This window comes from Phormidium sp. FACHB-1136, assembly GCF_014697375.1.
Classification (GTDB): Bacteria; Cyanobacteriota; Cyanobacteriia; order Phormidesmidales; family Phormidesmidaceae; genus Nodosilinea.
Genome location: NZ_JACJRS010000039.1, coordinates 1 through 50709, shown reverse-complemented (window position 1 = coordinate 50709; position 50709 = coordinate 1). Strand labels below are relative to the sequence as shown.

The 50709-nt window shown below is 57.7% G+C and carries 35 protein-coding genes and 2 pseudogenes; 23 read left to right on the top strand and 14 right to left on the bottom strand.

Annotation, left to right across the window (positions count from 1 at the left end):
- Positions 1-183: 183 nt before the first annotated feature.
- Together H6G62_RS13390 and topA are read right to left on the bottom strand one after the other, a co-directional pair.
- Positions 184-1376: pseudogene (locus H6G62_RS13390) on the bottom strand (IS256 family transposase).
- 435 nt (positions 1377-1811) lie between these two features.
- On the bottom strand, positions 1812-4613 hold the full coding sequence (topA, locus tag H6G62_RS13380) for a type I DNA topoisomerase (protein WP_190495908.1): 2802 nt from the start codon (positions 4611-4613) through the stop codon (positions 1812-1814).
- A gap of 350 nt (positions 4614-4963) precedes the next feature.
- On the opposite strand from topA, the pseudogene H6G62_RS13375 reads away from it, so the two are divergent.
- Positions 4964-6475: pseudogene (locus tag H6G62_RS13375) on the top strand (NAD(P)H-quinone oxidoreductase subunit N); the annotation flags it as partial.
- Between the two features lie 151 nt (positions 6476-6626).
- On the opposite strand, the gene arsJ reads toward H6G62_RS13375, so the two are convergent.
- From arsJ to H6G62_RS13360, 3 genes are all read right to left on the bottom strand, one after another.
- On the bottom strand, positions 6627-7859 hold the full coding sequence (gene arsJ / locus H6G62_RS13370) for an organoarsenical effux MFS transporter ArsJ (protein ID WP_190495904.1): 1233 nt from the start codon (positions 7857-7859) through the stop codon (positions 6627-6629).
- Between the two features lie 152 nt (positions 7860-8011).
- Entirely contained in the window at positions 8012-9019 is a 1008-nt protein-coding gene (locus H6G62_RS13365; RefSeq protein WP_190495902.1) for an ArsJ-associated glyceraldehyde-3-phosphate dehydrogenase, read from the bottom strand.
- Positions 9020-9290: 271 nt separating this feature from the next.
- Positions 9291-10487, bottom strand: a complete 1197-nt coding sequence (locus H6G62_RS13360; RefSeq protein ID WP_190495900.1) for a response regulator — start codon at positions 10485-10487, stop codon at positions 9291-9293.
- Positions 10488-10609: 122 nt separating this feature from the next.
- On the opposite strand from H6G62_RS13360, the gene H6G62_RS13355 reads away from it, so the two are divergent.
- The 12 genes from H6G62_RS13355 to H6G62_RS13300 all read left to right on the top strand — a co-directional run bounded on the left by H6G62_RS13355 (position 10610) and on the right by H6G62_RS13300 (position 25008).
- Positions 10610-11104 carry a permease gene (locus H6G62_RS13355; RefSeq protein ID WP_190495899.1) on the top strand — a complete coding sequence of 165 codons (495 nt, stop codon included), beginning with the start codon at positions 10610-10612 and terminating at the stop codon, positions 11102-11104.
- A gap of 52 nt (positions 11105-11156) precedes the next feature.
- Positions 11157-11924, top strand: coding sequence for a 7-alpha-hydroxysteroid dehydrogenase (gene hdhA / locus H6G62_RS13350; RefSeq protein ID WP_190495897.1), 768 nt, complete (start codon positions 11157-11159; stop codon positions 11922-11924).
- Positions 11925-12148: 224 nt separating this feature from the next.
- Positions 12149-12940: an SDR family oxidoreductase gene (locus tag H6G62_RS13345; protein ID WP_190495895.1), complete on the top strand. Its 792-nt coding sequence runs from the start codon at positions 12149-12151 to the stop codon at positions 12938-12940.
- Between the two features lie 223 nt (positions 12941-13163).
- Positions 13164-14987, top strand: a complete 1824-nt coding sequence (locus H6G62_RS13340) for an alginate export family protein (protein ID WP_190495893.1) — start codon at positions 13164-13166, stop codon at positions 14985-14987.
- A 32-nt stretch (positions 14988-15019) separates the two neighbouring features.
- Entirely contained in the window at positions 15020-15613 is a 594-nt protein-coding gene (locus H6G62_RS13335; RefSeq protein ID WP_190495891.1) for a hypothetical protein, read from the top strand.
- A 12-nt stretch (positions 15614-15625) separates the two neighbouring features.
- Positions 15626-15910 (top strand): hypothetical protein, encoded by a 285-nt coding sequence (locus tag H6G62_RS13330; protein ID WP_190495889.1) that lies wholly within the window; start codon positions 15626-15628, stop codon positions 15908-15910.
- Between the two features lie 12 nt (positions 15911-15922).
- Positions 15923-16936 carry a phosphoribulokinase gene (locus H6G62_RS13325; protein WP_190495887.1) on the top strand — a complete coding sequence of 338 codons (1014 nt, stop codon included), beginning with the start codon at positions 15923-15925 and terminating at the stop codon, positions 16934-16936.
- On the top strand, positions 16923-17576 hold the full coding sequence (locus H6G62_RS13320; RefSeq protein ID WP_190495885.1) for a hypothetical protein: 654 nt from the start codon (positions 16923-16925) through the stop codon (positions 17574-17576). The genes H6G62_RS13325 and H6G62_RS13320 overlap by 14 nt, the downstream gene beginning before the upstream one ends.
- 47 nt (positions 17577-17623) lie before the next feature.
- A complete protein-coding gene (locus tag H6G62_RS13315; protein ID WP_206755645.1) occupies positions 17624-20512 on the top strand; it encodes a CAAX protease in 2889 nt (962 codons plus the stop codon).
- A 110-nt stretch (positions 20513-20622) separates the two neighbouring features.
- On the top strand, positions 20623-21084 hold the full coding sequence (locus tag H6G62_RS13310; protein WP_190495883.1) for a hypothetical protein: 462 nt from the start codon (positions 20623-20625) through the stop codon (positions 21082-21084).
- A gap of 235 nt (positions 21085-21319) precedes the next feature.
- Positions 21320-22405, top strand: coding sequence for an AI-2E family transporter (locus H6G62_RS13305; protein WP_190495882.1), 1086 nt, complete (start codon positions 21320-21322; stop codon positions 22403-22405).
- Positions 22406-22476: 71 nt separating this feature from the next.
- Entirely contained in the window at positions 22477-25008 is a 2532-nt protein-coding gene (locus tag H6G62_RS13300) for an alpha/beta hydrolase (RefSeq protein WP_190495879.1), read from the top strand.
- Positions 25009-25095: 87 nt separating this feature from the next.
- Here the strand turns inward: H6G62_RS13300 and H6G62_RS13295 are convergent, their stop codons facing one another.
- Positions 25096-25476 carry a hypothetical protein gene (locus tag H6G62_RS13295; RefSeq protein ID WP_190495877.1) on the bottom strand — a complete coding sequence of 127 codons (381 nt, stop codon included), beginning with the start codon at positions 25474-25476 and terminating at the stop codon, positions 25096-25098.
- A gap of 195 nt (positions 25477-25671) precedes the next feature.
- On the opposite strand from H6G62_RS13295, the gene H6G62_RS13290 reads away from it, so the two are divergent.
- Positions 25672-26448 (top strand): metallophosphoesterase family protein, encoded by a 777-nt coding sequence (locus tag H6G62_RS13290; protein ID WP_190495876.1) that lies wholly within the window; start codon positions 25672-25674, stop codon positions 26446-26448.
- Positions 26449-26473: 25 nt separating this feature from the next.
- Here the strand turns inward: H6G62_RS13290 and H6G62_RS13285 are convergent, their stop codons facing one another.
- The 3 genes from H6G62_RS13285 to H6G62_RS13275 all read right to left on the bottom strand — a co-directional run bounded on the left by H6G62_RS13285 (position 26474) and on the right by H6G62_RS13275 (position 30617).
- Positions 26474-28852 carry a DUF3769 domain-containing protein gene (locus tag H6G62_RS13285; RefSeq protein ID WP_190495873.1) on the bottom strand — a complete coding sequence of 793 codons (2379 nt, stop codon included), beginning with the start codon at positions 28850-28852 and terminating at the stop codon, positions 26474-26476.
- Positions 28853-29011: 159 nt separating this feature from the next.
- Positions 29012-29128 carry a photosystem II reaction center protein I gene (locus H6G62_RS13280; RefSeq protein ID WP_190495871.1) on the bottom strand — a complete coding sequence of 39 codons (117 nt, stop codon included), beginning with the start codon at positions 29126-29128 and terminating at the stop codon, positions 29012-29014.
- Between the two features lie 166 nt (positions 29129-29294).
- Positions 29295-30617 (bottom strand): hypothetical protein, encoded by a 1323-nt coding sequence (locus H6G62_RS13275; protein WP_190495869.1) that lies wholly within the window; start codon positions 30615-30617, stop codon positions 29295-29297.
- Between the two features lie 51 nt (positions 30618-30668).
- Here H6G62_RS13275 and H6G62_RS13270 point away from each other — a divergent pair, with 51 nt between their 5' ends.
- The 5 genes from H6G62_RS13270 (at position 30669) to H6G62_RS13250 (ending at position 38375) form a co-directional block, all read left to right on the top strand.
- A complete protein-coding gene (locus H6G62_RS13270; protein WP_190495867.1) occupies positions 30669-34043 on the top strand; it encodes an alpha-mannosidase in 3375 nt (1124 codons plus the stop codon).
- Between the two features lie 206 nt (positions 34044-34249).
- Positions 34250-36232: a DMT family transporter gene (locus H6G62_RS13265; protein ID WP_190495865.1), complete on the top strand. Its 1983-nt coding sequence runs from the start codon at positions 34250-34252 to the stop codon at positions 36230-36232.
- 137 nt (positions 36233-36369) lie between these two features.
- The gene (gene clpS / locus H6G62_RS13260) at positions 36370-36693 is read left to right on the top strand and encodes an ATP-dependent Clp protease adapter ClpS (protein WP_190495863.1); all 324 of its coding nucleotides are present in this window, start codon (positions 36370-36372) and stop codon (positions 36691-36693) included.
- Positions 36694-36808: 115 nt separating this feature from the next.
- The gene (locus H6G62_RS13255) at positions 36809-37105 is read left to right on the top strand and encodes a DUF2103 domain-containing protein (protein WP_190495861.1); all 297 of its coding nucleotides are present in this window, start codon (positions 36809-36811) and stop codon (positions 37103-37105) included.
- A 1-nt stretch (position 37106) separates the two neighbouring features.
- Positions 37107-38375: a tRNA (guanine-N1)-methyltransferase gene (locus tag H6G62_RS13250; protein WP_190495859.1), complete on the top strand. Its 1269-nt coding sequence runs from the start codon at positions 37107-37109 to the stop codon at positions 38373-38375.
- A gap of 131 nt (positions 38376-38506) precedes the next feature.
- On the opposite strand, the gene ylqF is transcribed toward H6G62_RS13250, so the two are convergent.
- The 5 genes from ylqF to H6G62_RS13225 form a co-directional block, all read right to left on the bottom strand.
- Positions 38507-39379, bottom strand: coding sequence for a ribosome biogenesis GTPase YlqF (gene ylqF, locus H6G62_RS13245; protein ID WP_190495857.1), 873 nt, complete (start codon positions 39377-39379; stop codon positions 38507-38509).
- Positions 39380-39519: 140 nt separating this feature from the next.
- Positions 39520-39909 carry a hypothetical protein gene (locus H6G62_RS13240; protein ID WP_242051982.1) on the bottom strand — a complete coding sequence of 130 codons (390 nt, stop codon included), beginning with the start codon at positions 39907-39909 and terminating at the stop codon, positions 39520-39522.
- Positions 39910-40043: 134 nt separating this feature from the next.
- A complete protein-coding gene (locus H6G62_RS13235) occupies positions 40044-40907 on the bottom strand; it encodes a shikimate dehydrogenase (protein WP_190495855.1) in 864 nt (287 codons plus the stop codon).
- Positions 40908-40979: 72 nt separating this feature from the next.
- Positions 40980-42548 (bottom strand): bifunctional pantoate--beta-alanine ligase/(d)CMP kinase, encoded by a 1569-nt coding sequence (locus tag H6G62_RS13230; protein WP_190495852.1) that lies wholly within the window; start codon positions 42546-42548, stop codon positions 40980-40982.
- A gap of 266 nt (positions 42549-42814) precedes the next feature.
- Complete coding sequence (locus tag H6G62_RS13225) at positions 42815-43855, bottom strand: septal ring lytic transglycosylase RlpA family protein (protein ID WP_190495850.1); 1041 nt, start codon at positions 43853-43855, stop codon at positions 42815-42817.
- Positions 43856-44557: 702 nt separating this feature from the next.
- Here H6G62_RS13225 and purM point away from each other — a divergent pair.
- The 4 genes from purM (at position 44558) to H6G62_RS13205 (ending at position 50241) form a co-directional block, all read left to right on the top strand.
- Positions 44558-45610 (top strand): phosphoribosylformylglycinamidine cyclo-ligase, encoded by a 1053-nt coding sequence (gene purM, locus H6G62_RS13220; RefSeq protein ID WP_190495849.1) that lies wholly within the window; start codon positions 44558-44560, stop codon positions 45608-45610.
- A gap of 205 nt (positions 45611-45815) precedes the next feature.
- Positions 45816-46403: a DUF1997 domain-containing protein gene (locus H6G62_RS13215; protein WP_190495847.1), complete on the top strand. Its 588-nt coding sequence runs from the start codon at positions 45816-45818 to the stop codon at positions 46401-46403.
- A gap of 251 nt (positions 46404-46654) precedes the next feature.
- A complete protein-coding gene (locus H6G62_RS13210; RefSeq protein ID WP_190495845.1) occupies positions 46655-48448 on the top strand; it encodes an ABC transporter ATP-binding protein in 1794 nt (597 codons plus the stop codon).
- The gene (locus H6G62_RS13205; protein ID WP_190495843.1) at positions 48445-50241 is read left to right on the top strand and encodes an ABC transporter ATP-binding protein; all 1797 of its coding nucleotides are present in this window, start codon (positions 48445-48447) and stop codon (positions 50239-50241) included. Before H6G62_RS13210 ends, H6G62_RS13205 begins: the two co-directional genes overlap by 4 nt.
- Positions 50242-50709 lie beyond the last annotated feature (468 nt).

The window sequence follows — 50709 nt, the reverse complement described above, 5'->3', positions numbered from 1 at the left end:
GTCAACGGTGAGTTTTGGGCCATCGTCAGTGATGAACCCACCGCCTTGCACACCTTCGAGGAATATAGTTTGCGCTTTGATATCGTAGCTTTAGCTTCCCGCAGGGTAGAGGTCTTTCTCGATGACCAGTTCTCATGGCTGGAATCTGAGGGTGTTCAGATTTTTGTGTAAGCCTGTGACGGTTCAGGGCTTGAAACGTTCTGGAAATAGGATAGCAAAATGTGACAGGGCGGCTCTCCAGTTTTTGATGGGCCTTGTCCATCGTTTGGCAATATGGTTCATGGCGAGATACATCAGTTTGAACACGGACTCTTCATCAGGGAAGACGGCTTTGGTCTTGATAACCTTACGCAGAGAGCGATTCAGGGATTCAATGGCATGGGTGGTGTAGATGGCTTTACGGATATCCATGGGGTAATCAAAGATCAGGATGATGTTCTCCCAGTGGCACAGCCAAATCTGGCTAATCGCGGGGTAATGCTCATCCCACTGGGCGGCGAAGGTTTCTAGGGCGACTTCCGCCTCCGCCAATGTGGCGGCTTGGTCGATGGGCTTGAGGTCAGCGACGACGGCCTTGCGGTCTTTCCAGGGAACATAGCGCAAGCAGTTGCGAATCAGATGGACGATGCACAACGGCACCTGGGTGTCGGGATAGACGGCCTCAATGGCCTGGGGAAATCCCGTGAGTCCATCCACGCAGGCGGCTAGGATATCCTTCACACCCCGGTTTTTGAGGTCGGTGAGCACCTTGAGCCAGAACTTGGCCCCCACCCTTCGGGAAGCAAGCTACCGCTTCCGCCTCGCCAATCCACAGACCCAGCAGGGTTTTGTTGCCCTCCACCGTCACCCCCAGGACGACGTAGACCGCCCGTTTGACGTAGAGGGCATCGAGATAGAGGATGGGGTACACCTCATCGAGGGGCCGACACGGCCAAGCTTTGACCTCCTCGCTCACCGCATCGGTGACCTCACTAATCAGCGAGGACGAGACATTGACCCCATAGGGTTCTTCCAGTTGAGCACTGATGTCTCGGGTGCTGTTGCCACGGGCATAGAGCGCCAGAATCTTCTCGTCGAGCCCCGGCAAGACGGCGCTGATGCTTCGGCACCAGGATCGGCCCGAAGTCGCCGTTCCGGTCACGCGGGATGGACAGGTCTAAATCCCCCTGGGTGGATTGCACCGTCTTTTTCGAGTAGCCGTTGCGGCTATTGCGACGCTCTGAGTCGGCCTCAGAGCCCGTCTCATCCTGCCCCAGGTTGTGACTCAGTTCTCCCGCGAGCGCTCGCTCCACCAGTCGCACGCTGATCTGTTTGAGCAGGCCGGACTCGCCCAGGATGTCCTCTGGCCCCTGGCAATCAGCCAACAGGTCGTCCAGCCTATCGTCGAGGCGGTTCGGTTCTTTCTTCTTGCGTACTCGGTTCTTTCTTCTTGCATACCATGATGCGGTCTCCTAGATTATCGGGATTCTAGACCGCTTACACAAAATTCTGATCAGTCTCCCCTACGCTTGACTTCTCACTCATCCAGCAAACTCAGCACCTCTTGTTCTACAGGGCGAGATCGCATCAATTCTGCTGGAATACCTTGATCCGCCAGTTGAATGATTTCCAGAATTAATCGACGCACCTGCTCGGCGATCTCAGGCTCCCATTGACCTAGCTTGGTATCAAGTTGTTCAACGATAGTAGACTTAATCGGAATTAAAAAAAGCAGTCAATTCTTTGCCTGAAATCGAACGTTCCTATAGTTACTGTGTGCATTTACATGCAGAGCGACTTATTACCGATAAGGTCTAGTGTCCATAAACGCCCTAATCATTGGATTCCGCTGCGTCGTCCTTGGCCTTGGCCGAAGTTGATTTGCGGGTGGTGGATTTTTTCGTCGTTGAGGTTTTGGTGTTTGCTGCCTTGGTGGTGCTCTTCGTGCCCGAAGCCTTACTCGCCGCTGCCGCTTTGGTGGTTTTAGCGGTCGTCCCGGTCTTGGTGCTCTTTTTTGTGGTGCCTGATTTCGTCGTGCTGGGCTTGCGGGTACCAGATTTAGCCGTACTGCCTTTCTTGGCCTTGCCGCCCTTGGTGGTAGCCTTAGCGGCGATCCATTCCAGGGCTTGCTCCACGGTGATGCTCTCTAGCTCCACGCCTTCGGGGACGGAGGCATTCACCTTGCCGTGCTTCACATAGTGGCCGTAGGGGCCGTTGAAGACGGCAATCATTTCGCCATCGTCGGGGTGGTTGCCCAGCTCCTTAAGGGGGGTGGCTTTGCCCCGTCCGCGTCCGGTTTTGGGTTGGGCCAGCAGTTCCAGCGCCCGTTCTAGGGAGATGGTCAGCACGTCGTCATCGCCCTTGATGGAGCGATAGTCTTTGCCGTCCTTGCCCTGGTCGTGGATGACGTAGGGGCCAAAGCGGCCTTGGCTGGCTTTGACGGGCTTGCCCGTTTCGGGGTGTTCGCCCAGCAGGCGCGGCAACCGCAATAGACCCACCGCCGATTCCAGGGTGATGTCTTCGGCCTTCATGCCCTTGGGCAGAGAGGCGCGTTTGGGTTTGGGGTTGTCGTCGGTGGCCTCGCCGAGCTGCACGTAGGGGCCGTAGGGGCCGATGCGAAGGAAGATCGGCTCTCCGGTGTCGGGATGGAGGCCGACTTTGTCCGGGCCTTCCACCTTTTGTTTGATGATGCGCTCGATCTGCTCCTCGTCCAGGTCGGCGGGGGGCACATCGGCGGGGATAGAGGCCCGCACCGATTCTTCGCCATCACCAATTTCGATGTAGGGGCCGTAGCGACCGATGCGTACCTTGGCCTCCAGGTCGTTGAGGACGACGGTGCGGGCTTCGGTGGCGTCGATCTGGGCTTCGCGGGTGTGGACTTGGGTTTCTAGGCCCTTATCTCCGGCGTAGAATTCCTTTAAATAGGGCAGCCAGTCCACTTCTCCGGTGGAGATGTCGTCGAGGGTTTGCTCCATGCGGGCCGTGAAGTGAACATCCACCAGGTCGGGGAAGTTTTGCTCTAGCAAAGCGGTGACGGCAAAGGCGGTGAAGGTGGGGATGAGGCTGTTGTTCACCAGGCGCACATAGCCCCGGTCGATGATGGTGCCGATGACGGTGGCGTAGGTACTGGGCCGACCAATGCCCTCGCTTTCTAGCACTTTGACTAGGGTGGCTTCGGTGTAGCGGGCGGGGGGCTGGGTTTCGTGGCCGATGGCTTCTAGATCGGAGCAGTTGAGGGCATCCCCAGTCCTGAGGTTGGGCAGCAGCACCTCTTGGCCTTCAATCGCCGCATCGGGATCATCGGATCCTTCTACGTAGGCGCGGAAGAAGCCAGGAAAATCAATGCGCTTGCCCGTGGCCCGGAAGATGGCGTCTTCCACCTCGATGGAGGCGGTGATGTTGGTTTGGCGGGCTTCGGCCATCTGGCTGGCGACGGTGCGCTTCCAGATTAGGTCGTAGAGGGACAGTTCCCGTCCCGACAACCCCGTTTCTGCCGGAGTTCTAAAGGTGCTGCCAGCGGGGCGAATGGCTTCGTGGGCCTCCTGGGCACCCTTGGATTTGGTGGCGTACTGGCGGGGTTTGGGGCTGAGGTATTCCTGGCCGTACTTGGTTTCCACGCAGGAACGGGCCGCTTCGATGGCCTGCTGAGACAGATGCACCGAGTCGGTACGCATGTAGGTGATGTAGCCCTGCTCATAGAGGTTTTGGGCCACGCGCATGGTGTCGCGGGCGGAGAGGCGCAGCTTGCGGTTGGCCTCCTGTTGCAGGGTGGAGGTAGTGAAGGGGGGCGAGGGCTTACGGGTGTTGGGCCGTTCCTCTAGGTTGCTGACCGTCCACACGCCTTCCAGCAGACGGGCTTGCAGATCACGGGCCTGGGCTTCATCGAGGAGGACAACTTCCCGACCCGCGATAATCTGCCCGGTGGATTCATCAAAGTCGCTGCCGTTGGCAAGGCGCGTCCCCGCCAGGGAATAGAGCTTGGCTTCAAAGGCGTTTTTGTCCTTCAACAGGCTGGCCTTCAAATCCCAGTAGGAGCCTTTTCGGAAGGCGCGGCGCTGCTGTTCGCGGTTCACCACCACCTTCACCGCCACGGATTGCACCCGTCCGGCGGACAGCCCTCCAGCGATTTTCTTCCACAGCAGGGGCGATAGGGTGTAGCCCACCAGGCGATCTAAAATGCGGCGGGTTTCCTGGGCATGGACAAGCTGATCGTCAATGGTGCGGCAGTTTTCCAGGGCAGATTGAATCGCCTCCTGGGTAATTTCGTGGAACACCATGCGCTTGGTGGGCACCTTGGGCTTGAGTACCTGGAGCAAGTGCCAGCTAATGCTTTCCCCCTCGCGGTCTTCGTCCGTGGCTAGTACCAGTTCGTCCGCGTCCTTGAGGGCGTCCTTGAGGGTTTTGACCACCTTCTTTTTGTCGCTGGGGACGATGTACAGCGGCGCAAAGTTATCGTCGGGGTTCACCCCCAACTGCGCCCACTTTTCCCCCTTCACCTCCGGCGGAATTTCGCTGGCCGAGCGGGGCAAATCGCGCACATGGCCCATGGAAGCCTCCACCCGATAGCCCCGTGGCAGGTAGTTGCGAATAGTTTTGGCCTTGGTAGGAGACTCGACAATAACAAGGGTTGACATAGGGCTGATGGCGCGGTTAATAGCGATGCGGCGGGCGGTAGACAGAGCCAGAAAGAAAGTGTACCCGACCGTTCCCCCGATTGAGATCCGGCTAGGGATAGGGCTGGGGAGCGAGACCCAGGTGTTAATCACTTTAATGCACAGGTTCAGGGAACTTGGTGGCAAATCCCTAAAAAACTTAATGATTGATGGAGCAGGTCTACGTTCACCATACCTATAAATGAATAGATCACAGAGGGGGATACCGTCTAGGGTGGGCAAAATCCCTCGGTATCTGCCCAGAGGGGCGGGATCGCGATAATATGCCAGGTGTAGGTTTGTAAACGTGTCATCGACAAGGGGAAGCGCCCATGGATTTTGCTAGCCTTGCGGCCCAGCTTAATGCTGGCACCATCTGGCCAGAGGGCATTATCGTTGCCACCATTCTGGTGATTTTGGTGGGAGATTTAATTCAGGGGCGTTCCTCCTCGGCTTGGACACCCTACGCCGCTATGGTGGGCGGTTTGGGGGCGATTGTGGCCCTAACCTTGCAGTGGGGCGCGGCCAATCCCATCGGCTTCCTGGGCGGCTTCAATGCCGATGACCTGAGCGTCATTTTCCGGGGCATCATCGTCCTCTCGGCGGTGTTCACGGTGCCCATGGCCATCCGCTACGTGGAGCAGTCCGGCACCTCCCTTGCGGAATTTTTGGTCATCCTGCTCACCGCCACCCTGGGGGGGATGTTCCTCTCCGGCGCGAACGAACTGGTGATGATTTTTGTCTCGCTGGAAACCCTCAGTATCGCCTCCTACCTGCTGACGGGCTACATGAAGCGCGACCCCCGTTCCAACGAAGCGGCGTTGAAATACCTGCTGATTGGGGCGGCGAGTTCCGCGATTTTCCTCTACGGCTCCTCCCTGCTCTACGGCCTCTCCGGCGGCGAAACCCGCCTATCGGAAATTGCCAACACCATCGTCAACGTTAACGGCGAAGCGCCCATTGGCCTAATTGTCGCCCTGGTGTTTGTGATTGCCGGGATCGCCTTCAAAATCGCCGCTGTGCCCTTCCACCAGTGGACGCCCGACGTGTACGAAGGCTCCCCCACTCCGGTGGTGGCCTTCCTGTCTGTGGGTTCCAAAACCGCTGGCTTTGCCCTGGCCATCCGCCTGCTGATTGAAGCCTTCCCCCTCGTCTCCGAGCAGTGGCGCTTTGTCTTCACCGCCCTGGCCATCCTCAGCATGGTGCTGGGCAACGTGGTGGCCCTGGCCCAAACCAGCATGAAGCGCCTCCTGGCCTACTCCTCCATTGGCCAAGCGGGCTACCTGATGATTGCCCTAGTCGTCGGCACCGATGCGGGCTATGCCAGCCTGATCTACTACCTGCTGGTGTACCTGTTTATGAACCTGGGCGGTTTCACCTGCGTGATTCTGTTTGCCCTGCGGACAGGCAGCGACCAAATCAGCGACTACAGCGGCCTCTACCAAAAAGACCCCCTGCTGACGTTGGGCCTCAGTATTTGTCTGCTGTCCCTCGGCGGCATTCCCCCCATGGCTGGGTTCTTCGGCAAAATCTACATCTTCTGGGCAGGCTGGCAAGCCGGAGCCTACGGCCTCGTGCTGGTCGGCTTGGTAACGAGCGTGATCTCCATCTACTACTACATCCGCGTCATCAAGATGATGGTGGTGAAGGAACCCCAGGAAATGTCCGACGTGGTGAAAAACTATCCCACCGTGCGCTGGGATTTGCCCGGTCTGCGGCCCATGCAAATTAGCCTGATTCTGGCCCTAGTGGCCACCTCCCTGGCCGGGATTTTGTCGAACCCCCTGTTCACCCTGGCCAACAATGCTGTGGTGCAGACGCCCATGCTGCAAACCCCAGTCGCCACGACGACCAACCTGGTCAATCCCGTGGCCCTAGGAGATAGCCTGAACTGAAGCGGCTAAACCCTCAATGTCTACGACAGGCCCAGACGCTTGAATTCAGCGTTTGGGCTTGTTTTTGTACCTAGAGTCCAGTGGGTTAGGCACTGGACTGCTAAAGGGAGCGAGGATCGGGGAGTTGGGTGGTGATTAAGGCGGCAGCCAGGACAAAGGCGCTGGAGGCCCAGAGACAGCCCACCAGGCCAAACCACTGGAAAAATAGGCCGGAGGTGATGGTGCCCAGCAGGCGACCGCCGGAGTTGGCCATGTAGTAGAAGCCGACATTGAGGGCCACGTCCTTGTCTTCGGTGTAGGCCAGCACCAGGTAGGAATGGACGGCGGAATTGAAGGCAAACACGATGCCGAAGACCACCAGCCCCCCGGTGACGGCGATGTCCCCCCGCAGGCCAGACATCAGGGTGAGGGCAATCAGGGCGGGAATGGCGGTGAGGATGGAGGTCCAGAACAGGATGGTTTTGGCCTTGGGCACCACCTTGCCGCTGGCATCCTTGCGCAGCAGTTGAGGGGCAAGGAATTGCACGATGCCGTAGCCAATCACCCAGATGGCCATGTAGGAACCCACCTGCATGAACCGCCAGCCCAGCACCTCATACAAAAACACGGGCAGCGCCACCACAAACCACACATCCCGCGATCCAAACAGGAAGAACCGAGCCGCAGATAGGATGTTGATTTCCCGACTTTTGGAAAACAACTGGCGGAAGGGCACCTTTTTGCCAATTTTGCCCATGTCCGCAGGCAAGAACCAGCCGGAGCCAAAAATCACCACCAACACCGCCGCCTGGATTAGCAGGGCCGGACTGAATCCAACCCACTCCAGCAGCGCCGCCCCCACAAAGAAGCCCACCCCCTTGAGGGCATTTTTAGACCCCGTCAGCACCGCCACCCATTTGAACAGGCGGGAGGCCGCTTCCTTGGGCACCACCAGCCGGATGGCGCTCTTGGAACTCATTTTGGTCAAATCCTTGGCAATCCCAGAGAATGCCTGGGCCGCCATCACATAGCCCACCTGCACGGGCACCCCCCAGTCGGGGTTGAGGAAGCTCAACATCAGTAGGGCGAAGATTTGCAGGGCAATGCCGCCGTAGAGGGTCAGCCGCAGCCCCACCTGGGAGCCAATCCAGCCGCCAAAGAAGTTGGTGACAATGCCAAACACCTCATAGAAGAGGAAGAGCATGGCAATTTCAAAGGGGGTGTAGCCCAGCACATGGAAGTGCAGCAACACCATCATCCGCAGAGCGCCATCGGTGATGGTAAAGCCCCAGTAGGCCGCTGTGATGATGGCGTAGTTCCGCAGGCTTTCGGGCTTGAACGTTGAAGATGTCATGGTGTTAGTTGCCTTTTGCCTTTTGCCTTTTGCCTTTTGCCTTTTGCCTTTTGCCTTTTGCCTTTTGCCTTTTGCCTTTTGCCTTTTGCCTTTTGCCTTTTGCCTTTTGCCTTTTGCCTTTTGCCTTTTGCCTTTTGCCTTTTGCCTTGCCCCTACAGGGTTTGGGCGACCTTGCGGGCGAGTTCGGCCATGCGGTTGGAATAGCCCCATTCGTTGTCGTACCAGGCTAGAATTTTCACCTGGGTCTCGTCCACCACCATTGTGGAAAGGGCGTCGATGATGGCAGAGCGGGGATCGTTTAGATAGTCCACCGACACCAGGGGCCGTTCTTCGTAGCCGAGGATGCCCTGGAGGGGGCCATCGGCGGCGGCTTTCAGGAGTTGGTTGACCTCCTCGACCGTGGTGGGGCGTTCCACTTCAAACACGCAGTCCGTCAGGGAGGCATTCAGCAGGGGCACCCGCACCGCTAGCCCGTTGAGTTTGCCCTTCAGTTCGGGGTAAATCAGGCTGATGGCGGTGGCCGATCCGGTGGTGGTGGGAATCAGCGAGAGGCCCGTGGCCCTAGCCCGCCGCAGGTCTTTGTGGGGGGCATCGACGATGGTTTGGGTATTGGTGTGGTTGTGGATAGTGGTGATCACCCCATGGCGAATGCCCAGTCCTTCGTGGATCACCTTGACCACCGGGGCGAGGCAGTTGGTGGTGCAGGAGGCGGCGGTGAGCAGACGATGTTCGGCGGGGTCATAGAGCTGATCGTTGATGCCGTAGACCACGTTGAGCGCCCCTTCTTTCACCGGGGCGGCGACGATCACCTTTTTCACCCCATGGTCGTAGTAGGGGTCGAGGGTCTCGGTGGTGCGAAATTGGCCGGAGCATTCCAGCACCATGTCCACCCCGTAATCCGCCCAGGGCACCTCTCCCGGTGTCTTGCCCCTCGTGAAGCTGAGGGGGGTGCCGTCGATGGCGAGTTTGTCTGGCCCAACGGCGGTGACTTCAGGCGACCAGCGACCATGAACCGAATCAAATTTCAGCAGGTGCGCCGCCGCCTCGGTGCCCCCTTTAATCTCGTTGATGTGGACAAACTCTAGCTCTGGGAAGGCCCAGCCCGCCCGCAGCACCAGCCGACCAATGCGGCCAAAGCCATTGATTGCAACCTTCACCATGGATCCTCATTCCTCTAGATGATCCACCGCTGGCGGTCACACCGGGGCACCCCCAGCCTGCGCCACCCCCGGCGGGAAATACATCATTTCAAAAAAACTTGATGGATTACATCATTTCAAAAAAACTTGATTTGTCAAGCCGCCTGCAATACATCCCGATGCGGTGGGGATGACCAACCTTTTCCTCCGGTCGTCAATAACGCGGGAAGCGTTCTTCCTGTGGCGGTTCTAGGTGGCCACGGTCAGATCACCTGCCTCCCTTCCCAAAGCCTTACCGATGCCAGCGAGTGACATCAAAGGTGGTTCCGGTGAGTTTAACCATCTTGCCGTCATCGTCAAAGAGCGGCCCCCCACGGGCGTTGATGTAGCGCACTTCCCCATCGGCCCGAATAATCCGCAAATTCGCCTCAAAGGCTTCCCCCCGCTGCGCTGCGGCCTGAATCACGTCCGCATGAAGTTGCTGATCATCCGGGTGAATCAGGGCTTCTATTTGCTCTGGGGTGGGGGGTGGGTCGCTGGGATCAAAGCCGTGAATCAGGTACAGTTCCTCCGTCCAGTAGACCTCGCGGGTGCTGATGGTGGCCTCCCAACAGCCAATTTGCGCGACCCGCTGGGCATTGCGAAGCATCGTTTCTGAGCGCCGTAGTTGGGCTTCAATCTGCTTACGCTGCTCAATTTCCTGGGTGAGTCGGGCATTGGCCGCCATCAGTTCTTGCCAGATGTTGGCGGTAATGCTGTCCATCATCATGTCTGGCATGGTGTCTGGGCGATGGGCAGGTTTAGATCCGGGATCGTAGCGGGGATTTAAACAGTAGCCTTGGCCGTAGTGGGTCTGAATTAAATCTTGGACACCCGCTTGTTCTAGTTTGCGCCGAATGCTGCGGATGTGGCTTTTAAGGGTGGCATCGGTGGGAAGAGAATCCTCCAGGGGCCACAGACGATCACCCATGTCACTACAGGAAAACATCTGTCGAGGATAGCTGAGCAGCAGCTCCAAAAGTTGATACTCTTTGCGGTTCACCTTAACCACCTGACCCTGGCAGAGGACTTGCCGAGCGGTTGGATTTAAGGTCAGCGGCCCCCAGGCTAGGGTCGTACTCGCCCGCCGCAGCCCCCGCCGCGACAGCGCCCGTAGGTGGGCCAGTAATTCAGGTTCCTGAATGGGCTTAGGCAAGCAGGCATCGGCCCCACTATCTAAGCCTTGAACGCAGTGCTCCGAGGGCTGGGCCTCGGTCATCAGCAGCACCAGTATCGGATTGCCCACATTGCGCAACCGCCGACAGAAGCTGACGCCATCCAGGCGCGGCAACAGGGCCTCCAGTAAAACCAGGTCGTACATAAACGCCTGGAGTAAGTCCCAGGCGTCCTCGCCATCGGTGGCCAGATCAACGATGAAACCGTGGCGGGATAAGGTTTGGTGCAGCGTATGTCGCAGAATTTTGTCAGCGGACACCAGCAGAATTTTCATGGATCCACCGCAGACCAAAAAGGTTTATGGGGAACATTTTGCCACATTACACAAACTTTTCACCTTTTGATGTCATGCTTCCTTGGGAATGTTGGGAAAGACTCCTTCCCAAAGGAAAATCTATGACTTCTGTGTCCCACCAGGCTAGGGATATGATCCAGAAGGATGCGATCATTAGTGGCGTTATCAACGCTGTCATTAATGGCGTGATTGGCTGGTTTATGTTCCGAGGGCAATCCTCTATTCCCCTCACTGTTGATACGATTTCTGCCCACGAAAAAACGGTCTTTTCCACTGGGGTGATGACAGCCTTTCTCCTATCCGTGATTTTGGGTGCCATCGCTTTCTTTACCTTTGCTAAAAAAGCCAAAGATCTTCAATTGGCCTCTAATGAGTTGCTGGATCGTCCCTTCTTCTTCTTTGGCGTTAGAACGATTGCCTTCTATTCGCTGTTTGCCTTTGGTACGGCGGCTTTGGTGGCGTTGTTTGTGCAAAAGTTTCTCGGCAGTGTGATGGTAACACCTGTGATCGCGGCGGTGTTACTAGGAATTATTGCTGGGCTGGCGGCGTGGTTTATCAATGCTGCCGTCATGCGGGAAATGTTGCGCCCTGAATAAAGACTAAACGATGAGAGTTCCACGCTTAACCGATTTAGGAGACTATGTAACAATGACCGTTTTAGATGCCTTTAAGTTAGATGGCCAGGTAGCTATTGTAACGGGTGGTGGCGCTGGCATTGGCCGAGGCATTGCCGAACTGTTTGCCCAGGCTGGGGCGGCGGTGGTGGTGAGTGATCTCAAGGAAGAAACCGCCGCTGTGGTGGCCGATGGCATTAACCAATCGGGGGGCAAGGCCATTGCCGTCGCCTGCGATGTCACCAACGATGACGCCCTAGCTAATTTGGTGCAGTCTGCCATCAATGCCTTCGGCAAAATCACCATTCTGATTAACAATGCCGGGGGCGGTGGGCCAAAGCCCTTTGATATGCCGATGGACACCTTTATTTGGGCCTATAAGCTGAATGTGTTCTCGGTGTTTCATCTCTGCCAACTCTGTGCCCCTCACATGGAAGCGGCGGGCGGCGGTGCTGTGTTGAATATTTCCTCCATGGCAGGCGATAACAAGAATAAAAATATGGCCTCCTACAGTTCCTCCAAAGCCGCAGAAAGCCACCTCACTCGCAATATTGCCTTTGACCTTGGCCCCAAAAATATTCGGGTGAACGCCATTGCTCCAGGGGCCATCAAAACCGATGCCCTCGCCACGGTGCTGACTCCCGACATCGAAAAAGCGATGCTGAAGCACACTCCCCTAGCTCGCCTAGGCGAACCCAATGATATTGCCTATGCGGCCCTATTTTTGTGCTCCCCAGCCTCCAGTTGGGTGAGTGGCCAAGTGCTCACCATTAGCGGCGGCGGCCTACAGGAATTGGATTAAACATCCTAACCGTAGGGTGGCACTGCCCACATTCTTAACGAACCGTAGGGTAGGCACTGTCCATCATTCTTAACCTCGCCTTGACCAGCGAAATTCGTCATTTTTGCCCGGAAATGAGTGGTGGTGGGCAGTGCCTACCCTACAACGATTTTCACCCCTCTTATCAAGAGGGTAGGGGAGATCTTTGACCGATTTATCTCTTTTACCGATTAGGAGAATCCATCATGGCACTCGATATTTTCTCGCTGCAAGATTACGTTGTCATCATCACCGGAGCGGGTGGTGCCATTGGCGGAGCCACTGCTGAGGTGTTAGCTGAAGCTGGGGCTAAGGTAGTTTTGTCTGACCTCAATGGGGACGCCGCCCAGGCCAAAGCTGATGAAATTACCAAAGCTACTGGACAAGAAACCCTGGCTCTAAAAACCGATGTTACCGATGAAGCCCAGTTGCAAGAATTGGTGGATGCCACGCTGAATAAGTTTGGCAAAATCACTGCCCTCGTGAATAACGTGGGCTGGGGTGAATACACACCGCTTTGGGGGGTCGATACCGATTACATGGTGAAGTCTTACATTCTGAATACCGTTAGCAGCTATAACCTCACAAAGCTGTGTATGCCTCACCTGAAAAAGCAGCCCAATGCTTCGGTAACGTTCTCTGGTTCGATGGTGGGTGTGACCCCTTCACCGGAATTTATTTCCTACAGCAATGCTAAGGCCGCCCTGGTCAACATGGTACGCAGTATGGCAGCAATGAGTGGCCCAGAAGTCCGCTGCAACACCATCGTGATTGGTTCCGTAGACAACGGAGCCGCCACCCTAGATGCGGGCTACGACGAAGCTATGCTGAAGCGCTTGGCCGATGCCTTTGTGATGAAGCGCCGTGGTCTACCTCGCGACATTGCCCACGCCTTTAACTACCTGATTTCCCCTGCCGCCAGTTGGGTCACAGGGATTGAATTGCGCGTGGATGGCGGCGGTTCCTACAAGAGCAAAATGCCCACCAGCGATGACTAATTTAGACGACCAATTCATTTAGTCAATTGGTTCAGATTCCGTAGATTACAAAGTCCCCGAAGCCCTCACCCCCAACCCCTCTCCCATGGGGAGAGGGGAGCCAGAAAGGTTCAAAATCCCTCTCCCCATGGGAGAGGGATTTAGGGTGTAGCTTGCTTTCCGTAGAGTGGGCTAGGGAGAATTTCACATTGGGGTTTAGCCCACTAGGGAGGCTTGTTTTTTCATGTCCCGTTTTGGTTCTGTGCCAATGGCCTTTGGGTTGGGCGTAATGGGGTGGATCTCAACGACTCCAGCCCTTGCTTTGCCGACGGTGGATGCCGAGTTTTCCGAAACCATCCTGCTAACCGAAGAAACTCAGCCTTTGCCCGATTTCCTAAGCACCATCGATCCCAATGTGGGGCTGCGAATTCCTTCCCGTTTTGGTGAAGGCGTGCCCCTAGAGCAGGTGTATGTTTACATCCGAAATTCTACGAGCAATCCAGATCAGGACGCTGTTTTACAGGAACAAATTGCCGAAACCTTTGGGTTACGGGTAGGGGCAACCTTTAGTACTCTATTTGCCGATCAGAGCTTGCACCAGGTGCAGCAACTCCCCTTTGTGCAGGCGGCAGAATATCGGCTGTATGAGTCGAGTCGTCCGGGGCAAGCTGTTATTTTGGCCCTATTGGTGACGCTGAAACCGGAGGACGCTGAGGCCACGGTGCCCCCGCCCACCGGGATTTTAGCGAGTGGCAATTTTCAGGACTTCCCCACCCTGTACCAGGATGATCGCGCCCTGGTGAAATTCGTCCTAAACGGTGGGCTAGGGGTATTTAGCGACACTAATCCCTGGTTTGGCGCGGCGGATGGCTTTGTGGCTGGCCCCTACCGACCCACGGGCACGGTGGCTTGGGGTGAGGCCTATCTGGAACCCGGACTTGCGGGCATTACTCAACTGGGAGAAAGCCCTGCCTACCTCTATGGGGCGGCGTCTTACACCCTATCCGGCACCCTGCAACCGGACATTTTCCGCACCGACAACCGTTTTTATGGTGCCGTGGAAGACCTCTATGGCGGCGTACTTTTAGCAGAACCGGGCCGTCCTCTGAGCTTCAACCTATCGGCGGGAAGACAAATTTTTCAGTTGAATCAGGGCTTTTTGTTTTCCCAGTTCAGCGGTTCGGCCAATGCCCTAGAACGAGGGGCCAGCTACTCTAACCCGCGCACCGCCTACGATATGACCGTGCTGGCCAACCTGCGCTGGGGCGATTTTCGACTGCAAGGCTTCTTTTTAGAGCCCGACGAACTGCCCATTGCCGACAGCGGCACCCAATACCTCGGCACCAGCCTCGCCTACCACAACAACCAGGGGTTAGAGGCGGTGCTGTCCTACATCACCGTGCCCCAATCCAACCGGGCCTACCTGTTACCCAACGGCGACCGCTTCACCCGCGACGGCTTGCAGGTGATCAACCCCCGCCTGCGTCAGTCCACTCTCTTTGGTGTGCCGGGGCTGTGGGCCGAAGGGGAATACGCCTACCAATTCAGCGCCCAGCAAGCCATGGCTGCTCAGGGTGGATCCCTCTGGCTGGGCTACACTGCCGAGGAAATATCTTGGCGGCCCAGCCTCAGTTACCGCTTTGCCGGATTTAGCGGCGACAACCCCAATACCGCCACCTACGAGCGGTTCGACCCCCTCCAGGCCGGGGGATTATCAGACTGGCTACAGGGCATCAGTCTGGGCAAAATTTACCCCAATAGCAACAGCTTTTCCCACCGCATCACCCTCAGTGCCCAGCCTAGCCCAGACCTATCGATTTCGCTGGATTACTACTACCGCTTTGCCAATCAACTGAATAATCTGGGTGGCAATCCGGCCCTGGCCAATCTTGGATCGCGCTACATCGGTCAAGAATTTTTGCTAACCAGCCGCTATTTTCTGTCCCAAAACTTTATGCTTCAAGGGGTCGGTTCCGTGGCCTTTCCCGGTAGCGCCATTCGCCAAGCCGTTAGCCAAGACACCAGCCCCTGGATAACACTTCAACTCTCGCTGTTCATGTTCTTTTAATCTTGACCCATGTCGGGAGGGCAACATAAATCGTGAAACTTAGCCTAAAAATACCAACTCTTTTTCTACTTGGTTTTAGCTTTTTTTCTCCGGTCAAGGCTTTAGCCGAACAGCCGTTTCTCGCCCAGACTCCCTTAGAGGTATCAGGTCAGCCTTTGCCCTGGCAAGTTGTGACTTCAACAGAAGGGAAATACGTTGTGGATTTACCCGGAACTCCTACCGAACAAACTAGCACGAGTACCTTATTAGAGCGGGATCTACGCTGGCACATGGGTGCAGTAACCCTGCCAGCAATGAATGACACTGATTTGTTCGAGTACTATCTGGTGGCCTATGCCGATGTGCCCCGTAGTTTACGCTACGAATTTTCCCAAAGAGAATTGCTAGAAGCCGCCGCTGCCAGCATTGTCAATGACATCCACGATCAGCAGTTAAACGACACCCTGGTTATAGAAGAGATTGCGTTTCAGGGACTCCCGGCTCAACTGTTAACGGCACAGGGTTTAGGTCAATATCTGGTTGCCACCCTGAGCCTAACGGGAGATCGGTTTTATTTGCTACTAGCTATTGATGACGATCAAGCCAATTTTGAACATTTCTTCAATTCGCTGAGTTTAGTTCCTTAACGTGGGATCATTATGAAATTTATTGTTGCTTTAGGGTTAGCCGTCCTTACGCTGTCTGTAATAAAAACACCAGCCGCCTTAGCCAACGAAAGTCTCGGCAATGTCATTCGCGATAGTATTCGCGATGAAATCCGAGATGATATTCGTGACAATGTTCGTCGTGATGTGTGCCAACGCCGAGAAGATCGCAATCGCGACCCTGACCTTTGCAATACTCTCGAAAACATTGACGAATTGCGGGATGGCATTCGCCGGGGCACCAATCGGATACGCGCCATTGATGCAATTCTGAATTAGGACGTTCTGATTATGCTAGACCCCTGCAATCCCAATAATTCCACTATCCGAGAAGCCTTAAAACAGCTTCGATTTCCCATTATCGTCGGCGTGGCGGGTGATAGTGGCAGCGGCAAAACTACCTTTAGTAATGGCATTCGCCGATTAATTGGTAGCGATCTGGTGTCTACTATTTGCACCGATGGCTATCACAAAGAAAATCGCGAGCAGCGACAACAAAGTGGCCGTCTTCCCCTAGATCCAGAGGCCAATCATTTAGATGTGCTCGCTCAACATCTGGAACGATTAACCCAGGGAAAATCCATCGAGGTTCCCATTTATAACCATGGGACAGGCCAATTTGATCCACCGGAAACCTTGTCGCCCACCCCGATCATTGTGGTAGAGGGTTTGCATGTGCTATATCCTCAATTCCTGCCCTTTTTGGACTTCAGCCTCTATGTCGATCCTGATCGACAGGTGAAGTGGGACTGGAAATGGGAACGGGATGTGAAAAAGCGGGGCCACAAAGCCGAGGCATTAGAACAGGAAATGCTGCAACGGGAAGCGGCCTTTGTGCGATGGATCGATGCCCAAAAAATTGATGCCAATGTGGTGGTTCAAGTGGGGCACAGTCAACTAGAGGATCTGTTGCCCACTCGTTTTGCTGATACTCAGGCGGCGAAGGGCTACCGAGTTAGTCTCATTCTTGAACCCACTCTAATGCCCTTACCGAGCCTGTCGATTCCCTTAGACTTGGCCGCGATGTTGGAGCTAAATAAACCAGCCTTCCTACTTGCCGCTGTCCCCTTCCGCTATTGGGGAAGAACGGCCATTGCGGTTCACATTGACGGCAACCTTGCTCCCCAAACCATCAGCGAATTGGAGCAATATATTGTCGGCTGTACAGGGATTCCGCTACAAGAGGCTGTGCCTCAGGAAAACTATGAAAAGGTCTCTGCCACATCCTTTGCCCAACTGTTAATTGCTTGGCGGTTTTTAGCCCAGGTGCAGCAAAACCTTGGTGTCGAAGATGCTCTCCACTGAATTTTGGCCGCTTGTCAAGGGGGCCATGACCTTTAATGCTGAAGCGTTTCAGGCCATGGCCGATTTACCCAATGCCAACCAAATTGCCATTCAGGTGTTGCTCTTGGCAGGGTTTTCGCAATCGGTGGGGCAGGGGCTAATTTTATTTGTCAACCGCGTTAAGCTCATTCGCTTTTTGCTGAGCCTTTGTCTGGGGGCAATTTTGTTTGTCTTTAGTTATGGCTTTTGGATTGTGAGCACCCTGTTTGTTAGCCAGATTATTTTCCAGCAGAATCTCGATCTGCGTCTGGTCTACCACGCCGTCGGATTGGCCACCGCTCCGCAACTGCTGAGCTTTTTAATTGCTCTGCCGTATTTTGGTGTGCCTATCCAGATTTTTCTGGCCCTATGGGCGCTCTTAGTGTTTGTTCAGGGATTTAGCGTTTCTACAGGACTCGGACTTTGGCCCGCTTTCGTCAGTGGTTTGCTGGGCTGGATATTTCTTCAGATTTTACAGCGAACCCTCGGACGACCAATCAGAGCCTTAGGGACTTGGCTATCCAACACTGCCGCAGGTACTCCGCTCGTCACGGATCTCCAGGGTATCGAAACATTACTAGAAACGGGTCTTCACGGCGATTCTCACTATCAGGGTAAATGATGTCTTTGCTGCTATTTCGTCGCGTTGAAAAGGTATTAATACTGGCTTTGGGAGGATTTCTTCTAGCGCTGTTTCTGCCGCTTTTAGTGCCCCTAGTGCAGGCGGCTTTTGCGGCGATGACGGTGACGGCTAAGCTGATCCTTAACCTGGTCGGGATGGGGGTAATTGCCCTGCTGTTAACCATTTTACTGATGCCTCTGGAAACCCTGGGATGGTGGGCGGGTTGGTATGGCGATCCGGTGCAGGCGACGGCTAAAAATTTGGGTTCTTTCCAGGAGCCGATGGCCGACGATACTGCTATTTCCCATTACGTTGTTTATCTGGACGGCATTGGCCAATCCACCTTTGACTATCTGCCGGATGTGGAGCAATTTTTAGATGAATTAGCTCAGACTTTGCCCGACGATATTCAAATTATTCGTGGGTTAATGCCCTACTCCCCCATGAATCGGCCTCTCACCAGTGAAGATCGGCCTTTTTCGTGGTTTTGGAACTGGGTGAATCGGCTTAAGGCCAGCCGAAAGGGCAGTATGTTGGCTTTTTTAATCAATCTTCGCAATATTTTTGTGGTCTGGATTTCGGCGGATCAACGCTATGGCCCGATCTATAACCGAGGTACGGCCCAGGTTATTTACAACAGCCTGATCAACCACGGCTACCCGCCCCACGGTGGTGTGCCCATTACCCTGATTGGGTTTAGCGGCGGTGGTCAAATTTCCATGGGGGCGGTTCCCTACCTAAAAGAGGCTCTGCCCGCTCCGATTGATTTGATCTCCATTGCGGGGGTGTTTAGCGGCAACAACAACATCCTCAAACTGGAGCACATCTATCATCTGGTGGGCGACCAAGACAAAATCGAACGGCTCGGCCCGATCTTTTTCCCGAAGCGCTGGAAGCTGATGGGGCTGTCCTACTGGAACCGCAGTAAGCGACTGGGGAAGGTGAGCCTGATCAACCTGGGGCCAGTGGGTCACGAAGTCCCTGGTGGGGTGATGGATCCTGAGCGGGTGTTGCCCGATGGCCGGACGGCGTTGCAACAGACGGTGCAATGGGTGGCGGAGATTCTCCAGGGCACGGCCCTCCTCAAAGAACGACAACCGACGCCCCTACCGAGCACGCTGGAACGCTATCGACAGGCTCCCTTTAACCGAGCCGAGGGCTACCCGGTGCGGGCGGCGTTGCCCGTGAGTCGCTACCGTCCTATGGCCCCCTGGATGGGCCGTTTGCTGCTACCTCAGCCCGATCAGCGCCAGCCCCAGACCGTTCCCTTTGAGGTTCATCACGCCCCCGAAAAATACGCCCACCTGATCGGCACCGTGGTCAGCCTGGGCTGGAGCGAAGAACCCCAGGTGCAGGCCTATTTGCAGCAGGTGACGAAGGATGTTCACTTTAGCCCCCAGGCCACCTACAAAAGCCAGCAGGGCGGGGTTTATCCCACCCGTCTCAACCACTGGCAACGGGTGAATCCCCTGGAATCCTTGGCCGGGGCGCATCCCGACGACGACATGATCGTGGCCCTGCCCGATCCGGTGCAGGTGGAACCCTCCAACCGCGCTCCCCTGTTCTCCCACTACCCGCTGACCCTGCGTATTGCCCACGAACCGATTCAAATTACTGGGCTGTACTACGGCCTGGTGAAATTTCTGGGGCCAGGGGCGGGGATCGATCTCGACGAATCGCCAGGGGATGATCCTGAACAGTTCCAGGTCGTTCACTTTAATAAAGCCAGCGGCCAATTTGATGGCGTGCAGGAAACAGTGTGGTTGCCCCAGGTGGTGGCCAATGGCAATGGTACCGCCCCCTTCACCAATGGGGGGATTGAGCGGTCGCCCCTGAATGAAATGGGCTGGTACATCTATGGCGCGATGGGTCGTGATGCCATGGGTGGGGCCGATCTGTTTGTGGTGCGGGCGGTGGCTCCCCGTGCCCTGTTCCAACTCCAGCCCGATCAGGAGATCGTCGGACGAAAACCCGTCAAAACCTACCTCAAGCAAACCGCCTGGGGAGACTTGGCCGCGCAAAAGGGCCGGATTAGCTCGGTGCAGTTGGCCTATCGCTCCCACCAGCCTGTCTGGAACGAGGGTACCCGCGCCCTGCTGGTTCACGTTTACGGCGGCATCGGTGGCCACCAGATCGAACCCGCCGCCCAGGGGCCAGTGTACTTTGGGCACTTCTCCTTTGGCGTGGCCACCGTTGTGAAGGAGCCACTCACCGACGAGCTACGATTTGACATCGTCTATCACCAGATCTACACCCAAAACCCGGATGGTCTGACCGCCGGAACCATGCACTGGTCGCGCTACATGGGGGATCGCCAGTTTGGCTGGATTGGCCTGCGCCCCGTGGCCGATACGCTGATTCACTTTCCCCCCTTCACCCGCCATTATCCGGTGACCGCAGGCCAAGAGCCATCACCCTTAGATGTGTTGATTCGCCAGCTAGAGGTGATGGCCGCCCGCTACCGCATCGGCGACGGCAGTGGTGGCACCTACGTCGGCCCCGCCAACAACTGCGCCCAAGACTCCAATCAAAGCCTCTATGCCGCCCTGCAACAGATGGCCCGCTCCGTGCGCTCCAATGCCGATTACTCCCAGGCCGACCTCAACGTCTGGATGCGGCAAAACCCCGACCTAGCCCAGGATCTTCAGCAACTAGAGCACCTAGGGAAAGACCTGCGCCATCACCTGATGCCCTGGGGCAGTGCCCGCGCCGATTGGGCCACCGAAGCCGCCGCCCTGGGCAGCACCCTAGAAGACGATCCCCTCAAAACCCTGGGACGAGGGCTGGTGAGCTGGCGCACGGTGTTGCCTCGGGTGGCTAGCAACAGCATTACCGAATGTTTTCTGCGGCAAGGGGCCACCGCCTGGATGCTTCGCACCAACCAGCTTGGTGGGGAAAATCCAGAGATCGCGCCGCTAGCTCCCTTGGCGTTTTAGGGTTTTGTTACTGGGCGTTGCTAGGATGAGTTTTCTAACGTTTAGTTACTGATTTTGTCGAGTCGAGCCATCAGATCGTTTACAGTTTAAGCACCTAAAACGAGGTCATCATGAGCGAAAAAATTGATCAGTTTACCAGTGATCTAAATCAGCGCCTAACCGGGATTGAAGCCCATCTCAAACAACTGAAGGAAAAGCTGACGACAACCTCCAAAGAGGCCGAGAGTACCGTCAAAGCCAAACTCGCAGAGGCCAAAACAAAGCTAGAGGCCAAAAAAGATGAGGTAAAAGTCGCCAAGGAAACCCTAGCCCAACGGCTGGAGGCAAAAAAGTCAGAAGTGGAGGCTGAGATCGCCGAATGGAAAGATCAGAAAGAACAGGCCAAACTTTTGAAGCGAGCTGATAAAGCAGAGGAATATGCCCTGGCCGCTCTGCTCTTTGCCGCCGCCGCCGCCGAAGAAGCCGAAATTGCCGTTTTGGAGGCCATCGAGGCTCGTATGGTGGCCGAAAGTATCACCGTAGTTCCCGTTGAAAGTGAACCTACCGACGAGGCCACGGAAGCAGAAGCCTAGGGCATCGGTTAACGATGAACCCTAATATATAGCGGGTTTTTCTTGGATGAGATCTATCCTGCTGATCCCCCCTAGCCCCCCTTATTAAGGGGGGTACAGAGTGAAACTTAGACCGCTCGGCACTGGGGGGATCTAAAACCCAGCAACGGTGTATCTCACGCTATCGAGAACCACCATAAGTACAGCTTTAACAGCTCAATCATCGAGCATTTAGCTCACAAAGCAGGACTCAGCAATGACGACATCCCTAGAAAAACGTGGCATTATCCCCCTACTGCTGGGGCTGGCTAGTTTGGTGCTAATTGTGGCAGGGCTGAGGGCCGTTTCGGATTTAATGAGTCCTATTTTGCTGTCTCTGTTTGTGGCGATGGTCACCACTCCGCTAATGCAGTGGCTCAAGGCACGGGGGCTACCGGGCTGGTTGGCCTACACCCTGGTATTGCTGGGGGTGATTGTCTCAGGGCTGATATTGATTCTGTTTTTAGCGGCTTCCCTGGCTCAGCTCTCCGCCGAGCTACCCACCTATCGCAACCTGATTGACCAACAGCTTACCGAGTTGGTCCAATGGCTCGACAGCAGAGGAATTCAGGGGCAGGATATTAAAGATCTGGAGTGGTTTCAGCCGGGACGAATCTTTCAAGCTTTGCTGTACTTCGTTTCGGCGTTGTTGGGCACGGTTTCTAATGTTGGGTTTACCCTGCTAATTTTCATTTATATGCTGGCCAGCGCCCCCAACTTTTCTGGCCGCCTGCACCATGGACTGGCCACCGATCCGCCAATGCTGGCCCGATTCCGTTCTTTTTCTAGCAGCATTAGCACCTATCTGTTGATTAAAAGCTGGTTAGGAGCCTTAACCGCCCTGTTGCAAATTGTTCTTATGGGCCTTTTGGGAATTAATTTCGCAATTTTATGGGGTGTTTTTTCCTTCCTGTTCAATTTTATTCCCAATGTGGGCTTTTACATTTCCTTAATTCCCCCCACCCTGATTGCGTTACTCACCCTAGGCTGGGCCAAGGCGCTTATCTTTGCCGTGGGCTACACCTTAATTAACAATTTTTTCGACATTGCCATTGCCCCCCGCTACCTAGGTAAAGGGCTGGATCTCTCTACCATTGTTACCTTCCTAGCCGTGGTCTTTTGGGCCTGGATTTTAGGCCCCATCGGTGCATTCTTGGCCCTGCCGCTAACGGTGATGGTCAAAACCTTGCTACTAGAGCCGTTTCCCGAAACCCAGCTTTTAGCCCAACTGATGGGATCGGGATCGCCGAACGAAAGTCTTGCCCCTGCAACCGCTGAGAATGATGAGATGTTAACGGGATGAGTGGTGTTTCATGCCCTCAATCTAACCCTCAACTATCCACCATTTCTATTCCCACCCACCCCTGACTTACTATGGCCCTTCCCGCTCGATTCCCTTGCTTTCTGCACCGTGGTTTTTTGCACACCAGTCTTGCTGCCGCTGCCCTCGCCGGAGCTGTGTTAACCGATGCGATTCAACCCCGCCCTGTCCACAGTGCCGAGGACATTCGCATTAACGTAACCGGGCCACTGGTACTCAGCATTTCGGTAGATGATCTCGAAACCCTGGCGACAACGGGGGAGATTCCCCCCAGCATGAGGCTCTATCGAGGGGTTTTAAACGAGTCCTTAATCCGGCAAATGCAAATGGGCCTCACCTTACCGCTGCCCCTGGATGTAGCCACCGTGGATAACTTGGCCTACTCTCCCCTGGGGCGGGATGTGCTGTTTAACCTGGGCAAGGTGGTGCAGACTACAGCGGGTCAAAATGGGCAAATTGCCCTGCGGGCAGCGGTGATTAATGCGGCGGCCAATGCTGACCCAGAGGGCTGGACGATGATCGATGTGTTGCGAGCCTTTCCGGCCCAGGCTATCCACGTTGACCTGATGGATCTGCTGGCCCTGCGGCGCGAGTTGGCCCTGTATTTCAGCTACAACCGGGCCGCCAATGCCGCCATTCAGGCCCAGGCGGTGGCGGAAGCCCAGACCCAAGCCAATCTGGATGCAGCGGCCTTGCCCGACCTCAGCCAACCTGGCCCCTACGCCTTCCAAAAAGACACGATTACCGTTACCAATCCCGCTGCTCGGCAAACATCGGCAGGGCTTACCGTTAACTACGATTTTGATTCTGATATTTACGTTCCCACGGGGTTAACCGAGCCGGCCCCCATGGTGATCATCTCCCACGGTTTCGGAGATGTAAAAGAGAGCTTTACCTTCCTGGCGGAGCACCTGGCCTCCTACGGTTTTATTGTCATTCTGCCTGATCATGTGGGCAGCGATTTGGCCTACCGCCAGACCTATTTAAACGGGCAATTGAATACCCTCCTCAGCCCGATGGAATTTATCAATCGGCCCCAGGAGATTTCCTTTTTAATTGACAAATTAGAGGAACTTACCGCTGCTTCACCGGAATGGGCAGCGGTGGCCGACATAAACCGCATTGGTGTGGTGGGAGACTCCCTAGGAGCCTCCACGGCCTTGGCCTTGGCGGGGGCAGAAATCAACTACAACCGCCTCATAGCAAATTGCGATCAGGAGAACGTCATCTTCAATTTTGCTCTCTATTTGGAGTGCCGTGCTCGGTTTTTACCGCCCCAAAACTACGAACTTCAAGATCCCAGGGTGAAGGCTATTGTGGCCGCCCATGCCGTGGGTGGGGGGCTGTATGGCCCAGAGGGCTTTGGCCAAATTGACGTGCCCATTCTGATGGTGGCCGGGGAAAACGATATTATTTCCACGGTCATCACGGAGCAAATTCACCCCTTTGTGTGGCTGCAAACCCAGCCCAAGTATCTCGCTACCTTTGAACGGGGCACCCACTTCACCTCCAAGCCAGGGCGAGAGGGAGCCGGGGGCCTCTTTGGACTGCTTGCGGGGCAGCATCGCGACATTGGCGCTCAGTATTACAAAGGTCTCAACGTCGCCTTTTGGAACGCTTACCTGCGCGGTCAAAGCGAATTTTTGCCCTACCTCACGGCCCGCTATGGCGAATTTCTCAGCACCGACCAGCCCATGGCGGTGAATATCATTTCCGCCCTCTCCGCCAACCAGCTCGAAGCCGCCTATGGTGCCGCACCTCCCACCCCTGTGATTCCCGCCGCCCTAGCCCCCACCCCGCCCCCACGGGACGAAAGCGTGCTGGCCGAAATTGAACGAACGGGTGTCCTAAAGGTAGGCCTGCGTAAGGACGCGGCTCCCTTCGGCTTCATTGACCAAACTGGGGCCTGGGATGGCTCCTGCGGCGATTTGGCCCTGTCTCTGGGGGATTACCTAACGGAACAACTCAATCGAGATGTCCCCATTCAGGTGGTAGAACTTACCTCCACCCTAGACAACCGCTACGACCTCGTAAAAGACGGCTTCGTTCACCTAGAATGTGGCCCCAACACCCTCCGCACCGACCTACCGGGGGTCGTTTTCTCCAGCCCCATTTTCGTTAGCAGCGCCCGATTTTTGACCCTAGCGAATCCCGCCAATCCGGTTAACCCCAACCTGCCCCTGGCGGGCCTACGCCTAGGCGTATTGGGCAACACCACCACCGAAACCTTTGTGCAAACCACCTATCCCCAGGCGGAACGGGTGATGTTCTCCGGGCCAGAGGGTCGCCAAAACGCGATTCAGGCGGTGCAATCGGGCACCATCGACGCCTTTGTGGGCGACGGCATTTTGACCTACGCCACGCTGATTTTGGACGGCAAATCCCCAGAGGACTTTTCCCTCTTCCCCGACCAACCCCTCACCTGCGAATTCTACGGCCTCGCCCTGCCAGAAAATGATCCGCAGTGGCGCACCCTGGTTAACCAATACCTGGCCAGCGATGGCGAAAAGGCCGTATCTACAGAATGGTTTTCTGCCCTCTATCCTGCCATGCTTGATCAAGCAGAGGCTTGCCTGAATCGGTAAGTGACTTCATGGGTCAACGGGCGACCCTTGGTTGTGGGCTAGGGGGCGCACGGTGACCTTGGCCATAGGCCGATTTGTGGGATGAACCTAGGGTCTGGGCGTCTCTGTCCAGACAATTTGGCGTTCTTGGGGCGTCTTGTAGCCGCTGTATTCCTGCATGAGGCGGCTGGCCTGGGCCGGGTCGAAATAACGGTTAAACTCTGCCCTGCGCTTGGCGTGGGTGGCGGTGGCGGCATCAACCGCTTCGCTCACCTTTTCTAGGCGTTCGGTTTGGGTTTGTAGGTAGGGCACCAGTTGGCTGAGGGCGGAGAGGGACGCAACGGTGAGGATGGCGTTGACCGCTAAGCGGGCGCTGAGTTCAAAAACAGGGGTATGACGAGCCAGCCGCCGCGTGAGGGGACGGGGGCGTTGTCGCCGAATGGGGTGACGTTGTGGGGGGCGCGAGGGAGACTGAAGCGGAACATGCATGGGCAAACCTAGGGGGGCGGTAAATGCCTGTTTAGATTAGCCCCCATTATGGCGGAGAAGTCGCCAAATGTTACGGTTATTTGCATTTTGTCGGACGGCTCGTCTTTAGACCACCCGGTACAATGGGGTTAAGCCTGGGTGAAAGAATAGAATGGCCACGAACGGCAGTAGCCCCCTTGGCTCTCAACGGATGACATGCCCCGACAACTGTTTATCGGTGATATTCACGGTCATTATGATGGTCTGCGGGCTCTGTGGACGTTGATCGACCCAGCCCCCGAGGATCAGGTCTATTGCGTTGGCGATCTCATCGACCGGGGGCCACGCAGTGCCGAAGTGGTGGAGTTTGTGCGGCACCATGCGACGGGTTGTGTGCGGGGCAACCACGAGCAACTGTTGATCGATGCCCTCAGCCGAGGGGAGGGCGACCTGGGGGGGGCGTCCCTGGAGGGGTGGCTCTATAGCGGTGGTCATGCCACCCTCAAAAGCTACGAAACCTCCACTGAACGCCTCGAAGACGATCTGCATTGGATTCAACAGTTGCCCTCCTATATTGACCTCGGCCATCTCTGGTTGGTCCATGCGGGGGTAAACCCAACGCTGCCCCTAGCCCAGCAAAGCCCCTACGAAATGTGCTGGATTCGCGATGTCTTCCACGGCAGTCAGACGCCCTATTTCCCGGACAAGCTCATTATTACCGGGCACACCATCACCTTCACCTTTCCCACCATTGAGCCCGGTCAGGTGGTGGCGGGAAAGGGCTGGCTCGACATTGACACCGGGGTCTACCATCCCCGCAGCGGTTGGCTCACTGCCCTCGACTGGGACAACCAATTGGTCTACCAAGTGAATGTGTTTTCTGCCCAGCAGCGGGTGCGCCCCTGCCAGGAGGCCATCACTTTCCTGGATCCAAGGCTGGTTCGGCCTAGGCCCAGGGGCGTTGGAGGGCGGCTGTCTCGCTTGTCTCCCTAGCGGGAATGGGGCTGCGGGAATGGGGCTACCGAACTTGAACATTTTGGTTGGTCGCATCGCCATCAAAGGGATCAGGGCGTCCTACCCAATCAAACTGGCTGAGGCGAAACCCCAAGAAGCCCGTTTCCTGGGTGGGGCTGTATTGGGCTACCAGGCCATAGGTGCGCCGCCGATATTCCACACTGAACCGGGTGTCAATTTCCTGTCCCGTATCCAGGTTGAAGGCCGTTTGAAAACCCAACAGCACCGGGCCATAGATCTGCTGCACAATGCCACCAGACAGGGTGTTTTGATCGACTAAGCGGTCGAAGAGGAACGGCGATCCCTCTCCCCCAATGAAGTTGCTGGAAATGCCCAGGTTAAATTGGGTGTAGTCCCAATGGTTGCGGGCCAAATGCCCCAGTTGTCCCACCATCGTCACCCTGGCATCGAGGGATTCCTGAAGGTTGCCATTGGTGTAGTAGGTGGCTACTCCTCGCAGTCCGGCAACGAGGGCGAGAAACGGCACCACGGGCTGGGGGGAATAGCGTAGCCCCTCCGTGGCGGTGCTGGGTTTGGCGGTGCCTTGCCATAGGGAAAAGCTACGGCTGAGGTCGGCAGCCCCCTGGAACCGACCCAGGCTGGTCAGCCCTATCCCAACGCCGGGATCGAGGAGGGCGGCTTGATCGGTATTGGCCGTGACGTATTGCCCCGATAGTTGGTAGGCCAAATTCACCCCCGTCTCCCCCAGGGGAATGACGGGCGACTCTAGCAACACCCCCATACTGGTCTGAACATCCTGAAAACCCAGCGAACCGTTAAACAGGCGATCTCGGTAGGTGTATTCCACCCCTAGGCGGTGGGTGCCGACCAGTTGCTGCACCCGCAGGTTGGCCCGCACTCGGTTGGTGAAATTTTTGAAGTCGAGCCCCGGTAGACTCACCAGCCCGGTGACGGAGGTGCGCGGGCCAAGGCTCCCCTCGGCCCTGGCCACCAAGCCCAGATTAGACAACATCCCTAGGCCGTCGTTTTGATCGAGCCAGCGGGACAGGTAAATCTGGGGGGATAAGCTAATCTGAAAGTCTCCCGCCTCAAAAACTGGAACGGATCGCTCGATAAAGAGGCCATCGCGATCCCGGTTATCATAGCCAATGTTCACGAACAGGGGGTTGAAGGTATCGGCAGGGAGTTGCCCCCGCTGAAGTTGATAGCAACGCCGCACCAGGGGCAGGCTCAGCCCCTGATCAAAGACCAAGCGGGGGTTATCAATGCAGAATTCATCCTCCTCTTCAGAGAGGGGCACAAAGCTGACTCGATTGCCCCGCAGTTCCAGTTCCGGGGGCGAAAAGGGATCGTTTGTAAGCCGTAGGTTGTTGCCATACCAGCCCATCGCATCAAAGTCGATCTGGCTGGCTTCAAAGCGAATCCGCCCCACATCTGCTGCCCCCCCGCCAAAGATCAGCGCGGTAGAGTTGAGGGTAAAGGCGTATCCCCCAGGGCTGGTAACTTGGGAAATCGATCCCTGACTGCCCAGGCGATAGTCTAGGGATTGGGGGGATAAATCGTTGGGAAACAGGACTCCCGTCAGGTCCTCCGTGAGGCTAGACAGCCGCAGCGCCCCACGCCCATTGGTGAGGCGACCGCTGCCCTGCAACAGGTTATAGGTGGCGGTGTCGGCCTCCAAAATTTGTTGATTGCGGTTAAAAAAGACATCACCCTCCGCCCGTAGATAGCGGTTGTTGAGGTTTACCCACACCCGTTCCGCCGCAAATTGGGTATCGCCAAACTGCACCAGCACATTCCCACTGGCCGTTACCATCTGCCGTTCGAGGGAGAAGGTTTGGGTATCGGCCAACAGTCGGAGGAGCGCTGGATTTAGGGTATCGGCAGGGACATCTTCCTCTGAAGTGTCCTCCCCAGCGTCTTCCCCTGAAGCCGCTTCGGCTGGATCGCCTTCCCCTGGAGCCGCTTCGGCTGAGGTATCTTCGGCTGGAACGCCTTCCCCTGGAGTATCTGCGACTGAAATACCTCCCTCTGGAGCGTCTTCGGCTAGAGGATCTATGGCTGAGGCACCTTCCGCTAGCGCGTTTTCGGCTAGGGTATCTGTGGCTGAAACACTCTCTAGCGGTGAACTAGTGGCTTCTGACTCCATTGCCCCTGGGGGCGACATCCACGTCTCTGGCCCCGCCACCTCGGTTGGGTTAGAATCCACCACCCAAGTTGCCCTGTCTGCGGCTGGGGTCGCCTCATCCTGACCGTTTTGGGGCGACATTGCTAGGGACAACAGCCCTAGATTAGGGGCGCTATCGGCGGGTTCGGGCGGAGCACTCTGGACAACGGCACCAGCCGCCATCGTCGTCTGATGCACCCTAGACGGATGCACGACGGGGGGGGGGAGATCCGACAAGACAATCGGTAGGGGCATGGGGCCAGGGTAACCACAGCAAAAACAAAGCCCGACGAGCGGGCTTAGAACCATGGGATGGGCTGGGTGGAGAAAGAGTTCCCCGCTATGCCAAATCTAACCATCCCATCCATAGGCCAGTATCCGGTTTTGCCGGGAGCCTTGCGTTGCACCAAAGGCCTATTCGAGATCTTGACGACCGGGGTTGCGGGAGGGGTCGCCACTGAGGAAGCCAAACACAAACAGCGACACAAAGAAGGTGACGACGAGATAAACCACAATTTTGAGAGTCAGCATGATTTTAAGTCTCCAAACAGCCAGCTAACGTGATCGCCCCCCGGTTCTGGAATGGGCTCTCTGACGTTCTGCCACAACCCTGGGTTGCACACAGAACTTAACTTGGGTCTATCATACGCCAAATCTTCACCCGCCCAAAGCAAGGCCCAAAAGTGACAACCCTGCCCTAGGACTGCCCCCGCAGCCAGCGCCACGCCCGTTGCAGCCAAGTTTCGGCCTGGTGCAGCAGAGCATCGAGCCAGCGCAACACCATGACGAGGGGATGATCGACGTAGGTGACGAGGGCGACCTGGGCTTCGATGGCGTCGTTTCCGGGCAAGCCGTTGAGATCGGCGCGGCCACCCACGGTTCGGCCCCTGTCAGTCGTGGTGTAATGGGTATCGTCTACCTCCCAAACAGCGGTGCGATCTAGGGAGATAGACCCGATGGAATCAGCCACAACCACCGTGCCATCGTCGGCAATATAGGTGACGACCTCGCGGGTGGTCTGGGTGTGGGTGGCCACGGCGGACGACCCTGCAACGGTTAGAGAACCTGATTGAGGAGCGTTTTCTAGGGCACGGTCTCCCCCCCTGGGTTGATGCCAAACCGAAATCCCGTAGGGAACGGGAATGGAGGCATAGGGATTCATCGTCAACGCATCACCGAGATTCGACGACGCCCCTAACCCTGAGGGTTCCAGGGCGGGTTGCCATTGTCCGGCCATGGCCCGATCCCACCATCCCACTATCCCGCCATTCCCCAGTTGCGGGACGGCCTGGGCTTCGCCAAACAGGTTCGTCACCTGGGCAAGGGGGCTGGTTTGCATCCAGGCGAGGGCTTGGTTGACCCAGCGCACCGGGAGCCACTGGTTTTCGGTAGCCTGGGGTAGGGGTAGACCGGGGGAGTGAAGTTGTCGGTCGTGCCACTGTCGCCGACACCAGCCCGCATATTCCGCCATCAGCAGGGTAATGGCCCGTTGAAGTTGATCGCGCTGGAGGTCGGTGAGGCCGTTGAAAATCACATTATTGGTGGTGACGAGCACCAGGTGACGGGTCGCCACATCTGAAGCCACCCCACACACCGGGGTTTGCAACGGCACCATCTGCCACTGGCCAGTCACCATCACACTTTCGGCGCGAGATTGGCGCAACAGTTCCCCGTGGCGATCCACCTGGCGCAAACTTCCCGGTTGGCGCACCACTAGGGGCTGGGTCAGGGAAAGCAACGCTCGAAGGGGGGAATCGGCGGCTAGGGTCATCGGCTGGGGCGTTTCCCCGGTGAGCAGGGCGACCACCTGTTGCCAAGGCTTCGTTGCTTGTAGGGTACGGGCCGCAGAACGCACCCCTTGAAACGCCACATACAGGGGGAACGCAATCACCTGCACACCCCACAACAGCGCTGTTTTTCCCTGACGCAGCAAGCGTTCAGCACCGTGGGCCATCTGTCGGTAGCCAGCCAACAAACGGGACACGGTCTGGCTTTGAAACGGGCGCGACGAAGAGGCCATAAGGTTGCCTGCGCTGCGTACACTGAAGACTGCCCTGATCATACCGGAGCCATGTCCCCTGCCACCAATCCTGCGGTCACCTCGCCCCAAATCGCCAGCGTTTTAGAGAAACTCCGTGACCTCAGTCGGCGGGATGTCCAAGGGGGCTGGCACCTCAGCCGGAGCCCTCACCCCCGGCCCCCCTCCCAGGGAGGAGAGGGGGGATTAGAGAAATGGCCATTGGTGGCGGTGAATGGGCGGGGGCATGTGGCTTGGCAACAGGGGCGGCGGGTGTTGTGGCTGCATCAACGATTGATTTGGCCTCAGGATTTAGGGGGCTATCCGGTGGTGGGGCTGTCGGCGAAGCTGGCGCTGCGGTGGTGGGCGGAGGGGGCGGAGATCTATGTCAACGGCCAGTTAGCCCACACGGGGGATATTTTCGACTGCTGGACGAGGATCAACCTGTCGGAATCGGTGAAGCCCGGTGAGTCCGTCGAGGTGGCGCTAAAACTGGTCAGCCCTGGTCATGATGATGGGGCGTTGGTGAAGTCGGAACTGGTGTTTGAATCCCTGGACGAGGCTAATCCAGAACCCGCCTTTGTGGCCGATGAGTTGGCGGTGTTAGAAACCTATCTGCGGCAGTTTGCGCCAGAGAAGTTGGGAGTTCTGGAGGATGCCCTAACGGCAATCGCCTGGGATCAGGTCGGTGATGCGCCCCGATTTCATCAGTCCCTCAACCAGATGCGGGATACCCTCAGTGAGTTCTCCCCCTGGCTGAAACAGCGCACCGTGCATTGTGTGGGCCATGCTCACCTGGACCTGGCTTGGCTGTGGCCCGTGGCCGAAACCTGGGATGCCGCCCAGCGCACCTTTGAGTCGGTGCTTGCTCTGCAACAAGACTTTCCCGAACTGACCTTTACCCATTCCACCCCGGCCCTATTTGCCTGGATTGAAGAAAACCGTCCCGACCTGTTTACCGAGATTCAGCAACAGGTGCAAGCCGGACGCTGGGCCATTGATGCGGGTCTGTGGGTAGAGCCCGATTTGAACCTACCGGGGGGAGAGGCACTGGTGCGGCAAATTCTTTATGGTCAGCGCTACTGTGCCGAAAAATTTGGGGCGATGAGTGCTCTCGCTTGGTTGCCGGATACCTTTGGTTTCTCCTGGCAGTTGCCCCAACTGCTCACCCAGGGCGGCGTGGGCTACTTTGCCACCCAAAAACTGCGCTGGAACGACCGCAACCCCTTCCCCCACGACCTGTTTACCTGGCAGGGGCTAGACGGCACCCCCATCACCGCCGTTACCCTGCCCCCCATCGGCACCGACATTGAAGCCCCTGAAATCGCCCAATACGCCGCCCAATGGGAAGCCAACACCGGGTTTCAGGACGCCCTGTGGCTCCCCGGCGTGGGCGATCATGGCGGTGGCCCCACCCGCGATATGCTGATCAAAGCCCGCCGCTGGGCCAATTCTCCCCTCTTCCCCCGCCTCACCTTCGGCCACGCCCAACCCCTCCTAGATGCCCTCCTAACCCCTCCCACCGCCGCCGCTCCCCTGTCCCCTGTCTCCCTTGATCCCCATCCCCCCGTCCCCCCCTCTCCCCCTCTCCCCCTCTGGCGCGACGAACTCTACCTAGAACTCCACCGGGGCTGCTATACCACCCACGGCGACCAAAAGCAATACAACCGCCGCTGCGAAGACACCCTCTTTCAGGCGGAACTGTGGAGCACCATCGCCCACATCCTGTCCCAATGCCCCTATCCCAAGGCCGAGCTAGAAATCGCCTGGAAACAGGTACTTTTCAACCAATTCCACGACATTTTGCCGGGATCTTCTATCCCCGAAGTGTTTGCCGACGCGAACGAAACTTGGCAGGCTGCGTTGGCGTCAGGTCAGCAAATTTTGGCGAATGCCTTAGAGGCTGTTGCCCAAGCCATTACGCTACCGCCAGCCCCCGACGAACGTGCGATTCCCGTGGTGCTGTTCAACCCGCTGAATTGGGAACGGGATGAGGTGGTCGAGATTTTCCTCCCGGAAGCATGGGCCGATTCTCAGCATTGGCAGGCGTTGGATAGCCTGGGTCGAGAGATTCCGGTGCAATGGCGTTGCCCTCACCCCCTCAGTCCCCCTCTCCCCAAGGGAGAGGGGGAAGCCAAGCCAGTCTTTCCGGCCCCCCTCTCCTCCCTGGGAGAGGGGTTGGGGGGGAGGGCCAAGGTCTTGGTAACGGTGACAGGGATTCCCTCCGTTGGCTATCGGGTCATTTGGTTGAAACCCATCACGGCTGACCTCCCCACACCCCACGCCCCACGCCCCACTCCCCCCAATTGGGTTCTCGAAAATGACCACCTCCGCGCCACGCTGGATTCCAAAACCGGGGAAATCGCTAGCCTGATTCACAAAGCCACGGGCACAGAAACCTTCAGCGCTGCCGGGAATCCGCTTCAGGCGTTCAAGGATGCAGGACAGTATTGGGACGCCTGGAACATTGCCCCGGACTATCCAGATCATCCCCTCGATGGGTTCTGCCTACAATCTATGGAATGGGTGGAGGCTGGCCCCTGTCGGCAGGTGATTCGGGTGGTGAAAACCTTTAACCAGTCCACCTTTGTGCAGGACTACGTTTTGGATGCCACGGCGACCTATCTCAGGATTCGGACGACCGTCGATTGGCAAGAAACCCAGGTGTTGGTGAAGGCGGCCTTTCCGCTGACGGTATCGGCCCCCCAAGCCACCTATGAGATCCCCTTTGGGGCTATCCAGCGGCCAACGCATCCCCAAACGCCGGAGGACAAGGCCAAGTGGGAGGTGCCAGCTCTGCGTTGGGCGGATATGACTCAATGGGATGAATCGGGGCAGGGCCGAGGCGTGAGCATTCTGACTGACTACAAGCATGGCTTTGATGCCACCCCCAACCAACTACGGTTGACCCTTCTAAAAGCCTCCCTCTGGCCCGACCCCACTGCCGACCGAGGGTGGCAGACCTTTACCTACGCCATCTACCCCCACGTCGGAAGTTGGCAGGAGGCCAAAACCGTACAGCAGGCGCGTAATCTGAACCTTCCCGTGCGACCTTGGGTTCAGGGTGGTGATCTTTCAACGGTTGAACCTTCTGATCGTCGATGCTCTGAAGGTCAATCTCTCGCGGATACCGGGAGTTTTTTAGCGTTTGGCGAAACGACCTGGGTGTTGTCGGCGTTCAAACTAGCAGAGGATAGCGATCCGTTCATTCTGCGCGGCTATGAAAGTGCTGGGGTAGCGGGGACGCTGGGCCTAGGTGGCCAGTTGGGGCTCACCGCTAGCGCCATGGTGACGTTGCTGGAGCAGCCCATGCCCACGTCTGGAAGTGGGGAGAATGCCGCCGAGCCTGAACCTGGCCAGATCGCCATCTCCCCGTGGCAGGTGGTGAGTCAGGAAATCCGGTTAAAGGACGTAAAACTTAAATCTTAATGCTGCCCCTGAGCAGACTTGCCCGCTTCTCTACTGGCCCCGTATACTGGCCTGAGCTGGCCCTCAGCCCTAGGCTAGGAGCGCTGACAATAAAGATTTCCGTGAGATCTTTCTCTGTTTTTTGCGCACAATACTATCATTCAGACTGACCTAGTTCCCTTGGACTGCCATGGGTCAGGTGGGTTGCAGCATTCGAGACAAATCTCATGGGGCCAACTGATCATCTACCCAATGACCCATCCCTCCAGCCACAGGCATCAGCGGCAAACGCAGCCTTGCAGGGGTTGAGCCAAGACCTGGAGGCACTACGCCAAAAAGTTTCGGCCCAGTTGGCGGAGGATATTACCTATCTGCAAAACCGCAAGCAGCGGCTGATGGCGGATATTGAGACTCTGGAGGACGATTTCTCCCATCTTAAGGCCGAATACCAAGCCTTGCAGGCTAGTCAAATTCAGATTTTGGGCGAACAACAGCAGATTTTGAGTGAACAACAGCTTGCTCAGCAGCAGGTGTGGGCCAAACGACTGGCCCAAGCCCTTGCGACCCATCTGCAAGCCCAGCTCAAGGAGAGCCTTTTGGCACCGGGCGCGTTGACGGGGGGAGATGCGCTCACCTCCTTGACCGAAGCCAGCGAACGCCTCATCGCCCTGGATGGTAGTCTCCACAGTGCTCTCAAGGCGCTCCAACAAGATTTGCAAGGCTACCAAAGCAGCCTTTCCCAGCAGGTGAGCCGGATGCATAGCATGGAGCAGCAGGGGGAAGCCATTCTTGAGGCTCTGGTGGCCCGGATGAGTCAGCAGCTTCAGATTCAAATGGTGCAACCTAGCCAGCGTATGGCGGTGCGGGGTCAGGATCCTGGCACAGCGCTGCCCCCCGGCCATCGTCCGCCAGAATTGCCCAGTGCGGGGCTGTGGGGGCGTCCTCCCAGCCCTTGGCCCCAGGGGGCAACGCCCCAACTCCCTGCCCCAGCGGCCTATCCTGCGACGGGGATCTCCCCTGGCTCGGTTCCTACGACGCCCAAGGGTAGAGGCAGGGAAGCCAGTCCGGGCGCGGCCAAACCGGGAATGTCGCCCACGGCCTCGACGCAACCCAGATCCCAGCGGCGATCTACTCCTACATCGCCCTCGTCTCAGGCACCCCCGGCCCAGACTCCCCCGGCGGCGGCGACCAGTCGGAGTCAGCTTCAGGCGGGGCTGATTTTGATCATCCTGTCTACCCTGGCCCTGTCTATTCACAATGTGCTGGTGGGGCTGATTGGCTTTGGTGGCGAGGTCTTTGGGCGGTTCCCCGTAACCGCCATTCTGCAACTCAACATTCCCAACTCCCTGCTGTTGTTGTGGTTGCGGATGGTGGTGGTGGTGCCGTTGATGGTGGTGGTGGCCCAACGGCTGCGGCCCACCTTGGGGCAAGACATTAGTCAACTGTTGTCCCAGGAGGATCGACGGCCCCTCATGCAGGTGGTGGCTAGCGGTACGTTTCTGTTCCTATCCCAGGTGTTGATCTACACCTCCATCGCCAAGGTTGGCCCAGGGGTGGCGGTCACCCTGCTGTTTATGTATCCCCTGATTACCGTGCCCCTGGCCTGGGCGCTGTTTGGGGATCGGCCCACCCCCCTACGCCTGGTGGTCATGTTTGCCATCACCATGGGGATTGTATTCACGGCCCTGCCGCGCATCTCCAGTGACATCAGCACCAGCCTGGTCTCCCCCTGGGGGGTGGGGGCGGCGATGTTGTCCAGTGTGGCCTTTGCGCTGTATTTGGTGGCCATGCAGCTTAGTTTTCGGCGGCTGCATCCGGTGCCCGTCAGCCTGATGCAGTTCTCTACAGTCTTTGTGCTCACCAGCCTGAGTTTGATTATCGGATCGTTCTTTGGGATGCAGCCCGATCAGCCCAGTAGTCCACTGGGTCTCTATTTTGGTGGCCTCATGTTGGGGGGCTTAACGCTGTTGGGCTATCTGTTCAATAACTATGGCGTTAAGCTGATGGGCGCGGCCCAGGCTTCGATTGTGGCGGCTAGTGGCCCGGTGGTCACCGCTATGCTGGCCTATTTGGTCTTGCCAGGAGAAAAATCGGCCCTACAATTTATTCAGTGGATGGGGGTGGTGCTGGTCACTCTGGGGGTGGTTTCCCTCAGCCTAGAACGGTGGCTGAACCTACGACGGGCCACCCGTCGCTCCGAGCCAACTTAAGTTCTCGGCCCTTGACCTCCTTACCCTCGGATTCCCGGCCCTTGGCCTTCTGGCCCTCGGATTCCCGGCGGAATGTTCGGTAGACTAGGGGCTAACTCCTTTGTCACTGCTTTTTAGCAATTTTGGCCATCACCGTTATGACTTGGGTTCTAACTACGGCGATTTCCGCCTCAGCCTCACCGACCATTGCTCCTGAGAAAACCCGCCAAACGACCCGCCAGCCCTACCCCAACTACAAAATCATCGTCCTCAATGACGACTTCAACACCTTTCAGCATGTGGCGGAATGCCTGGTGAAATACATCCCTGGCATGGGGGCCGACCAAGCCTGGAACCTCACCAACCAAATCCACTTCGAGGGCCAAGCCACGGTGTGGGTTGGCCCCCTAGAGCAGGCAGAGCTGTACCACACCCAGCTCACCCGCGCTGGGCTCACTATGGCCCCCCTAGAGCGAGCCTAATTCCAGGGGCAAACCCTAGGGACAGATCCGCTGTAGACTGTCCATCGGGGGGCACAGGCTCGGTACATTCCCCTCTATTGCAAGCGCATCATTTTTTTCTATAAGAACAACCTTTATGACACAAGCCTCGGACGGTCGCCTCGTTTGGAACCACTCCACCCATCTACCGGGTTTGATCCCCATCCTGGAAAAACTCCTCAACCAACCCGGCATTGGCACCGTCACCCCTGGGGTCATTGCAAATGTACGTGCCCATTCACCCGCACTGCGGGTGAAGGTCTCGGTACCGATTCGGGGCGGATTTAAGCTGATTGCTCGCAAGGGCAAGACCGTACAGGAAGTGTTTGTGCTGACAGAATTGGACAAAGCCGGACTAGAAGCCGCCGTGGCCAAGGCTATCGAGGCCGCCTAGGATGCCTAGGGAATGCTGGGAACCCTCTGATCCCCAACGCTATCCCGCCGGATCGGCCTCGACAGAGGCCCCCTCACCTACGACGCTACAGCAGCGGGAAGGACGGGTTTCCTTTACCGTGGGTGACGCCTTCTATCGGCCCCGCAGCGCCCTCGCCCGTGATTTAGCAGTGTTGGTGGCAACCTTAGACAAAGATCGTCTGGGTCATTTGCGGGTGCTGGATGCCATGACGGGCAGCGGTGTGCGGCCTTTGCGATATTTAGTCGAAGCCGGGGCCGATTGGGTATGGGCCAACGAGGGCAACCCGGATCACGCCGACCTCCTGGCAACGAATTTAGCCCAGGTTGAAGCAACCCACTACCGCATCACCCACGAGGACGCCCAGGCGGTATTTTTTCGGTGCTATCAAGAACGGGATTTTTACGACCTGGTCGATATCGATAATTTCGGCAGTCCCGCCCCCCACACCAGCAATGCCCTCTGGGCCACAAAAATTGGCGGATTGCTCTATCTCACCAGCACCGATGCCCGTTCCACCAGCGGCCACGACCCCGAACGCAGCCTGAAAATCTACGGTGCCTCCGCCCGTTCCCACCCCGCCGTCCATGAGCAAGGGCTCCGGTTGCTGATTGGCCACGCCGCCCAAACCGCCGCCGCCCGTGGGTTGGGCATTCAGCCCGTGTTTTCCCTCTTTACCGGACAAGTCCACCGCGCCATGGTGCGGCTGGTGAAACGACCCACCCTCTCCAGCCAAACCTACGGCTTTTTGGCCTATTGCCACCGCTGCGGCCAGTTCCAAACCGTGGACTGGCGGAAATTGGGCCGCGTCACCTGTACCTGCCATGGTTCAGACGGTCATGGCGTAGTGGCGGATCCGCAGAATCGAAACCTAGGGGCCAGCAAGACCGAGGACAGTGCCAGCCTTGTTCTCAGCGGCCCAATGTGGCTGGGCGATCTGCACCACGTCCCGACCTTAGAGGCCATGGCCACCTTGGCGCAGGACTGGGGCTGGTCGTCCCAAGTCAACGTCCTGCGCCGCATGGTTGCCGAAGTGACCCTACCGCCCTACTACTATCCCCTAGGAGAAATGGGCCGACGGGGACAGATGGACATCCCCAACCGGGATCAATTGATTGCAGCCCTTCAAAACCAAGGCTATCGGGCCACGGTGCCCAGTTGCGATCCCCAGGCCATCAGAACCGATGCGCCCCTCGCCACCTGCCTTGCCCTGGCGAGACCACTGGAGCATGGTGACGGATCCCTCTCATAACTAAATCCGGCTCGTTTACCCCCGTATCATCCGTGGGCAAGGAGACCTTGCCCCTAGCGTTGGTTGGGCTAGGAAGCGGGGTTTCCTAATTCGGATTTGGATGACAGGTCGATTAGCGTTCTATTCGCGTTCTATTGGATTGCCTCTGGGGGCCATTCCAGCGCCCAGGTGCCCAGCAGCCCTGTCCGAAAGTCGTTGAGAAGGCGTTTGGCGGTGCGTTCTTTGTCATTCTGGAATTTTTGGGCGGCCACTTCGGCCACAAAGCTTTCCCCGGTGTGGTCAGCTAGGGCGACCCCATAGCGTTGTTGTAGAGGAGATTGGAAGTCCTCAGGCACCCGTCGTTGCTCTAGGGTTTTGAGGGCTTCTACAAAGGCGGCGGCGGTGCGTTGGGTGTCGTAGGCGGCTTCCCCGATGTCGTCGCAGATGGCCAGTTTGAGGGCGGCTCCTTGGTCGTCCAATCGGGCAGGAATCACCCCCGGTGCATCCAGCAGGTCTAATTCCCCGGAAACGCGCACCCATCGGAGTTGGCGGGTAATTCCGGCGCGGCGGGCGCTGGCCACCACTTTGCGGTTCAGCAGGCGGTTAATCAAAGCGGACTTGCCCACATTGGGAAAACCAATCACCACAGCGCGGATCGGTCTGGGCTTCATGCCGCGTGCCTGACGCCGTTGGTTGACGGATTCTCCGGCAGATTGGGCGGCTTTGGCGATGGCCTTTACCCCTTGGCCCTGTTGGGCGTTGGTAAACAGGGCCACCTCCCCCTGCTGCCGAAACCAAACTTCCCAAGCCTCCCTAGCTGCCGGGGAAATCATATCGACCCGGTTGAGCACGAGCACCCTAGGTTTGTCGCCCACCCATCCGTTGACGCTGGGATGCTGGGTCGCCAGCGGAATCCGCGCATCCCGCACCTCCAGCACCACATCTACCCGGCTCAGTTGATCTACCAAAGCCTTTTCGGCCTTAGCAATGTGTCCGGGATACCACTGAATGTCGGGGGTTGTCATGGAACTAGGTCGGAGGATTGGCTGTTGCCACTATGACACGGGGGGACAGCGTTTGGAGAAGTGCGGGCGATCCCCCTTTCGATTGGTCGTGCAAGCCGATCCCGCAGCGCCTAGCCACGGAGTTGGCCGAGGTCTTTGCCCTAACGGCGCACCATGCCCGCAAATCCTGAGGCTTTGAACTGTTTCAGTTGCAGCGGTTCGGGCTGGTTCGCGGCCACGGAAATACGGATTTCAAACTCGCTTTCACCGGGGAGCACCTCAGGAATGCCCCCTAGGCGGGTGCGGTTTTGCATCACCGGATTATCATCGGCATCGTAGATGCGGCCAAAAATATCCACGTCTAACACGGGTTTACTGGAACGGTTAATCGCCTTCCCCGTAATCAAAAAACAGTTGGCTTGCTGGATCGACCCTGCCGCCACCATGCCCTCGGCATATTCCGGTGGGCAGGGCTTGTAGGCAATATCGCTCAGATCAATGGGGGTGAGGGCTTCGGCGGTGAGACCCCAGCCGCTCAACAGCCATAGCATCGCCACCAAAACGCCCGTCACAATGCTGCGGAAGACCATCGTTTCCCTCGCCCCTTCAACATAAGCCGTTACTAGGGTAACGCTGTTTTGGAACCTAGGGAAATCGCCGGAGATGGCCACTGTGATCGGTAGCCCTAGGCCGTTCGATCCAGCCAAGCCACTAAGGCCCGCCGCATGGTATCCACGGGAACGGGCCGATGGATCCACTGCTCTAGGGCGATGGCCCCCTGCTGCACCAGCATGTCTAGGCCGTCCTGGGTGGATAGTCCCCGCGCCGTCGCCAGGGTGAGCAAACGGGTGGGTCGAGGCGTGTAAATCAGGTCATACACCAGGCCGTGATCGGGAATCAGGGCCAGATCAGCGGCGTCTAGCGGGGTTTGGTCAGCGGTGTGGTGCATCCCGATGGGCGTGGTGTTGATCACCAGATCCGCCTGGGGCAATAGCTGCGGCAACTCGTCCCAGCCATGGACAGACAGCGGTGGGGTGAGGGGAGAATCGGCCCAGCTTGCTTCAAATTCGGCTAATTTCCCTAGATTTCGTCCGACCACCTGAACCTTCGTCAGCCCTAGTTTTCCACAACCTGCCACCACCGCCCTAGCCGCACCGCCATTGCCCAGCACCACCGCCCGCGCCGCCGACCAGTCTCGCCCTTGCAGGGGTACCATAAAGCCCGCCACATCCGTATTCGTGCCCGCCCAGCCCTGTTCCGTACGCCAGACGGTATTCACGGCCCCCACCGCCTGGGCCTCCGGCGTTACCGTGGCTAGCAGGGGCAAAATCGCCTGCTTGTGGGGAATCGTAATGCTAAACCCCTGCACCCCCACCGCCGCTAAGCCCTGCACCGCCGCCGCTAGATTCTCCGCTTGCACCGGAAACGGCACATAGGCATAGTCCACCCCCAGTTCCGCCAGGGCCGCATTGTGCATCACCGGGGACAGGGAATGGGCCACCGGGTCGCCAATAATGCCAAGTAGTTGAGTCGTTCCAGTAATCGTCATAGGAATCAGAAAAACATCGGTAGGGGCGAGGTCTCTCCGCCCATCCAAAGACAGATATCGGTCAACCCAAAATCACCCCGCCCCAACCCTGTCCTCATACATCAGAACAATCTTATCGACCACCTGATCAATCGTGAGTCCATCGGTGATCAATTCCACGGCATCCTCAGCCTTTTTGAGGGGAGCCACACGGCGGGTGCTATCCTTGCGGTCTCGGTCGTCAATGGCGCGTTCCAAGGCGGCGAGGCTTTCGATGGGCTGCTGCTGGGCCTTGAGATCCTGCTGCCGACGGCGAGCCCGTTCGGCTACGGAGGCGGTGAGGAAAATCTTTAGCTCGGCCTGGGGAAACACCTGGGTGCCAATGTCGCGCCCTTCCATCACTACACCCCCGGCAATGCCGTACTGCTGTTGTTGCTTCAGCAGTACCTTGCGGACAATGGGCTGGGCGGCAATGGTCGATACCTGGGCGGTGACGCTGGGATGGCGGATCAGTTCGGTCACTTCCTCGCCGTTTAGCCACAGGCGACTGGGGTAGGGAGCAAAGGCGGGGTCATCCCCAGAGGCGGCGAGTTTGAGGTGGCAGTCCTGCAACAGTTCGGCCACCGCCACCTCGTCCTGGAGGGCAAGCCCCTGCTGAAGCGCCTTCCAGGTAATCGCCCGATACATCGCCCCACTGTCTAAATACAGCAGACCCAAACGCTTGGCCACCTGACGGGCCACGGTGGATTTCCCGGCTCCGGCGGGGCCGTCAATGGCCACAATGGGCTGACGGTGGCGCAGCAGAAGATTGTCAATTAGACGGGTTTGGCCCAGATAGGCGGCAACGGCGAGCAGCCCCGTGGATTCGATGCGGTCCAAGGGCACCAAGGTGTCAGGGTGCACCAGTTCCACATACTGAGGCTGCACCGCTGGCACCTGGCCCAGGGTTGTATCCACCGCTTCAACCAGGGCAAGGCTGGATCGTTCCCCCGCCTTAAATCGGGCCTGGGCTGCCATCAGCCCCCGATACAGCACCGTGGCCTCCTCCCGTTCCGCCTCGCTGAGGTAGGCATTACGGGAACTAAGGGCGAGGCCGCTGTCTTCCCGCACGGTGGGACAACCGACAATTTGGGTGGGCAGGTTCAAATCCTGGGCAAGGCGCTTGATAATGGCGAATTGCTGGGCATCTTTGCGGCCAAAGTAGGCTCGATCCGGTTGTACCAAACTCAGCAGTTTCGTCACCACCGTGGCCACCCCTTCAAAATGGCCGGGGCGATGGGGGCCACAGAGCACCGCCGTCATCGCCACCGGGGGCACCACCTGGGTTAGGCCCGCCGAGGCCGGACTATCGCTGCCGTAGAACCCCTGGGGGGTGGGCATAAACACGGCATCCACCCCCACCTGATCGCAAAGCTGAAAGTCCTGGCTGGGGGTTTGGGGGTAGCGGGCCAAATCCTCCCCAGGGGCAAACTGAATGGGATTCAGAAAAATGCTGACCACCACCAGATCATTTTCCCGTCGTGCCCGTTCCATCAGGCTTTGGTGCCCCGTATGGAGACCGCCCATGGTTGGCACCAGGCCCACCGTCAGCGCCCCCACGCGGCCCTGCCGTTTTTGGGCCAGATAACAGGTCAGGCCGTCCACCGTTTTCAGTACTCGCACCACCCGCTCCCTCCCCGTCATTGCTCCAGTGCCCCTTCCATGTGCCACCCCTGTGACAGATGAACATCTGGCCACCGTCAGCCAAAGTTAATACCCTATCAGATTATCGTTAGCCACAGATAGCGGTCTGGACGACCATGGTCCGCCTACCCACCGATCAAAAAGCCCCACGGAAAATCCGCAGGGCGTCATCGAAAAGCAACCTTGAAAACGATAGAGAAATGTCAGGGTCGAGCCTAGATAACCTTACCCAAACACCGCCCTACCTAGGGGTTAGACAGCACCTCGACTTGCACTTGACCTACCCCGCTGGCCCGCAGACCAATTTGGCCCGCCGCCGCGGCAGACAGGTCAATGATGCGACCACGGCTGAAGGGGCCACGGTCGTTGATGCGAACGATTACCTGCTGTCCGGTACGTAGGTTGGTGACGCGCACACGGGTGCCAAAGGGCAGGGTGCGGTGGGCGGCAGTGAGGTCGTTTTGGTTGAACACTTCGCCACTGGCGCTACGCCGACCGTGGAACCCAGGCCCATACCAGGAGGCGGTTCCGGTTAGGGTACTGGTGACAATTCCCACCTGGGGAGCCGCCGGGGCGGGCTGCACGGGTTCAGGCATCCCTTCTACCCGGCTGAGGGCGGGAGCATTGCCCAGCAGTCGCCGCATCCGGTTGGCCATTTGCAGGACATCTTCTGCGGGGTTTTGGGTGGTGTCGGGCAGGATGGTTTGGTCATTCACCGTCACCAGCACTTCGTCTTCCCAGGCCACCACAAAAGCCTGTTGATCGGCTAGCCAGCGGGCTTCAATGTCGGCGGGGTCTTCGGTTTCGGCCAGGGCCAGCAACCGATCTACAATCTCATTGGCCTGATCGACCGGGTCCCGATCCGCCTCAGTCGTGGTGCTGGGGGTTGCCTTGGATTCGCCCAAGGTCGCGAGTTCATCGCCAATCAGCGTGATCACCGGGATGGAACGCAGGTAGACCGTCGCCGCTTGGTTGGCATCAAGGGCGTGGGGCAATACCGCCACGAGGTCGGCAGAAAACCGTTGACGAGAACTGGAAGAACTTGAACTAGAGGAGCTTGTATCTGATACATCGCTAGCCTCAGCCTCGGCGGCGGAGACCTCGGCGGATGAGGCCGTTGTAGCGGGTTCGGGGAGAACTGAAGCAGCGGACGTCAGGGGAGCATCAATTTCTGACTCTGAGACTCGACGGGGATCGTCGGTGGATTGCGCGTGGCTGGGCAAAGGTGCTCCAAAGGTGGACAGGATAACGGCAGCTGTTAGCCCACCCAATACAGACTGTTTCATACACACCAGAAGAGATCAACAGGGAGGATGGTGCTCAATCCTGGAGCCAACATGGGCAACAAGACAGGTTTCACGGGACAACCTTGCGGCACGGATCCGTTACAAAGGTTTACTCTTGGCTTTTTGTCGAAACGTAACTTAGCACGAAGCCCATGGGTTGCGAATCCGGGGAAAACCCCTGGGATAAATCTCTGGCGGCAAAAATAGTGGGTGATGGTTCTGACCCAATTTTTGCAACCGCCCATCATATCGGGCTTTAGGGGCATTAGCCTAGGGGCCAGAGAATTTTAATTTTCTTATGAAAAGTGGCTTATCTATTTTGAAAACTCATCAATAAATCCGCCGCAAAGGGGCGAGTCAGTTGAAGATTCGGCCACATTGGAACCAACCGGGTGGCTCTGGAGGGGAGTAACGCCAGGGAAACGCGGGGCCACTAGGTCGTTTTTGCCACGCAGGTACCGTGTATTTACGGAGGGCTGAGACCCGATTTCGGCCTGAGTAGGGCATCCCAGATCCACAACATTTCGGCCATGGATCTTGATTATCAATGACCGCCAGGTAGGTTCCACCCAAGGCAGCGGCAGTGGAACTGGAGGATGAGTCCATCTCTGCGCCATCGGCCTCCGTCAATCGATCTATAAACGTCCTATAAATAAGAGACGAATTAACGAACTCACACGTTTCAAGGAAGACTTCCCCGCTATGGATTATCGTGATGCCGGAGTAGACGTGGTGGCAGGGCGCGACTTTGTGCAGCGCATTCGGGCCATGGTAGATGGCACCCGTCGCCCAGAAGTCCTCGGAGCGTTGGGGGGCTTTAGCGGCCTGTGCGAAATTCCGGCGGGCTATCGGCACCCTGTGCTGGTGTCGGGCACCGATGGGGTGGGCACCAAGCTCAAAATTGCCCAACTCACCCAACGTCATGCTACCGTCGGCATCGACCTCGTGGCCATGTGCGTCAACGATATTTTGACCTGCGGAGCCGAGCCGCTCTTTTTCCTGGATTACCTGGCAACGGGCAAGCTTGAACCTGAAACCCTAGCCCAGGTGGTAGAGGGCATCACCGAGGGCTGTCGGCAGGCGGGCTGTGCCCTGCTGGGGGGCGAAACGGCGGAAATGCCGGGGTTCTACGCCCCTGGAGAATACGACCTAGCGGGCTTCTGCGTGGGCGTGGTGGAAAAATCCCAAATCCTCGACGGTCGCCAGGTGCAGATGGGCGACCGGGTGATTGGCCTCGCCAGCAGCGGTGTCCACAGCAACGGCTTCAGCCTGGTGCGTAAGGTGGTTAGCGACGGCCAGCGCCTCGACAGCAACGGACAGGGCTACGACTGGGCCGAAATCCTCCCTAGTTTGGGGGATCGCTCCCTTGGAGAAGTCTTCCTCACCCCCACCACCATTTATGTGGAAGCGGTGCTGGCGGCACGACGGGAGGGCTTGCCCATCCACGCCATGGCCCACATCACGGGCGGCGGTCTGCCCGAAAACCTGCCCCGCTGCCTCGCCCCCGGCCAAAGTCTGCACCTCACCCCCGGCACCTGGCCTGTGCTGCCCGTGTTTGAATGGCTGGCGGCGGCGGGCGACGTGCCCCTGCGGGCTATGTACCACACCTTTAATATGGGCATCGGCTTTGCGCTGATTGTCCCCGCCGATCAAGCCGATGCCGTCCTCACCTGGCTCACCCAGCACCAGATCGCCGCCTACGCCATCGGTGAAGTTGTCCCCGGTGACGGTGAAGTCCTGGGGTTGCCCGATTAAGCCCATCAACCTAGGCGATCCCTTCGGTAGGGGCAAGGTCTCCTTGCCCTGCTTTGCCCTGGCGAAGACGGGTGAGGAGACCTCACCCCTACGGATTTCAGGGAAGCGCCACGATGCTGGGGCCAGCGCCTACAATGGAAATGAGGTTATGTTACAAAACTTTATCTCTATAAAAGCGATCCCCGTTTTCGGGTAACGTCCTTATATGAAAGAGTTCCACGCCAGCCAAGCCCTTCACTTGCGGGTGCCCCACGAGGCCATCCCCATCGAGCATTACCTGCGTCAGCCCCAGCGCTTGGTGCAGGCCATCACCGATCCGCGTCGTATCGAACCGCGTGAGGATTGGGTGTATCGCCTTAGCTTGCGGCCCCTGCACTTCTTTGGCCTGCATGTGGAGCCCACCACCGACCTCAAGGTGTGGGGTCTGGCCGATGGTTCCCTCTGCCTAGAGGCAATTAACTGCGAAGTGCGTGGTCCGGGCTACCTCAGCCACATCAATGACTCCTTTTCTATGGGGCTGAAGGGCATCCTCAAGCCCCACCGCCAAGAACACCATACCGAGCTTCGAGGCGAGGCCAACTTGCGAATTCGGCTGGATATGCCGCCGCCGATTAAGTTCATGCCCCACTCGGTGCTCGATGCCACCGGACGCACCTTTCTCAGCGGCATTTTGATGACCATGAAAAGCCGCATCGAGCACCACCTGATCCACGACTACCGCGCCTGGGTAGACCACACCACCCAACACTCCCAGGATCGGCCCAGCATCCTGCAAGGTCGGCTCGCCCAGTAGTGGCTTGGTTGGACAGGCGTCAGCGGGTGACGCGTCACGTCAGTTGCGTCACGTCAGTTCTAGACGGCCTGTCGAAGCAGGTTGCCATGCCTGAGGACGCTAACGCACGGGGGCGGGCTGTCGCATACCAAAGGCCGACGCCTGAGATATCTGATCCGGTGGGGTTGGTCTTGCTTAGACTTTTGTGATCAATCTGCCCAAGGGCTGAAAACCGTGGTACCTCTCTATGAAGACGAGTGAAGGAGATGTCCATGGCGTTTGCGCAGGGGAATCCTAGGGTTTTAAAGGGCTTTTTGCCGAATTTGCGGCGATTTATCCGGATCTACCGAGGCTACGAGCGGCCCTTTTGGATGTCGCAGGTGTTTTTGGCGATTTCGGCCCTGTTTACCCTGCTGATTCCGTTGATGAGCCAGAGCCTCATTGACGACGGCATTATTCCGGGCAATCGCGACGCCATGGTGCGGTCGGTGCTGTGGATGGTGCTGTTTGCGGTGTGTAGTGCCCTGTTTACCATCGCCAACGCCTACTATGCGGTGCAGTTTGCCGAGCGCACGGCCCACGCGGTGCGGATGCGGCAGTATCGCAAAATTCAGACCTTCACCTTTGGCAACCTCGATCAGTTCCCCACCAGCGACCTGATGGTGCGGATGACCAGCGATGTAACGGCCATTAAGGGGGCGGTGCAGCAGGTGATTTTGTCCCTGGCCCAGGCTCCGGTGATGTTTGTGGGGGCGCTGATTTTGATTTACCACAACAGTCCGGGGCTGATGTGGATTTTGCTGCTGGTGATTCCGGCGGTGCTGGGAATTTTGGCGGTGTTTCTGTTCAAGATTTCTCCCCTGTTTGAGGTGCAGCAGCAGAAATTGGACGACCTCAATCAGGTGTTGCAGGAGAGCCTCGCCGGGGTGCGGGTGGTAAAGGCCTTTGTGCAGGGAGACTACGAAAATCGCCGCTACGACCGGGCCAACCAGGCGTTTCGGCAGGCTTCCCTGCACCCGATGCGCTACGTGGCGGCGTTGCAGCCCAGCTTTTTCTTGATTGTGAACCTGGCCACGGCGCTGGTGCTGTGGTTTGGCGGGCGGGCCGTCAGCCAGGGCGAGAGCACCGTGGGCGAACTGATGGCCTTTACCCAATACCTGGTGACCATTTTGATGCCCCTAGTGGTGCTGGCGGTGATTACGCCCCAGGTGACGGCTGCCGAAGCCTCGGCGGAGCGGATGTTTGAGGTGATGGACACCCTGCCCAACATCGACCAGCCCAGCCAGACCGTCTTGCCCACCGAAGTCCCTACCCAGGGGCGGATTGTGTTTGAGAACGTCAGCTTTGGCTATCCGGCCCCACCGGGAGAAGCGCCCACCCCCGTGCTGCGAAACATCAACCTCACCATCGAGCCGGGGCAGACCGTGGCCTTTTTGGGGGCGACGGGTTCCGGCAAATCCACCCTGGTAAACCTGATTCCCCGCTTCTACGATGTCACCAAGGGCCGCATCCTCATCGACGGCATCGACGTGCGCCACCTGGCCCCCGAAATCCTGCACCAGTGGGTGGGCATTGCCCTCCAGGAGGCCGTTCTCTTTAGCGGCACGGTGCGGGAAAATGTCGGCTACGGTCGGCCCGAGGCGGAACAGGAGGAACTGGTGGCGGCGGCGGCGGCAGCGGATGCCCACGGATTTATCAGCACCATGCCGGAGGGCTACGATGCCCCAGTGGCAAGGCGCGGCAGCAACTTTTCGGGTGGGCAACGGCAGCGGATTTCCATCGCCCGTGCCCTAGCGGTGCAGCCCCGGATTCTCATCCTCGACGACAGCACCAGCGCCCTCGATATGGCCACCGAGGCCCGCGTCCAGGAGGCCGTGCAAAATCTGATGGCCGCCACCACCAAGCTCTATGTGGCCCAGCGGATTAGCACCGTCCTCACCGCCGACCGCATCTTTTTACTAGAGGCCGGAGAACTGGTGGCCCAGGGCAGCCACGAAACCCTGCTGGCCACCAGCCCTCTCTACCAAGAAATTTATCAATCGCAGCTAGGGGGTGCCCCGCTATGAAACGGTTTCTGCGTCGCCATCGGGTCAAAATTGCGCCGCCAGAGTTGGCCCCACCTCCCCAGGCCTTGGGGCGACTGTTGGGCTACGTCACCCGCTACCGCTGGGAAATGGCCCTGGTGGTGCTGCTGCTGATTGTTGGGACGGCCCTAAATTTGTTCATTCCCTTCCTGCTGGGCCAGGGGCTCAACAGCCTCAGTGCTGGATTGGATGGCCCCTACCTGGCGCGGCTGGCGGGGTGGATGGTGGCGGCGGCGGTGGTGAGCTGGCTGCTGCTGGTGCTCCAGGGGGAGGTGCTGGCCAACGTTACCCAACGCGCCCTCTACGTGCTGCGCAAACAGGTGTTTGAGCACATGCAAACCCTGTCTTTGAACTTTTTTGACCGTCAGCCCATCGGCCAGTTGATGAGCCGGGTCAGCGACGATGCCGAGGTGGTGGCCCAATTCTTCCGCAACGGCCTAGGGATGCTGCTGAGCGAGACCCTCAAGGTGCTGTTCATCATCCTGGCTATGGTGCTGCTGAACTGGCGCATGGCCATCGCTGCCTGCGTGATTGTGCCCCTAGTGCTGGGCTTTTTGGGGATGGTTAGCCGCATTTCTGGCCCCGCCTTCGATGCCCTGCAAGCGGAAATGGGCGAACTCAACGGCATCCTCGAAGAAACCGTCAGCGGCGAACGGGTGGTGATCGCCTACCAGCGCCAGGAGGAAGCCATCGCCACCTTCGAGGAGGTCAGCCGCGCCGCCATGGAAGTGGGCATTCGGGCCAGGTTTGTAGCCCTACTCAGCCGCCCCCTCACCCTGGTGCTCACTAACCTCGATGTGGCCCTAGTCGCCCTGGTGGGCAGCCTGCTCACCCTACGCGGCGAGGCCGATGTGGGCACCGTCACCGCCTTTCTGCAATATACCCGCCAGTTGGGCCTACCGATCATCAACATCGCCAATACGCTGGACTTTTTGCTCGCCGCCATTGCCTCCTCCGAGCGCATCTTCCAAATTTTGGACGAAGCCCCCGCTGTGCAGGATGCTCCCAACGCCACCCCCCTGCCCCCCATCGAGGGCCGCGTGGAATTTCGCCAGGTAGACTTTGGCTACGTGCCGGGGCAGCGCGTCCTCAAACACAACAGCTTCATCGCCGAACCGGGCCAAACCATTGGCCTCTGCGGCCCCACCGGAGCCGGAAAAAGCACCATCATCAACCTGCTCACCCGCTACTACGACATCGACGCCGGAGCCATCCTCATCGATGGCCACAACATTTTGGAGGTGCAGCAAGATAGCCTGCGCCAACAGGTGGGCATCGTCCTGCAAGAACCCTTCCTGTTCTCCGATACCGTCCTCAACAACCTGCGCTACGCCCGCCTAGAGGCCAGCGAAGCCGACTGCATCGAAGCCGCCAAACAGGCCAACGCCCACGGCTTCATCCTGCGCCTGCCCCACGGCTACGACACCCTACTCACCGAGCGGGGCAGCAACCTCAGCCAAGGCCAACGCCAACTGCTCACCATCGCCCGCATGATGGTGGCCAACCCCCGCCTGGTCATCCTCGACGAAGCCACCAGCAACGTTGATACCCGCACCGAGGCCAAAATCCAAGATGCCCTCAACCGCCTGATGGCCGGACGCACCAGCTTCGTCATCGCCCACCGCCTCAGCACCATCCGCCACGCCGACAAAATTCTCGTCCTAAACAGTGGGGCTATTGTCGAACAAGGCACCCACGACGAACTGCTTAAAATGGGAGGTCTTTACTACGACCTCTACACTAGCCAGTTCAAAGGCAAAGTACTAACGCCCTAGCCAACCTAGCCGTCCTAAGATTCAGCCGATCTAAGCAAAGGTGCAATGCTTGGTGGTGCAGAAAACTCCTAAAACCCTTGTAGACAAAGGATTCTCAGCGAGACAGCGGATTTGGGATTTCTCGGCAACTTGAACGAAGGCAATGGGTTTCAGTCGCCATTTTTGCCGTCTGGGCTGTCCACCATGAGACTCAAAAAAGTTTTCTGCACCACTAAGGGCAAGGAGTAGATTTTTCAGAGAATGACTTTAGTAGCGGCACGGCGAGCCGTTTTTAGCCCTACCTACGAGGAATAGCCCAGACAAGCCACTGCAACTGACTAGTTCACCCTATGGCTGATTAGAGTTTTACAATAAAGCTACCTATGTGCAACACTCCGGACAGATTTAGGAGGCTGTGATCCCAGTCTATGCGGCGATAACCCCGTAGTTCAGGAGGGTCTGGTAGTTGGGATGGGATTGAATCAAAGT

Bases quoted from the DNA above. Each gene is read 5' to 3' on its own strand.
- clpS (WP_190495863.1), top strand. From the start codon at position 36,370: ATGACTTGGGTTCTAACTACGGCGATTTCCGCCTCAGCCTCACCGACC.
- H6G62_RS13255 (WP_190495861.1), top strand. From the start codon at position 36,809: ATGACACAAGCCTCGGACGGTCGCCTCGTTTGGAACCACTCCACCCAT.
- H6G62_RS13250 (WP_190495859.1), top strand. From the start codon at position 37,107: ATGCCTAGGGAATGCTGGGAACCCTCTGATCCCCAACGCTATCCCGCC.
- H6G62_RS13215 (WP_190495847.1), top strand. From the start codon at position 45,816: ATGAAAGAGTTCCACGCCAGCCAAGCCCTTCACTTGCGGGTGCCCCAC.
- H6G62_RS13240 (WP_242051982.1), bottom strand. From the start codon at position 39,909: ATGCTATGGCTGTTGAGCGGCTGGGGTCTCACCGCCGAAGCCCTCACC.
- H6G62_RS13270 (WP_190495867.1), top strand. From the start codon at position 30,669: ATGTCCCCTGCCACCAATCCTGCGGTCACCTCGCCCCAAATCGCCAGC.
- H6G62_RS13355 (WP_190495899.1), top strand. From the start codon at position 10,610: ATGACTTCTGTGTCCCACCAGGCTAGGGATATGATCCAGAAGGATGCG.
- H6G62_RS13330 (WP_190495889.1), top strand. From the start codon at position 15,626: ATGAAATTTATTGTTGCTTTAGGGTTAGCCGTCCTTACGCTGTCTGTA.
- H6G62_RS13365 (WP_190495902.1), bottom strand. From the start codon at position 9,019: ATGGTGAAGGTTGCAATCAATGGCTTTGGCCGCATTGGTCGGCTGGTG.
- hdhA (WP_190495897.1), top strand. From the start codon at position 11,157: ATGACCGTTTTAGATGCCTTTAAGTTAGATGGCCAGGTAGCTATTGTA.
- H6G62_RS13285 (WP_190495873.1), bottom strand. From the start codon at position 28,852: ATGCCCCTACCGATTGTCTTGTCGGATCTCCCCCCCCCCGTCGTGCAT.
- topA (WP_190495908.1), bottom strand. From the start codon at position 4,613: ATGTCAACCCTTGTTATTGTCGAGTCTCCTACCAAGGCCAAAACTATT.
- H6G62_RS13275 (WP_190495869.1), bottom strand. From the start codon at position 30,617: ATGGCCTCTTCGTCGCGCCCGTTTCAAAGCCAGACCGTGTCCCGTTTG.
- H6G62_RS13325 (WP_190495887.1), top strand. From the start codon at position 15,923: ATGCTAGACCCCTGCAATCCCAATAATTCCACTATCCGAGAAGCCTTA.
- H6G62_RS13290 (WP_190495876.1), top strand. From the start codon at position 25,672: ATGCCCCGACAACTGTTTATCGGTGATATTCACGGTCATTATGATGGT.
- H6G62_RS13360 (WP_190495900.1), bottom strand. From the start codon at position 10,487: ATGAAAATTCTGCTGGTGTCCGCTGACAAAATTCTGCGACATACGCTG.
- H6G62_RS13345 (WP_190495895.1), top strand. From the start codon at position 12,149: ATGGCACTCGATATTTTCTCGCTGCAAGATTACGTTGTCATCATCACC.
- H6G62_RS13340 (WP_190495893.1), top strand. From the start codon at position 13,164: ATGTCCCGTTTTGGTTCTGTGCCAATGGCCTTTGGGTTGGGCGTAATG.
- H6G62_RS13295 (WP_190495877.1), bottom strand. From the start codon at position 25,476: ATGCATGTTCCGCTTCAGTCTCCCTCGCGCCCCCCACAACGTCACCCC.
- H6G62_RS13205 (WP_190495843.1), top strand. From the start codon at position 48,445: ATGAAACGGTTTCTGCGTCGCCATCGGGTCAAAATTGCGCCGCCAGAG.
- H6G62_RS13320 (WP_190495885.1), top strand. From the start codon at position 16,923: ATGCTCTCCACTGAATTTTGGCCGCTTGTCAAGGGGGCCATGACCTTT.
- H6G62_RS13310 (WP_190495883.1), top strand. From the start codon at position 20,623: ATGAGCGAAAAAATTGATCAGTTTACCAGTGATCTAAATCAGCGCCTA.
- H6G62_RS13265 (WP_190495865.1), top strand. From the start codon at position 34,250: ATGGGGCCAACTGATCATCTACCCAATGACCCATCCCTCCAGCCACAG.
- H6G62_RS13235 (WP_190495855.1), bottom strand. From the start codon at position 40,907: ATGACGATTACTGGAACGACTCAACTACTTGGCATTATTGGCGACCCG.
- purM (WP_190495849.1), top strand. From the start codon at position 44,558: ATGGATTATCGTGATGCCGGAGTAGACGTGGTGGCAGGGCGCGACTTT.
- H6G62_RS13305 (WP_190495882.1), top strand. From the start codon at position 21,320: ATGACGACATCCCTAGAAAAACGTGGCATTATCCCCCTACTGCTGGGG.
- ylqF (WP_190495857.1), bottom strand. From the start codon at position 39,379: ATGACAACCCCCGACATTCAGTGGTATCCCGGACACATTGCTAAGGCC.
- H6G62_RS13300 (WP_190495879.1), top strand. From the start codon at position 22,477: ATGGCCCTTCCCGCTCGATTCCCTTGCTTTCTGCACCGTGGTTTTTTG.
- arsJ (WP_190495904.1), bottom strand. From the start codon at position 7,859: ATGACATCTTCAACGTTCAAGCCCGAAAGCCTGCGGAACTACGCCATC.
- H6G62_RS13225 (WP_190495850.1), bottom strand. From the start codon at position 43,855: ATGAAACAGTCTGTATTGGGTGGGCTAACAGCTGCCGTTATCCTGTCC.
- H6G62_RS13280 (WP_190495871.1), bottom strand. From the start codon at position 29,128: ATGCTGACTCTCAAAATTGTGGTTTATCTCGTCGTCACCTTCTTTGTG.
- H6G62_RS13210 (WP_190495845.1), top strand. From the start codon at position 46,655: ATGGCGTTTGCGCAGGGGAATCCTAGGGTTTTAAAGGGCTTTTTGCCG.